The organism is Catenulispora rubra (assembly GCF_015356825.1).
GTDB classification, from domain to species: Bacteria; Actinomycetota; Actinomycetes; order Streptomycetales; family Catenulisporaceae; genus Catenulispora; species Catenulispora rubra.
The window spans coordinates 1-57,671 of sequence record NZ_JAACYW010000032.1; the positions used below are offsets into that span (position 1 = coordinate 1).

At 72.2% G+C, this 57,671-nt stretch carries 46 protein-coding genes (1 of these 46 running past the window's edge); 27 read left to right on the forward strand and 19 right to left on the reverse strand.

What is annotated here, in order from left to right:
- The 6 genes from GWK61_RS11915 to GWK61_RS11940 form a co-directional block, all read right to left on the reverse strand.
- Window positions 1-857 (reverse strand): ABC transporter ATP-binding protein (locus tag GWK61_RS11915; protein WP_194908394.1); only part of this gene is annotated, 857 nt, incomplete at its 3' end.
- Window positions 838-1,809 (reverse strand): ABC transporter ATP-binding protein, encoded by a 972-nt coding sequence (locus GWK61_RS11920; RefSeq protein WP_194908395.1) that lies wholly within the window; start codon window positions 1,807-1,809, stop codon window positions 838-840. The genes GWK61_RS11915 and GWK61_RS11920, both read right to left, overlap by 20 nt.
- Window positions 1,793-2,722, reverse strand: coding sequence for an ABC transporter permease (locus GWK61_RS11925; protein WP_323747523.1), 930 nt, complete (start codon window positions 2,720-2,722; stop codon window positions 1,793-1,795). The genes GWK61_RS11920 and GWK61_RS11925 overlap by 17 nt, the downstream gene beginning before the upstream one ends.
- Window positions 2,719-3,669, reverse strand: a complete 951-nt coding sequence (locus tag GWK61_RS11930) for an ABC transporter permease (RefSeq protein WP_323747524.1) — start codon at window positions 3,667-3,669, stop codon at window positions 2,719-2,721. Before GWK61_RS11930 ends, GWK61_RS11925 begins: the two co-directional genes overlap by 4 nt.
- Complete coding sequence (locus tag GWK61_RS11935; protein ID WP_194908396.1) at window positions 3,666-5,333, reverse strand: ABC transporter substrate-binding protein; 1,668 nt, start codon at window positions 5,331-5,333, stop codon at window positions 3,666-3,668. The genes GWK61_RS11930 and GWK61_RS11935 overlap by 4 nt, the downstream gene beginning before the upstream one ends.
- Window positions 5,334-5,389: 56 nt before the next feature.
- Entirely contained in the window at window positions 5,390-7,138 is a 1,749-nt protein-coding gene (locus GWK61_RS11940) for an amidohydrolase (protein ID WP_194908397.1), read from the reverse strand.
- A 107-nt stretch (window positions 7,139-7,245) separates the two neighbouring features.
- On the opposite strand from GWK61_RS11940, the gene GWK61_RS11945 reads away from it, so the two are divergent.
- Window positions 7,246-8,043 carry a TetR/AcrR family transcriptional regulator gene (locus GWK61_RS11945; RefSeq protein WP_194908398.1) on the forward strand — a complete coding sequence of 266 codons (798 nt, stop codon included), beginning with the start codon at window positions 7,246-7,248 and terminating at the stop codon, window positions 8,041-8,043.
- On the opposite strand, the gene GWK61_RS11950 is transcribed toward GWK61_RS11945, so the two are convergent.
- Window positions 8,028-8,696 carry a response regulator transcription factor gene (locus GWK61_RS11950; protein ID WP_194908399.1) on the reverse strand — a complete coding sequence of 223 codons (669 nt, stop codon included), beginning with the start codon at window positions 8,694-8,696 and terminating at the stop codon, window positions 8,028-8,030. The genes GWK61_RS11945 and GWK61_RS11950 overlap by 16 nt on opposite strands.
- Before the next feature lie 29 nt (window positions 8,697-8,725).
- Entirely contained in the window at window positions 8,726-9,919 is a 1,194-nt protein-coding gene (locus GWK61_RS11955) for a sensor histidine kinase (RefSeq protein WP_194908400.1), read from the reverse strand.
- Window positions 9,920-10,120: 201 nt separating this feature from the next.
- Between GWK61_RS11955 and GWK61_RS11960 the strand changes: the two genes are divergently transcribed.
- A complete protein-coding gene (locus GWK61_RS11960; RefSeq protein WP_194908401.1) occupies window positions 10,121-10,690 on the forward strand; it encodes a hypothetical protein in 570 nt (189 codons plus the stop codon).
- 33 nt (window positions 10,691-10,723) lie between these two features.
- Here GWK61_RS11960 and GWK61_RS11965 read toward each other — a convergent pair whose 3' ends face one another.
- Window positions 10,724-11,461 carry a hypothetical protein gene (locus GWK61_RS11965; RefSeq protein WP_194908402.1) on the reverse strand — a complete coding sequence of 246 codons (738 nt, stop codon included), beginning with the start codon at window positions 11,459-11,461 and terminating at the stop codon, window positions 10,724-10,726.
- Window positions 11,462-11,808: 347 nt separating this feature from the next.
- Here GWK61_RS11965 and recD2 point away from each other — a divergent pair, with 347 nt between their 5' ends.
- Complete coding sequence (gene recD2 / locus GWK61_RS11970; RefSeq protein WP_194908403.1) at window positions 11,809-14,031, forward strand: SF1B family DNA helicase RecD2; 2,223 nt, start codon at window positions 11,809-11,811, stop codon at window positions 14,029-14,031.
- A gap of 5 nt (window positions 14,032-14,036) precedes the next feature.
- On the opposite strand, the gene GWK61_RS11975 is transcribed toward recD2, so the two are convergent.
- A complete protein-coding gene (locus GWK61_RS11975; RefSeq protein ID WP_194908404.1) occupies window positions 14,037-14,336 on the reverse strand; it encodes a hypothetical protein in 300 nt (99 codons plus the stop codon).
- Here GWK61_RS11975 and GWK61_RS11980 point away from each other — a divergent pair.
- Window positions 14,335-14,571, forward strand: a complete 237-nt coding sequence (locus GWK61_RS11980) for a helix-turn-helix domain-containing protein (RefSeq protein ID WP_194908405.1) — start codon at window positions 14,335-14,337, stop codon at window positions 14,569-14,571. The two genes, GWK61_RS11975 and GWK61_RS11980, sit on opposite strands and share 2 nt — an antisense overlap.
- A 255-nt stretch (window positions 14,572-14,826) precedes the next feature.
- Here GWK61_RS11980 and GWK61_RS11985 read toward each other — a convergent pair whose 3' ends face one another.
- From GWK61_RS11985 to GWK61_RS12000, 4 genes are all read right to left on the reverse strand, one after another.
- On the reverse strand, window positions 14,827-16,725 hold the full coding sequence (locus GWK61_RS11985; RefSeq protein WP_194908406.1) for an AfsR/SARP family transcriptional regulator: 1,899 nt from the start codon (window positions 16,723-16,725) through the stop codon (window positions 14,827-14,829).
- 277 nt (window positions 16,726-17,002) lie between these two features.
- Window positions 17,003-17,653 carry a DUF3558 domain-containing protein gene (locus GWK61_RS11990; RefSeq protein ID WP_194908407.1) on the reverse strand — a complete coding sequence of 217 codons (651 nt, stop codon included), beginning with the start codon at window positions 17,651-17,653 and terminating at the stop codon, window positions 17,003-17,005.
- A gap of 182 nt (window positions 17,654-17,835) precedes the next feature.
- Window positions 17,836-18,246: an ester cyclase gene (locus GWK61_RS11995; RefSeq protein WP_323747526.1), complete on the reverse strand. Its 411-nt coding sequence runs from the start codon at window positions 18,244-18,246 to the stop codon at window positions 17,836-17,838.
- A gap of 92 nt (window positions 18,247-18,338) precedes the next feature.
- A complete protein-coding gene (locus GWK61_RS12000) occupies window positions 18,339-18,623 on the reverse strand; it encodes a hypothetical protein (protein WP_194908408.1) in 285 nt (94 codons plus the stop codon).
- Between the two features lie 265 nt (window positions 18,624-18,888).
- Here GWK61_RS12000 and GWK61_RS12005 point away from each other — a divergent pair, with 265 nt between their 5' ends.
- The 14 genes from GWK61_RS12005 (at window position 18,889) to GWK61_RS12065 (ending at window position 33,113) form a co-directional block, all read left to right on the forward strand.
- A complete protein-coding gene (locus tag GWK61_RS12005) occupies window positions 18,889-21,186 on the forward strand; it encodes a winged helix-turn-helix domain-containing protein (RefSeq protein ID WP_194908409.1) in 2,298 nt (765 codons plus the stop codon).
- A 368-nt stretch (window positions 21,187-21,554) separates the two neighbouring features.
- Window positions 21,555-23,168 (forward strand): phage tail sheath family protein, encoded by a 1,614-nt coding sequence (locus tag GWK61_RS12010; protein ID WP_194908410.1) that lies wholly within the window; start codon window positions 21,555-21,557, stop codon window positions 23,166-23,168.
- Between the two features lie 46 nt (window positions 23,169-23,214).
- Window positions 23,215-23,646: a phage tail protein gene (locus tag GWK61_RS12015; protein WP_194908411.1), complete on the forward strand. Its 432-nt coding sequence runs from the start codon at window positions 23,215-23,217 to the stop codon at window positions 23,644-23,646.
- Between the two features lie 8 nt (window positions 23,647-23,654).
- Window positions 23,655-24,011: a hypothetical protein gene (locus tag GWK61_RS12020; protein ID WP_194908412.1), complete on the forward strand. Its 357-nt coding sequence runs from the start codon at window positions 23,655-23,657 to the stop codon at window positions 24,009-24,011.
- Between the two features lie 20 nt (window positions 24,012-24,031).
- Window positions 24,032-24,181 (forward strand): DUF6760 family protein, encoded by a 150-nt coding sequence (locus tag GWK61_RS59440; protein WP_323747528.1) that lies wholly within the window; start codon window positions 24,032-24,034, stop codon window positions 24,179-24,181.
- 58 nt (window positions 24,182-24,239) lie between these two features.
- Window positions 24,240-24,701 (forward strand): phage tail protein, encoded by a 462-nt coding sequence (locus GWK61_RS12025; protein ID WP_194908413.1) that lies wholly within the window; start codon window positions 24,240-24,242, stop codon window positions 24,699-24,701.
- A 787-nt stretch (window positions 24,702-25,488) separates the two neighbouring features.
- Window positions 25,489-26,604: an eCIS core domain-containing protein gene (locus GWK61_RS12030; protein WP_194908414.1), complete on the forward strand. Its 1,116-nt coding sequence runs from the start codon at window positions 25,489-25,491 to the stop codon at window positions 26,602-26,604.
- Window positions 26,604-27,350, forward strand: coding sequence for a CIS tube protein (locus GWK61_RS12035; protein WP_228562168.1), 747 nt, complete (start codon window positions 26,604-26,606; stop codon window positions 27,348-27,350). The genes GWK61_RS12030 and GWK61_RS12035 overlap by 1 nt, the downstream gene beginning before the upstream one ends.
- A complete protein-coding gene (locus GWK61_RS12040; protein WP_194908415.1) occupies window positions 27,343-29,001 on the forward strand; it encodes a VgrG-related protein in 1,659 nt (552 codons plus the stop codon). The genes GWK61_RS12035 and GWK61_RS12040 overlap by 8 nt, the downstream gene beginning before the upstream one ends.
- A 106-nt stretch (window positions 29,002-29,107) precedes the next feature.
- Window positions 29,108-29,509 (forward strand): PAAR domain-containing protein, encoded by a 402-nt coding sequence (locus tag GWK61_RS12045; protein WP_194908416.1) that lies wholly within the window; start codon window positions 29,108-29,110, stop codon window positions 29,507-29,509.
- Between the two features lie 13 nt (window positions 29,510-29,522).
- The gene (locus GWK61_RS12050) at window positions 29,523-29,918 is read left to right on the forward strand and encodes a GPW/gp25 family protein (RefSeq protein WP_194908417.1); all 396 of its coding nucleotides are present in this window, start codon (window positions 29,523-29,525) and stop codon (window positions 29,916-29,918) included.
- Window positions 29,915-31,888 (forward strand): putative baseplate assembly protein, encoded by a 1,974-nt coding sequence (locus tag GWK61_RS12055; protein WP_194908418.1) that lies wholly within the window; start codon window positions 29,915-29,917, stop codon window positions 31,886-31,888. The genes GWK61_RS12050 and GWK61_RS12055 overlap by 4 nt, the downstream gene beginning before the upstream one ends.
- Entirely contained in the window at window positions 31,885-32,505 is a 621-nt protein-coding gene (locus tag GWK61_RS12060; RefSeq protein ID WP_228562169.1) for a hypothetical protein, read from the forward strand. The genes GWK61_RS12055 and GWK61_RS12060 overlap by 4 nt, the downstream gene beginning before the upstream one ends.
- A complete protein-coding gene (locus GWK61_RS12065; RefSeq protein ID WP_194908419.1) occupies window positions 32,502-33,113 on the forward strand; it encodes a zinc-ribbon domain-containing protein in 612 nt (203 codons plus the stop codon). The genes GWK61_RS12060 and GWK61_RS12065 overlap by 4 nt, the downstream gene beginning before the upstream one ends.
- Window positions 33,114-33,525: 412 nt before the next feature.
- Here the strand turns inward: GWK61_RS12065 and GWK61_RS12070 are convergent, their stop codons facing one another.
- Entirely contained in the window at window positions 33,526-36,270 is a 2,745-nt protein-coding gene (locus GWK61_RS12070; RefSeq protein ID WP_194908420.1) for an Hsp70 family protein, read from the reverse strand.
- Between the two features lie 203 nt (window positions 36,271-36,473).
- On the opposite strand from GWK61_RS12070, the gene GWK61_RS12075 reads away from it, so the two are divergent.
- Genes GWK61_RS12075 through GWK61_RS12095 form a run of 5 tightly spaced genes read left to right on the forward strand, consistent with a single transcriptional unit; the run spans window position 36,474 to window position 44,996 of the window.
- Window positions 36,474-37,457 carry an AAA family ATPase gene (locus GWK61_RS12075; protein WP_194908421.1) on the forward strand — a complete coding sequence of 328 codons (984 nt, stop codon included), beginning with the start codon at window positions 36,474-36,476 and terminating at the stop codon, window positions 37,455-37,457.
- Window positions 37,458-37,464: 7 nt separating this feature from the next.
- Window positions 37,465-38,610 (forward strand): DUF58 domain-containing protein, encoded by a 1,146-nt coding sequence (locus GWK61_RS12080; protein WP_194908422.1) that lies wholly within the window; start codon window positions 37,465-37,467, stop codon window positions 38,608-38,610.
- Entirely contained in the window at window positions 38,607-41,057 is a 2,451-nt protein-coding gene (locus GWK61_RS12085) for a transglutaminase TgpA family protein (RefSeq protein ID WP_194908423.1), read from the forward strand. Before GWK61_RS12080 ends, GWK61_RS12085 begins: the two co-directional genes overlap by 4 nt.
- 14 nt (window positions 41,058-41,071) lie before the next feature.
- Complete coding sequence (locus GWK61_RS12090; RefSeq protein WP_194908424.1) at window positions 41,072-43,507, forward strand: PASTA domain-containing protein; 2,436 nt, start codon at window positions 41,072-41,074, stop codon at window positions 43,505-43,507.
- Between the two features lie 31 nt (window positions 43,508-43,538).
- Window positions 43,539-44,996: a COG1470 family protein gene (locus tag GWK61_RS12095; RefSeq protein WP_194908425.1), complete on the forward strand. Its 1,458-nt coding sequence runs from the start codon at window positions 43,539-43,541 to the stop codon at window positions 44,994-44,996.
- A gap of 112 nt (window positions 44,997-45,108) precedes the next feature.
- On the opposite strand, the gene GWK61_RS12100 is transcribed toward GWK61_RS12095, so the two are convergent.
- From GWK61_RS12100 to GWK61_RS12115, 4 genes are all read right to left on the reverse strand, one after another.
- The gene (locus GWK61_RS12100; protein WP_194908426.1) at window positions 45,109-47,424 is read right to left on the reverse strand and encodes an eCIS core domain-containing protein; all 2,316 of its coding nucleotides are present in this window, start codon (window positions 47,422-47,424) and stop codon (window positions 45,109-45,111) included.
- The gene (locus GWK61_RS12105; RefSeq protein WP_194908427.1) at window positions 47,421-48,917 is read right to left on the reverse strand and encodes a dynamin family protein; all 1,497 of its coding nucleotides are present in this window, start codon (window positions 48,915-48,917) and stop codon (window positions 47,421-47,423) included. Before GWK61_RS12105 ends, GWK61_RS12100 begins: the two co-directional genes overlap by 4 nt.
- Window positions 48,918-49,072: 155 nt before the next feature.
- Window positions 49,073-50,992, reverse strand: a complete 1,920-nt coding sequence (locus GWK61_RS12110) for a dynamin family protein (protein WP_194908428.1) — start codon at window positions 50,990-50,992, stop codon at window positions 49,073-49,075.
- 20 nt (window positions 50,993-51,012) lie between these two features.
- Window positions 51,013-53,007 (reverse strand): NlpC/P60 family protein, encoded by a 1,995-nt coding sequence (locus GWK61_RS12115; RefSeq protein WP_194908429.1) that lies wholly within the window; start codon window positions 53,005-53,007, stop codon window positions 51,013-51,015.
- A gap of 217 nt (window positions 53,008-53,224) precedes the next feature.
- Here GWK61_RS12115 and GWK61_RS12120 point away from each other — a divergent pair, with 217 nt between their 5' ends.
- From GWK61_RS12120 to GWK61_RS12135, 4 genes are all read left to right on the forward strand, one after another.
- Window positions 53,225-55,216, forward strand: coding sequence for an AAA family ATPase (locus tag GWK61_RS12120; protein WP_228562170.1), 1,992 nt, complete (start codon window positions 53,225-53,227; stop codon window positions 55,214-55,216).
- Complete coding sequence (locus GWK61_RS12125) at window positions 55,200-56,006, forward strand: Pvc16 family protein (protein WP_194908431.1); 807 nt, start codon at window positions 55,200-55,202, stop codon at window positions 56,004-56,006. The genes GWK61_RS12120 and GWK61_RS12125 overlap by 17 nt, the downstream gene beginning before the upstream one ends.
- 59 nt (window positions 56,007-56,065) lie before the next feature.
- The gene (locus GWK61_RS12130; protein ID WP_194908432.1) at window positions 56,066-56,965 is read left to right on the forward strand and encodes an arylamine N-acetyltransferase family protein; all 900 of its coding nucleotides are present in this window, start codon (window positions 56,066-56,068) and stop codon (window positions 56,963-56,965) included.
- A gap of 114 nt (window positions 56,966-57,079) precedes the next feature.
- Window positions 57,080-57,671, forward strand: the 5' portion of a protein-coding gene (locus GWK61_RS12135) for a class I SAM-dependent DNA methyltransferase (protein ID WP_194908433.1). Its footprint extends 56 nt past the window's final position; the window shows 592 of its 648 coding nt (coding positions 1-592); its start codon is at window positions 57,080-57,082; the stop codon falls past the right edge of the window.

The following is a 57,671-nucleotide window of genomic DNA, read 5'->3' on the forward strand; positions in this document are numbered from 1 at the left end:
GGCCGCCACCCCGCCACCGGCACCGAAGCCCGCAGCACCCGCGTGTACTCGTCCGCCGGCGAGTCCAGAACCGCGCCGCACTCGCCGGACTCCACCACGCGGCCTCGGCGCAGGACCACCACTGAGTCGCACAGGTGCCGGACCACCGCCAGGTCGTGCGAGATCAGCAGGTAGGCGATTCCGGTCGCGGTGCGGATGTCGACCAGCAGGTTCAGGATCTGGGCCTGGATCGACACGTCCAGCGCCGACACCGCCTCGTCCAGGATCAGCACCCGCGGGTCGGCGGCGAGCGCCCGGGCGATCGCCACGCGCTGCCGTTGTCCGCCGGAGAGCTCGCGCGGGCGGGCCGAGGCCTGACGCTCGTCGAAGCCGACCTGGTCCAGGAGCTCGGCCAGTCGGCCGGCGCGCGCCGCTCCCTCCAGGCCGCTGTGCGCCCGCAGCACCTCGTCGACGGCTGCGCGCACCGTCTGGCTCGGGTCCAGCGACGTGTACGGGTCCTGGAACACGATCTGCAGCTCGCGGGCCCGGCGGCGGCGTTCGGCGGCGCCCCGGGCCGGGCGGGAGCGGTCGTGGCCGAGCGCCTCGATCCGGCCGGCGGTCGGCGTCTCGAGCCCGACCAGCATCCGGGCGGTCGTGGTCTTGCCCGATCCGGACTCGCCGACCAGGCCCAGCGAGCCGCCGGCCGGGACCGTGAACGAGACGTCGGACACCGCGGTGAAGACCGAGCGCCGTCCGTGTCTGTCGGCGACCCGGAAGTCCTTCGTCAGGCCGTTGACCGAGATCGCGGGGCGACTGTCGGCCGGGATCGGCGGGGTGTGCGGTTCAGGGGTATGCGGTTCAGACGACAGAGTGCTCATGGATCTCCTCCACCCGGTGGCAGCGGACCAGGCCGCCCTGGAACGCCTCCAACCGCGGCCGGCTCGCCCGGCACGCGTCCTGCGCGAAAGCGCACCGGCTGACGAACGCGCAGCCGGGCCCGGCCTCGAACGCCGACACCGGGCGCCCCGGGATCGCCGTGAGCCGTTCGGCCCGCCGCTCGATCGCCGGCCGCGATCCCAGCAGGCCGATCGTGTACGGGTGCCGCGCGGTGGCGTGCAGATCCCGCGCCGAGCGCACCTCCACCACGGAGCCGGCGTACATCACCGCCACCCGGTCGCACACCGCCAGCGCCAGGTCCAGGTCGTGGGTGATGAACACCATGGCCAGCGCCCGCTCGCGGCGCAGCCGGTCCAGGATGCCCACCACCTCGGCCTGGATCGTCACGTCCAGCGCGGTGGTCGGCTCGTCGGCCAGGATCAGCCGCGGCTCGGCGGCCAGCACCGAGGCGATCATGGCGCGCTGCAGCATGCCGCCGCTGAGCTCGTGCGGGTACTGCCGCAGCCGGCGCTCCGCGTCGTCGATGCCGACCGCGGCCAGCAGCTCCGCCGAGCGCCGCGCCGCCTCGCCCTTGGACACGCCGCGGTTCACCCGCAGCGCCTCGCCGACGAAGTCCCCGATCCGGTGCGTCGGGTTGATCGCGGCGCGCGGGTCCTGGAAGACCACGCCGACGTCCGAGCCGCGGAACGCCCGCAGCTCGGCCGGCCGCATCGCCAGCACGTCCCGTCCCTCGAACTCGACCGCGCCGCTCACCCGCGCCCCCGGCGGCAGCAGCCGGGTGACGGTGCGCACGGTCATCGACTTGCCCGACCCGGACTCGCCGACCAGCCCCAGCGCCTCGCCCTCGGCCAGGTCCAGGTTCAGGCCGGTCAGCACCGGCCGCATCCGGCCCTCGACGTTCAGCGCCACGTCCACCTCACGAAGCCGGAGCATCGGCCGCCCTCCCTTCCGACCCGCGTCCGGACGGCCGTCCCGACTCCCGCCCAACCAACCGCCCGAACAACGGATGCGGCTCCGGCCGCTCCCCGGAGATCCGCGCACCCAGCACCGTCAGCGACAGCACCGAGCCCACGATCAGCAACCCCGGCAGCAGTACCGGTGTCGAATAACCCTTCAACAGCGCGTCCGTGTCGCTGACCATCACGCCCCAGTCCGACGTCGGAGCCTGCACCGCCAGTCCCAGATACGACAGCGACGCAAGGTCCAGCAGCGCGTACCCGAACGCGATCGCGGCCTGGCCCAGCACCACCGGCGCGATGTTGCGCAGGATGTGCCGGACGCTGATCCGGAACACCCCGAAGCCCTGTACCGCCAGCGCGTCCACATAAGGGCTGACCCGCTGCTGCCGCGCCGCCGCCCGCACGATCCGCGCCAGGAACGGCACATAAGCGATCGACAACGCCACCACCGCGGGCGTCAGCCCCGGGCCGAACAGCGCCACGGTCAGCACCGCCAGCAACAGCCCTGGCAGCGCGTACACCAGGTCCAGCACCCGTGCCACCGCGGAGTCGACGATGCCGCCGTACCAGGCGCCGAGCAGCGCCAGCGGGATCCCGATCGCCATCGACACGCCGACGACCAACGCTGGGCCCAGCAGCGAGGTGCGCGTCCCGTACAGCAGGCGCGACAGGATGTCGCGGCCGATGCCGTCGGTGCCCAGCAGATGGTCCGGCGACGAGCCTTGATAGGTGGCCAGCAGGTTGCCGGTGTTCGGATCGGCCGGAGCCAGCACCGAGGCGAACACCGCCGCCGACACCATCAGGAGCAGGAACACCGCCGCCGCCGTGCCCGACGGACCCAGCCACCGGTAGACAGCCCGGATCCGTTTCCCCAAGACCGCGCTCACGCCGCACCTCCCGCCGTCCTCAACCGCGGATCGACCAGGCCCTGGACCAGATCCGTCACCGCGTTGGCCACCACGAACGCCGCCACCAGCAGCAACGCCACCGCCTGCACCACCGGGAAGTCCTTCTGCGCCACCGACTGGATCGTCAGCCGCCCGATCCCCGGCACCCCGAACGCCGACTCGACGATCAGCGTCGAGGCGAACAGCCCGGCCACCTGCAGCCCGATCACCGTGACGATCGGCGGCAGCGCGTTGCGCAGCACGTGCCGCCGGATCACGTGCCGCCGCGGCAGCCCGCGCGCCATCGCCGTCTGCACGTGTTCCTTGGCCAACTGCTCCCGCATCGCGTTGCGCGTCACCCGCGCCAGGAACCCGCACGAGATCAGCGCCATCGCCGCCGCCGGCAGGACCAGACTGTCGATCCGTCCCCAGAACCCGCTCTCGACCCCCGAGGCCGGGAACCAGCCGAGCTTCACCGCGAACGTCGAGATCAGCAGGGCGGAGGCGACGAACGGCGGAACCGTCACCGACACCGACGTGTAGACGTTCACCGCCGAGTCGACGAACCCCGGCTTCAACGCCGCCGCCATACCCAGCGCCGATCCCAGCACCGCGATCATCAGGGCGGCCAGGACCACCAGGGTCACGGTCGTCGCCAGCCCCGCGCCGACCCGGTCGGACACCTGCTGGTCCGTGACCATCGACCGCCCGAAGTCGCCGTGCAGCGCCCCGGTCAGCCAGTCCCAGTACCGCACCGGCAGCGGATCGTCCAGGTGCAGCTGGTGCCGCACCGCCGCCCGCGCCGCGGCTGAGGGCGTCCGGTTCCCGAACACGATGTTCTCCGGGCTCCCCGGCGCGAGGTACAGCGAGGAGAAGATCAGCATGCTGGCCAGCAGCAGCGTCACCACCAGCCCGCCGAACCTGCGGATCAGGAATCGAGCCGTCACGGCGCGCCCACCGCCGCGCCCCACGCGTAGGACATGTACGAGAACGTCAGCGGCGCCCCGGTCACCTTCGTGTTCTGCCACACCAGCGCCCGCGGCGCCACGATCGGGATCCACGGCAGGTCCTGCATCGCCTGGGCCTGCGCCTGCACCGCGAAGTTCGCCCGCTGGATCAGGTCGTCAGTGCCCTGAGCCTTCTGCACCGCGCCCTCGACGACGGCGTTCTCGTACCCGTTGAAGTTCTGCACGCCGCTCTTGGTCGCGTAGCTGGCGTACATCGTCGAGACGTCGGGGAACTCCAGGTAGTTCAGCGTCAGGAAGCCGTCGTAGTCGGCGCGCGCCTTCGGGTCGGTGAACAGGTTGCCGTACTGCTGCGGCGGCAGGGCCACGATCTTCACGGCCAGGCCGATGGCGTTGCCGGTCTGCTGGATCACCTGCGCCAGCTGCGCGAACGTGGAGCCGTCGGCGGAGTAGGCCAGGGTGACGGTCTTGCCCTTGGCGCCGGCCTGATTCACCAGGTCCGCCGCCTTCTTCAGGTCCGGGGTGACCTTCAACTTGTCGTAGGCGGCCTGGTAGACGGCCTTCACCGGGTCCGGCTGGCTGTCGAAGAAGCCGGGGCCGGCCACCGCGTACAGCGGATCGGCGGCGCCGGCGAAGATCGACGTGGCGATGCCGGCGCGGTCGATGGCCAGCGACAGCGCCTGCCGGACCGCCGGGTCCTTCAGGCCGCCGTCGAGCTTGGAGACGATCAGGTCCACGTTCTGCGTCGTCGAGCCCTCGCCGCCGACGTACAGTTTGCCGTTCGCGGCCTTCTGCAGCGTCGGCACCACGTTGACCGGCAGGTCGAACGCGCCCTCGATGGTGCCCTGGGTCAGGCCGTTGGAGAAGCTCTGCGGGTCCTGGGGGAAGGTGAACGTCAGCTTGCCGACCTTGGCGGCGTGCGCGGGGTCCCAGTAGTTCGGGTCCTTCTTCAGCACTAGTGAGTTGGTGCCGTCGAACGACTCGACGGTGAACGGCCCGGAGCACACCAGCTTGCCGGTCGCGCTGCCGAAGTTCTGCCCGGCGGCCACCGTGTTCGCCTTCTCCACGATCGCGCCGGCCAGGATGCCCATGGTGCGGACGAACACGTAGTTCGGCTGCGACAACGTGATCGTCACCTGGCTCGGTCCGGTCGCGGTGATGGCCGCGACCGGGTTGTAGGAGTCGGCGTAGTTCGAGGCGACATTCGGGTCCAGGTTGCGCTTGAGGCTGAACACCACGTCGTCGGTCGTGACCGGCTTGCCGTCGCTGAAGTGGGCCGACGGGTCGAGGTTGAACACGAGGTGGGTGGCGTCGACCTGCTGCCAAGACTTGGCCAGCCCCGGGGCGAGGGAGTAGTCCGGGTTGGTGCGCAGAAGTGGCTCGCAGACGTTGCCCAGGATCGTCTCCTCCGGATAGTCCGCGGTTTTCAGCGGGTCCAGCGAGTACGGCGCCCGGTAGTCGCCGGACCAGGTCACGGCGTCGAGCGGGCTGGTGGCGGTGCCGGTGGTCAGCTCGTTGACGGAGATGTTCGCGCTCGGGGCGGCCTGCTTGGTGCCGCCGCTCTTGCCGGAGCAGCCGGACAGGGCCAGCGACGCGGCGGCGGTGACGGCCAGGGGCGCGGCCAGGCGGGCCGGTATGCGGTTCATGGCGGTGCTGTCCTTTCTCGAGGGGAAGAAGTGGACCTGCTGACTACTCGGCCTGACTACTCGGCGCCGTAGACCTGGACGCCCTCCACGAACGTCCGCAGCACCCTGGTGTCGCCGATCTCGTGCGCCGGGCCGTCGAACGGGTCGCGGTCCAGCACCGCCAGGTCCGCGTACTTGCCGACCTGGATCGAACCGGTCACGTCGTCGATCTGGTTCACGTACGCCGTTCCGGCCGTGTACGCCGCGACGGCCTGGCCGAGATCGAGCCGCTCGGCCGGGTAGAACACCTTGCGCGCCGCGAACTCTTCGGCCGACAGGCCCGGCTCCACCCGGTTCACGGCCGTGTGGATGCCCCACAGCGGGTTCGGCGAGGACACCGACCAGTCCGAGCCGGCCGCGATCGTCGCCCCGGCGCGGCTGAGCGAGCCGAACGGGTACTGCCATCCCGCGCGCTCCTCGCCGAGGAAGGGGATGGTCAGTTCGTCCATCGCCGGTTCGTGCGCCGCCCACAACGGCTGGATGTTCGCTGTCGCGCCGAGTTGGCGGAAGCGCTGGATGTCGTCCGGGTGTACGACCTGGAGGTGCGCCAGGTGGTGGCGTCCGCCGGGGCCGTTCGCGGCGCGCGCGGCTTCCACGGCGTCCAGAGCGCTGCGCACGGCGCGGTCGCCGAGGGCGTGGAAGTGGACTTGGAAGCCGGCGGCGTCGAGCTCGGTGACGTAGGACTTGAGTTTGTCCGGGTCGATGAAGGTCAGGCCGGTGTTGTCGGTGGTGCAGCCGCAGCCGTCCAGGTAGGGGTCGAGCAGCGCGGCGGTGTGGTTCTCGGCGACGCCGTCGAGCATCATCTTCACGGTGCGGGTCCGGAAGCGGCCGTGCGCGGTCTCCTCACGTCGGGCGCGGAACAGTTCCACCTGCTCCATGCCGGCCTCGCGGTCCCACCACAGTGCCCCGGCCACGCGGGCGGTCAGGGCGCCGGAGCGGGAGGCGTCGAGGTAGGGCGCGTAGACGTCGGCGGGGCCCAGGCCGGCGCCGACTCCGGCGTCCTGCCACGCGGTGATCCCGAACGAGTGCAGGTACGCCTGCCCGGCCAGGAGGCCGTCGGCCAGTTCCTGTGCGGTCGGCGGTGGAACGTGCGCGGCCACCAGCGCCATCGCGCCTTCTTGCAGGCATCCGTTGGGCTCGCCGTCGGCGTCGCGTTCGATGCGGCCGTCGAAGGGGTCCGGGGTGTCGCGGGTGATGCCGCAGATCTCCAGCGCCTTGCTGTTGACCCACATGCCGTGGCCGTCGCGGTTGGGCAGGGCCACCGGCCGGTCCGGGACTACGGCGTCCAGCAGGTCCTTGGTCGGCATACCGCCGGGGAAGGCGTCCATGCTCCAGCCGCCGCCTCGGATCCAGGCGGCGTGCGGATTGCGGCGCGCGTAGTCGGCGACGGCGGCTACGAACTGCTCGGCGGTGTGCAGCTCGTGCAGGTCGCACTGGCGCAGGGTGGTGCCGCCGAGGACGGGGTGGACGTGCGCGTCTTGGAAGCCCGGGAGCAGGAGCTTGCCGGCCAGGTCCACGACCTCGGTGGCGGGGCCGATCAGGTCCCTGATGTCGCGCTCCCGCCCGACCGCGGTGATCCGGCCGCCGGCCACCGCCACCGCCGTGGCCCAGGACCGGGCCGGGTCGACGGTGAAGACCGGGCCGCCGGTGAAGACGAGGTCTGCGAACGAGGAAGGGGACACCGGTACTCCAAGGAGGTTCGGAGGGGATTCATGGGAGCTGTGAGCTGTGCCACGGCGTGCGCCGTGGGGAGTAGCAAAACCCATGACAGGATCGCTGTCAATGCCATTGACAACGCGACTGCCGCTAGGATGTGATCGCTGCACACCGCTGACTGCCGACTGGTGACCGCCGACCGCTGACCGCCGATACCGTGCTGAACGGAGACACCGCGATGCCGCGCGCCGCGACCGAGTCCGAGCCTGAGCCTGAGTCCGAGTCCAGGTCCGAGCCCGGGTCCGGGTCCCCGGACTCCACAGGCTCCAGAAAGGGCGGCGGCCGCCGACGTGCGGCGCTGTCCCGCGAGGTGATCATCGAGGCCGCTCTGAACATCGGCTCCCGGGAGGGCGGCTCGGCGCTGACGTTCAGCCGCCTGGGCAAGGAGCTGGGCGCCGACCCGACCAGCGTCTACCGCCACTTCCGAGACAAAGACGAGCTGGTGGTGGCGCTCACCGACCGGATGGTCACCGAGTCCGTGGAGCGCATGGCCGGGCTCACGCCGCAGGAGGTGGGCTGGCGCGAGTGGCTGCGGCGGATCGCGCACTCGGTCCGCTCGGTCTACCTGGACCGGCCGGCGATCGCGGTTCTCGCCGCCAGCCGCACGGCCGCCAGCAAGTCCGAGACCGAGAGCGTGGAGCAGATCATCGGGGTGCTGCACAGCGCCGGCTTGCCGGTGATCGAGGCAGCCGAGGTCTACCGCGCGCTGCTCGACCTGACGCTGGCCTTCACCCAGTACAGCGCGGCCTGGTCACTGCTGGACCCCGAATATCAGAACCGTGATGAGCAGGCCTGGGCTGTCGGTTATGCCACCCTGCCGGCCGAGCGCTTCCCGCTCGTGCACGCCAGCGCTGCCCGGTTGCTGGAGCTGACAAGGGACGACGCGGCAGTGTTCGAATACACGCTGGGGCTCTTCTTGGACGGCGTGCAGATGCGGATTCAGGCTCCGGGGTAGAGGCCGGCGCGGAAAGTGAACGAGACGAGTTGTGCTCGATCGCGTGCGCCGACCTTCGTCATGGCGCGCACGGCGTGTGTCTTCACGGTCAACGGGGAGACGTGTAGTTGGGCCGCGATCTCGTCGTTGCCCAGACCGCTCGCGACGAGCACGATCACGTCCCGTTCCCTGGGGGTCAGGGCGTCGAAGCGCCGCAGCAGCTCCCGGTCGATGACCGGTGGCGGGTTGTGGGTCATGTGGCCGATGAGCGCGGCCGTCGCGACGGCGGAGAGCGCACCGCCGCCGGCGACGACCTCGGTGATGCCGGCGACGAGTTCGGCGGGGCTCACGGTCTTGCTCAGGAAGCCGTTGGCGCCCGCGCGGAGGGCGGCGAGCACGATGTCGTCCTGGTCGAAGGTGGTCAGGACGATCACCCGCAGCTTTTCGGGCGGGTGTTCCTTGCGGATCCGGCGGGTGGCCTCGACGCCGTCGATGCCGGGCATCCGGATGTCCATCAGGACCAGGTCGACGGGGTGGGCTCGGAGGAAGGGGATGGCCTGGAGGCCGTCGGAGAGGTCGCCGGCGACGACCAGACTCGGGTCGAGGCGGAGCATCGCTCGGATGCCGGCCCGGATCTCGTCCTGGTCGTCGACGATCAGAATTCGCGTCGTCATTGGTGTCGTCATTGGTGTCGTCAGTCGTGTCATCGCAGGGCCGCTCCCAGCGGGCTGAACTCCGCACGGACCCGGAATCGTTCGCCGTCGTTGTCGATCGTCAGGCGTCCGCTGGAGGACTCGACGCGTTCGCGCATCCCCACGAGCCCGAGTCCGCCGCCCAGGCTGGAGCCGGGGGAGGACCGGCCGACGCGGTTCTCCACGGTGACGCAGATTCTGCCGTCGCGTTCGTGCACGTCTACCGTCGCCGTGCCTTGTCCGTGTCGGTGGGCGTTCGTCAGCGCTTCTTGGACGACTCGGTAGACCGTGACGCCGACGCTGGGCTCCACGAAAACGGTGGGGACGTCAATCGAGGGCCGGATGTCCAGGCCGATGCTCTCGAACGAACCGATGAGTCCTTCCAAGCTGCTCAGCGCCGGGATCGGTCGGAGCGCTTCAGCGTCTGACACGTCGTCTGCGCGGCGCAGGAGCGTGAGAATCCGCTGTGTCTCGACGACCACGGTGCGGGCGGCGGACCTGGCCGAGACGAGGGCCTGCCGGGAGGCCTCGGAGCCCTCCGAGCCCTCGGGGAGCCCGATCTCCGCGACTCCCAGGTGCATGCTCAGCAGCGCGACCTGGTGGCCGACGACGTCGTGCAGGTCCCGGGCGATCCGCAGCCGTTCCTCGACCACCCGCCGGGTGGCTTCGATCTCGCGGGTGGCGATGGCGCTCGCGGCGCGTTCGGCCAACATCGACCACCGGTCGCGGTGGATGCGTAGCGCGGCGCCGGTCGCTCCTCCCGCGATCGCCGAGAAGAGGGCGGCGGCGCCCACGACGGCGCCGCCACGGAACCCTCCCACCGTCATGAACGCGCCCAGGAAGGACGCCGCCACGACGGCGATGCCGAGCAGCGCCTGTTTGCCCCGGAAGGTGACCGAGAACAGCACCAGGACCGCCATCATCCACACCGACAGGGGATCCCGGCCCACCGCGGTGACGGCGAAGGACGCCGCGCTCGTCACGGCCAGTCCGGCCCACGGCCACCGCCACGACAGGGCGACGCCGCCCCCGGCGAGGAGCACGGCGAGGGCGGTCGGCCAGCCCGAGCCCCGCACCAGCACGGCCACGATCTGACCGGCGAACACCAGCGCGGCCACGGAGTAGGCGGCGAGATGCAGCACCTCGGGGCGGCGGATCCACAGGGGCGTCGCGGTCCCTTGGTGGTCGTCCTGTGGGGTGACCATGGCTTGATTCTCGTTCACGTGTGGCGCGGTCGCGTACTTCGAACGATGTAGATGGTGAATCCGCTCCGCGCTCCGCCGACGGGGGCGGAGAACTACTTCGTTCGAAGTACGTGGCGTTGCTCGAAGGCGCCGAGACTCCTTCGCAGGGCGGCGCCCAACCGGGTCGCTGCACAATCCTCATCGAAACTCTACGGAGCAGCCATGACTCTCACCGCCACGTCCGACCAGGCCACCTCGGCTCCCACCCTGCGCCGGCTGTACATCGTCCGCTTCGTTTTCGCCGCGGTCTGGGCGGCGCTCCTGCCGGTGCTCGGCTCCGATCTCAAGCCTGCGACGAAGATCCTGCTGTTGCTCTATCCCGCCTTCGACGTGGCCGCGGCCGTCGTCGACGCCAAGACCTCACGGGCCACTCGGTCCATCAAGGGCCTCTACGCCAACATGGCCATCAGCGCCGCCGCCGCGGTCGGCCTGGCCGTCGCCGGCAGCTCCGGGACCGCCGACGTCCTGCGCGTCTGGGGAGCCTGGGCCATTGCGTCGGGCCTGGTCCAGCTCGTCGTGGCGCTGCTGCGCCGCTCGATGGGCGGTCAGTGGGCCATGATCCTTAGCGGCGGCCTCTCGGTGCTGGCCGGGGCCTCGTTCCTTGCCAGCTCCACCAAGACCGATCCCTCGTTGAAGGTCCTCGCTGGCTATGCCGCGCTTGGTGGCATCTTCTTCCTCGTCTCCGCGCTCCGACTGCCCCGCGCTGCCAAGACCGCGGCGGCGGAGTACTGAGCGGTCCCCATCGCCTTCGCCGTCGGAAAGCACTTATACCCCGGACGCCTGTTGCCCCCTGCCGCGAATCCAGTAGTGCAGGTCGACTGCTCCCTGCGGGCCCATGACCGTCACGGCGGACCTGGTGGAGGCGAAATAGCAGCCGATGTCGAGTATCGGCACGTCGCTCTCCACGGTGTAGCGCCGGTAGTGGACGCCCGCCGCCTCGGCGAGGGTGATGAGGCTTGGCTCGTCGAATCCCAGGACGGGGAGGTTTGCCAGGCGGTGCGAGTGCTCGTTGAGGAGCAGCAGCCAGCGGACGGCTTGGCCGTCTGATACGGCTGCGATCTCGACGAGGTCGGCGGACTCGCTTGGCAAGGGGCGTTGCGGGCCGAGATACCGACGCGCCCGCCATTCCTCCGGCACGCCGCCGGATCGGACCGTCCATGCCTCGGAATCGCCCCACTGATTGCTCGCGGTCACCAGCCCCCGGCCGTCGCAGCCGATGCCGCCGCGTTCGAACCAGCCGGCCTGCCCGCCTGGTCCGTCCGTTGCGGGGCGGATGAACATCGGCCGGTTCGTGCCCGCGTTGAAGTCGCGGGCCTCGGCCACCGTGAGCGGAGGCATGGACTCGGCGGCCAGATCGGCCCACGTCTGTTTGAGCTGCTGCTTCCGCTTTCTCCGCCAGGGATCGTCGATGACGCTTCGGGAAGCCGCTCCCCAGACCGCGACAATGACCGCACCGCCGACAATCTGCACCTTGAGGGTCACGATACCCGCCAGGAAGATCACCGCTGCGAACGCAAGAATGCACCGAGAGACTAACGTTCCGGGCGTTGGCCGGGAGCGGGCTAACGGAGTAGACGCTGACATCTCGCGTTGGGGAACTTGCCGACGGCGAAAACGCACAAGCCGAGGCTAGACCGACACCGACACCCCATCAACGAGAGCGGACACCTGCAAAATCAGAAAGCCATAACAACGGCGCGCGGTAGTCGACGCGGAGGCGCATCCTACGGACGGGACGCGGCCACCATTCGCGGGGGTGGCCGCGGTTAAACTGGCGAGACCATGCTGTGCCAACCACCGAGGACCGGGTTTCCCGGCTGCGCTCAGTGCCCAGGAAGTATGTGTCGCCTGTGAGTGAGTCCGAGCCCGCCGGCGAGCTCCAGCTTGAGGCCGCGGTGGAGCGCCTGATCTTTGTGCGCGCCGACGAGTACACCGTTGTCCGCTTACTCTCCGAGGAGCAGGGGGAGTTCACGGCTGCCGGGGCGGCGCTGGCGGGCGTGCAGCCCGGTTCCGTCGTGCTGCTGAGCGGGCGGTGGGTGCAGCACTCCCGGTTCGGGACGCAGCTGTCGGTGTCCTCGTGCGAGTGCGTGTTGCCGTCGCACATCCGCGGTATCCGCATGTACCTGGGCTCGGGTCTGATCCGCGGCATCGGACCGAGCCTGGCCACGGCGATCGTCGAGCACTTCGGCGAGGACACGCTGAAGGTCATCGACGCCGATCCGGAGCGGCTCACCGAGGTCAACGGGATCGGCGCGGTCCGCAAGGACCGGATCGTGTCGTCCTGGGTCGGGCAGAAGGTGATCCGGGACCTGATGGTCGTGCTCCAGGGGTTCGGGATCTCGCCGCTGATGGCCGCGAAGATCTATGCGGAGTTCGGGGCGGACTCGCTGGTCGTGGTGCGCAAGGATCCGTACCGGCTCATCGAGAAGGTCCGTGGCATCGGCTTCACGATCGCCGACAAGATCGCCCTGGCCTCGGGCGTCGCCGAGCAGGATCCGACGCGTCTGCGGGCGGCGTTGATCGACCGGCTGGATACCGCGCGGCGGGACGGCCATTGCTATGTGAACCACACACGCCTGCTCGTCGACGCTGCCCGCCTGGTGGGGCAGGACCGCGAACTGGTACGCATCGAACTGGAGCAGTTGGCCGCGCAGCGGGCGGTGATCGTCGAGCCCGATCCGAACCCCGATCCGGACGAGCCCGGCCCGTCTGCGACGGTCGTCTTCGCCAAGGCCCTGCACAACACCGAGCGGTCCCTGGCCGCGGCGATCACCAAGCTGCTGCACGCCGACTCGGACGTTCCCGCCGCGGCCCGACGACGTGCCGAGACCCTCGACGTCGACCACCCCGATCTGCACGAGGGCCAGCAGGCGGCGGTGCGGATGGCGCTGACTCACACCGTGTCGGTGCTCACGGGAGGCCCGGGGTGTGGCAAGAGCCATACCGTCAAGACGATCGCGCAGATCGTGAAGGCCTGCGGCGGGAGGGTGACGCTGGCGGCGCCCACGGGCAAGGCCGCCAAGCGCCTCTCGGAGCTGGCCGGGATGCCGGCGATGACCGTGCACCGGCTGGTGGCCGACCTGCCCGACGCCGACCCCGACGCCTTGTTCGACGACAGCCCGCTGATGGCCGACCTGATCGTCGTCGACGAGGCGTCGATGCTGGACGTGTTCCTCGGCCTCAAACTAGCCCGTCAGGTCCCGACCGGTACGCACCTGCTGCTCGTCGGGGACGTCGACCAGCTGCCGTCCATCGGTCCGGGCAGTGTCCTGAACGATCTGCTGCGGGTCCCGGAGATCGCGCGAACCGAGCTGACGCACGTGTTCCGCCAGGGCGAGGGCTCCTCCATCACCGCGAACGCCTACCTGATCCGCGCCGGACGGATGCCGAATCCGCGCACGAGCGAGTTCTGGTTCGACCAGGTCGAGGACCCGGGGAAGGTCGCGGAGCGCATCCTGGAGATCGCCACGGTCCGGATCCCGACCTCTCATGGCGTCCCGCCGTCCGACGTCCAGGTCTTGGCGCCGACCCGCCGTGGCGTGACCGGAACCGTGGAGCTGGGGCGCCGCCTGCAGGAACGCCTCAACCCCGCTGACCCGGAGAAGAACGAGTACTGGGCCGGCGCCTCGGTGTTCCGGATCGGGGACAAGGTGATGCCGATCCGCAACGACCCGAACAAGGGCAGCTCCGGAATCTTCAACGGAACCACCGCTGTCGTCTCCGGTCTCGACCCGCAGTCGCGGACCGTGCAACTGCGCACTGACGACGGCGACTTCGCGGTCTACGACTTCGACGAGCTCGACGACCTGCTGCACGCCTACGCCATCAGCGTCCACCGCTCCCAAGGCAGCGAGTACCCCTACGTCGTCGCGCCGCTGACCACGGAGACGGGGCCGCTGATGCTGTACCGGAACCTGCTGTACACGTTGGTCACCCGGGCCAGGAAGCTCGTCGTCCTCGTCGGGCAGCGGCGTGCGCTGGAAATCGCCGTCCACAGCGCTGGCCGGGATCGCAACACCGCCCTGGCCCAGCGGCTCCAGGCCGTGCTGGACAGTGGTACTCGATCAGCTTGAGGGCCTCACGTGCCCGGCACCGTCCGGGTCCAAACCGCGTCCTGGACCTGCTTGACCAGCTCCTCGACCGCCGGCGGCCAGACGTTCCGGTACTTGCCCCGGTCGGCGCCGATGATCTCGACCATTTTGTCGATCATGTCCTGCGGGTCGTACTGGTCGGCCAGGATCTCCGCGAAGCCGGCCTTGACGTCCTTGGTCCGGTTGACGTTGACCGAGTCGTCCAGCCAGCGGAAGGTCGTGTCCGCGATGCGGTCGTTGAACCCGGTCCGATAGGCACCGGGGTTGTTGGCAGGCCAGGCCGGCATGTCACGCCGCACGCTGATCCGCCGCTTCCACACCGACACCGGCCAACCGCCCATGCGCTGGCTGCTCGACGCAAGGCTCGCCCTCGCCCGCGAACTGCTGGAAGCCACGGATCTGACCGTCGAAGCCGTCGCACGGCGCTGCGGGCTGGGTACGCCGGCCAATTTCCGAACGCTGTTCAAGGCGCACATCGGAGTACCTCCGCGGACCTACCGGGAGACCTTCACCGCGAGCTGATACGCAATGCCCAGCTTCGGCTTGACGCCGTCGCGTGACGAGCGGTTTCAGCGGCGCTTCAGTCGCGTATCAGCGCGCCGGGCGACCATGAAGAAGACGTCGCGGCGAGACCCGCTGCGGCTCGAACCGGCCCGTCCATGGCACAGATCGACAACGGGTCGCGCTGACCCCTCAAGCCTGACACCTGCTCCGCCCCGATGGAGGAGGCTCAGCCCGTACGGCGGGCTGAGCCTCCTCGTGGCATACAGGGCGCTGCTAGACGACCCGTAGCCCGACCGCCCGTGGTGTGGCGGTGCCGAGATCGTGTTGTGCCCGCTCGGCGGCGAAGACCCGCAGCAGCTCGTGGAGTTCGTAACCGCCGGGTCGGTCAGAGCGCAGGAGATATGTGTCGACCAGGGCCTCCAGAACGCGTTCGGCCTCGGGGGCGGGAAGCCCGGCTAAGGCTGCCGCTGCCGGCAGGCCGATCGTCGGACCGGTCCGCAGTCCCAGCAGGCAGAACATTCGCTGTGACGGGCTCAGGGATCCGTCGGGTTCGGCTAGGGCGGCGTATCCGGACTCGAATGCGGCGCGGACGCTGTGGTCTCCATGGCTGAGCTGGTCGAGACCGCCGTCTGCGGTGTGCAGACGGCTCGCCAGGTCCCGGATCTGCCAGCCCGGCCTGGCGGCCAGGCGCCCGCCGGCCACGCACAGCGCCAGGGGCAGGCCGGCGCAGGATGTCAGGACACTGTCGATCGCTTCGGGCTCGGCCCTTACCCGTTCGGGGCCGATGATTCGGGCCAGCAGTTCCCGGGCCGGATCATCGGGCAGCACGTCGAGGTCGAGGTGGACCCATCCCGGCGCGGACGGCCGACGGCTGGTGGTCGCCAGCAGTCCGCAGTGCGCGCCGCCGGGAACCAGTGGCCTGATCTGTGCGGCGTCGCGGGCGTCGTCGAGGAGGACCAGCACGCGGCGGTCGGCCAGCAGGGTGCGGAACAGGGCACTGCGTTCCTCCTCGTGCTCCGGCACCTCGTCCGGACGTACCCCGAGCTGGCGCAGGAACATCGCCAGGACAGCCGCGGGCCGGGCCGGTGTCGGCGTCCTACCGCGCAGGTCTGCGAACAGCTGACCGTCCGGGAACCGGCTGCGGACCCGATGTGCGACGTGAACAGCCAACGCCGTCTTGCCGATTCCGCTCATGCCGCCGATCGTCGCGACCGCGGTCGACGGTGGAGCGAGCGGCGACATGCTCGCTGCCGGGCGCCCCACTGCCGCCTCGAATGTCCCCTCGAAAACGGCGACGAGCCGCTTGATCTGCGCGTCGCGGCCGATGAGTATCGCGCCGTCGGCCGGCAGCATCCCGGGATTGGGTGCTGGAGCCGGTCCCGGAATCCGCGGTGGTGCGGGCTCCGCACCCCAGTCGAGTCCGCAGTCTCGGGCGAGAATCCGGGCGTGGAGCCCGACGAGCTCCGGTCCCGGGCGGACGCCGAGTTCGTCGCGTAGCAGGACGCGAACCCGCTGGTACTCGGCGAGCGCGTCGGCGTGCCGGCCGCTGCGGTGCAGGGCGAGAATCAGCTGTGCTGGAAACGTCTCGTTGAGAGGGTGTTCGCGGGTCAGCACGCGGAGTTCGGCGATCAGCGCGGCGTGTCGGCCGAGGTGCAGCTCGGCGTCCACCCGCCAGCCCAGGGCCTGCAGGCGCATCTCCGACAGCCGCTCGCGTTCGGTGGCACACAGGACGTCGCTGTCGACGTCGGCGACCGGTTCGCCGCGCCACAGGCTCAGCATGCGACTCAGCTCGGTCGCCGCGACGGCCCAGTCCCCCCGCATCACAGCCTGCTGGCCGCGACCGTGGAGCTCCACGAAGTCGTCCAGGTCGAGCTCGCCGTCCTGGATCCGGATCGCGTACCCGGACTCGGTGGCGCGGATCCGGTCCCGCGCCGCGTCGGCCAGGTTCCGCCGCAGCCGGAGGATGTGGTTGCTCAGCGAGGCCGCAGCCGACCGGGGCGGACTGTCCCCCCACAGGCCCGACTTGAGGCGCGTGGCCGGCACCGGCTTGTTGGCCTGCATCAGCAACGCCGCCAGGATGGCGCGCGGCATCGCCGCGGTGATGGGGACCGCCACGCCGTCCCGGGTGACGGTGACCGGACCCAGGACGTCGAAGCGCAGGGTCTGGTCCACGGAGGACCCCTTTCTGTCAACGCGGTGCGCCCCGCCTGCCGACACCGCCTCGCGCTCATCCTTGGGCCCCCGCCGCGCCCACGTCGACGTCTACGCGCCAGATGCCGAGACTGCGGGACGTCACGCCTCCCACCTGCGGGGACGCCGGATCCTCGGAAGGTTCCGCGGGACGGCGGACTCTATGTGCACGGCACAGCACGGCTCGGCACGGCCCGACGCTCGCGCATGCGGGGCGGAACGGCTTGAGTGGCTGCGAAGGCAACGGCGCTGGCGAGCATCACGAGGGTGACGTGGGACCGTGGCTGTGGCCACCGGCCAATCTCGGCGCTATCGCGTTCGCCGCCGCGAGGGCTTCGTCGCAAACGTGCTCCGTCGGCAGAGCAAGTCCCACAGGCGGTGGTATCTGCAGGCGGATGTACAGACGAGACCCGGACGTGGCCTCGACCGTCATGTAGCACTCACCCCAGTCAGTGCGCAGATCCTGCTTACCGGGGCGGCCGTCGTTGGTTGATATGTCGGAGACCTGACCGTCGGCGGGGAAGTCCGTGGTCACATCGCCATAGGGGTTCGCGTCCAGGTCGATGGACAAGTTTCGGTTGTGACCGAACCAGGCGCAGCCGCTCGCCGTGTAGTCGACCGAAAGAGGAGAAAGGGAGCTCCCTCGCGCGGCAAGCTTGAGCCGGCTGAGGGTGTCGGCCGGGAGCAACGTGCACGCGTCAACGGTCTGCCACCAGTCATCGGGGTTGTCCGGGTTCGGAGCAGGGGTGTACGGAACCGGTGGCAGGTACACGGGTTCGCATGTGCACGCGGCGGGGTCGCAGTGCTCCTTCCCGCTTGCGCAGCTTCCGTCACAGCCGGACAGGCCGGCGATCAGTAGAACGCCGAAGAGGGCAGCAGCCATGACCGGGGTGAAAGTTCGGCGATCCATCGCGGACCTCCCCGTGCGGCCGAAGGACTACACCTCATTTTAAATCAGGGCACAGCGATACGGAACGGTGCAGGCGCAACGGCGACCTTCTGACCAAGCGGCGTTGCCTCTGCAGCACGCTGAGGTGGCTGCCACAGCCGCAACCGGAAGCGAGGACCGGTCCTCGAAGGGATAATCTAGAATTACCTGTCGGCGTCGGCGGACGGACTCATCGGGTCGATGACGGCCCAGTGCTCGACCAACTGCCCGTCCTGGAAGCGGATGACGTCCATCACCCGGAACTCGATGAGCTCGCCCGACGGCGGCGCGCCGAACCAGGGCCCGGTGTGCCGGCCGCGGAACATCTTGTGGGTGGCCACCAGGTCGCCGTCGCCGACGCAGTGCAGGATCTCGATACGCAGGTCGGAAAAGGCCTCGTGCAAAGCGGCCATGAAGTCGTGGACGCCGGGCAGGCCATCGCGCTGGCCCGGACTGATGGTGCGGTTCCGGAAGCCGGGATGCACGAGCTCGTCGATCAGCTGTAGCCGGCCCTTTTCCTGCACCTGCTCGACGAAGAACCGCATGCGCTCCACGTTGGACTCTTGACTGCCCACGCAGCACCGCCTTTCCGCCTGGATCCGCCACCCGGTGGAACCGGGCTGATGACCGGGCTGCTCCAGCGGCAAACGCTACCGCGCGTGACCGACTACGGTCTGCCTTCCGTCCAATCGGCTTCGGCTTCCGCTTCGGATTCGGATTCAGTGCCGGGTCCGGCTTCAGCCGCGGCCATGTCCACCGCCCGGACCCACCGGATGGATCCGTTGGCGATGGTGCGCACCAGCGCCAGAGGTGTGCAGCACAGTCCGTTCAGATCCGGCAGGTTCCCCGGAACGGTAGCGGGATCAGGGGCGCGTCCCGCGGCGAGCACGACGACGCCCAGATCCCCAGCCTCGCCGACTCGCACCAGGTCGTCGACTTCGAACTCGGCCATGCCTCTCCCTCGCCCGCGTGATGTCGCGGCGCCCGGCCCGCACCCCCCGGCCGGGCCGGACACCGTGCCAGCAGTAGTCCCACGCGAGCAGGTGACCGCGCATCACCCTGTGCGGCGCATCACCCGGGTGACGTTTTTTGCGCTTAGGCGGGCGCGTTCGGCCGATTCGCCGGACGCTCCGGCGGCGAGCTGCGATCCTGGAGTCCGCAACAGTCGAACACACCGCAATAGTCGAACACGCTGCGGTCCGTGTCAGGAGAGGTATATGCAGACATCGCCCCGTCATGGGACGAGGTCTATCGGAAGCTCTGCCGCATCGCCCGCAGCCGGTGACGAAGCCCGTGACGAAGCCGGTGACGAACCCGGCGGCGAGCGGTGGCGTGCGCCGGTCGCCGTGCGGCCGGTGGCCCGGCCGGACCTGCTGGCGTGGGTCAACGCCGGTCCCGCCAAGGTGGTCTGCGTCGTCGCGGGCGCGGGCTGGGGCAAGTCGACGCTGATCGACCAGTGGCGGACCGACCCCGGCCGGGCGGTGCCGCTGGCGGTGCTGAACGCCGACCGGTGGACGGCGGACCCCGTGGAGTTCCTGTCCCGGATCGTGGCGTCCTTGGCGGTCGCCGCGCCCGGCCCGGAGTGGGAGGTCGCGGCCCGGCTGCTGGGCCGTCAGAACCCGGACATGGACGGTGCGGTGCTCCCGGCGCTGTGCCGGGCTTTCGCCGGGACCGGCCCGGTCGCCCTGGCCATCGACGACCTGCACCTGGTCGCCAACCCGGCCTGCCACGTGGTGCTGGCGGCGCTGATCGACCGGATGCCGGCGGGGAACCGGTTCCTGCTGGCCTCGCGCAAGAACGTGCCCCTGGCGCTCGGGCGGCTGCGGGCCGCCGGGCGCCTGGTGGAGCTCGGTCCCCGGCAGCTGAGCCTGGACGTGGACCAGGCCGCCGATCTGATCGCCGCGGCCACCGGGACGGCGCCGGCCGAGGACGTCGTGACCGGGATCCTGCAGGTGACCGAGGGCTGGGCGGCCGCGGTCTTCCTGGCCGCGCGTCTGCTGCGGGACTCCTCCGCGCCGGATCTGGTCCTGGCCCGGCTGGCTTCCGCCCACGGGCACGTGGCCGAGCTGTTCGCCGAGGAGGTCCTGTCCGGCCTGACCGCCGATCAGGCCAGGACGCTGAGACGCTCGGCGGTGTTGGACCGGTTCAGCTCCGCGATGGTCCAGGCGGTCGCCGGCGGCGAGTTGCCGCTGTCCGAACCGGGCGCGGTCGGAGAGCTCTTCCTGGTCCCGCTGGACACCGACGGCCGATGGTTCCGCCACCACCACCTGCTCCAGGCGGTTCTCCGGCGGCGCCTGGAGCAGGCCGAGCCCGCGGAGGTGTCCGCCCTGCACCGGCGGGCCGCCGAGTGGCTCAGGCACGACGGCCAGCCCTCCGAAGCCATCGGTCACGCCCTGGCGGCCGGCGACGCCCCGGTCGCCGCCGAGCTGATCGGAGCCGTGTACCCGGCGTTGCTGAACACCGGGCGCCGGGAGACCGTCCTGGCCTGGCTGAAAGGGCTGGGGGAGGAGGCCATCGCGGCAAACGCCCCGGCCGCGATCGCCGCGGCCTGGACGGCGGCACTGGGCGGCGACCGGGCGGCTGTCGGCCAGTACCTGGCCGCCGCCGAGCGCGCCGGGCATCCCGGCCCGCTGCCGGACGGCACCCAGTGCCTGGAATCCGCCATCGCCCTCGTGCGCGCGATGTTCGGGTTCGACGGCTTCGCGGCCATGGCCGAATCCGCTCGGGCGGCGGCCGCCTGGGAGACCGACGCGACCAGTCCCTGGCACGCGATGGCGTGTCTGACTCTCGGCCACGTCCACTACTTGTCCGGAGAGCCGCAGAGCGCGATGGCGCACCTGGAGGCGGGTTTCTCGGCCCAGGCCGCCATGCCGCTGATCCGCATCGGGGCCAGTGCGCTGCTCGCCCTGTGCCACCACGACCTCGGCCACCCCGACCAGGCCGAGCAGCTGGTGGAGGTCGCCGACCGCCTCGTCGCCGACTACGCCCTGCAGGGCAGCCCGCAAGCCGCGCTGGTCCCGGCGGCCCGTGCCGTCATCGCCGCCGGCCGCGCCGACTTCACCGCCGCCGGCGAACTGCTGGCCACAGCCCACACGCAGCGCCAGTCGGTCCCGGGGATCAGCCCGTGGCCCGACGTGCTCATCCTCGTCCTGCACGCGCGCGTCCGCATCGCCGCCGGCGACCACAAGGCGGCCAACCAGTTGCTGGACGACGCCGAGGCCCTCGTCCGCCGGCTGCCGGACACGCAGGGCCCGCACCTGGAGCGCATCGACGACCTGCGCCGGCGATCCCGCGCCGCGGCGAGGAGACCGGATCCGCTGGAGCCGCTGTCCGCGGCGGAGGTCGCGCTGGTGCAGTTCCTTCCGACCCGGTTGACGCTCGTCGAGATCGCTCGCGAACGCGGCGTGTCGATCAACACCGTGAAGACGCAGGCGCGGGCTGTCTACCGCAAACTCGGCGCCGACGGACGGGACAGGGCCGTGGAGATCGCGCGTCGGCAGGGGCTCATACCGTAGGTATGGCGGCGCCGCGAGATCGACAATGGCCGTGGGCATTCCGGGAACCCCCTTAATGGTAAATGTGGAATTCCCCGCGGCGCGTGTTCCGTCGATATCCCCGCTTCGCCTCAAGGGCCGGGTCGACACCGATTCTTGATATACTGACGTTGACAATGATCGCAACGACGACATCCGGTCCGGATCAACACTCGGCGACCATCGCTCCGGGATGACCCCCTGATCGCTATACGGGTGGCGGCGGGGGCCGATACATTTGTCCTGTCGAGCGCGACCGCGGAGTGCTGAACTCCGCAGTCTGTCATTCGGTCTGGCGCGACACGGTCAGGCTGATTCTTCGGGCGAAGAACGACCAAGGGGGAAAGATCATGGTGGGCAATTACGGCGCGCCCGGCGTGTATATCGAGGAGCGCCCCAGCGGGTCCATGCCGCTGCAAGGGGTGGGGACGGCGGTGGCCGCGTTCGTCGGTTTCACCGAGACTTATCGGGCCGATGCCGGAGACCCCACCGATCCGGACGGGGTCAAGCCGCAGCTGATCACCAGCTGGCCGCAGTACGAGCGGATCTACGGCGGGTTCGCGCCGGGGATCATGCTGCCGCACGCGGTGAAGGGCTACTTCGAGAACGGCGGCGGCATCTGCTACGTCGTGCGGATTCCGCGCGGCGGCGGCGACGCGCTGAGCCGGTCGCTGCCCGCGGTCGGGCGCGCCGGGGTGGAGACGATGCTGGTGCGGGCGCTGGACCCGGCGGCGCGGGTGGAGGTCGTGATCGAGCCGACCGCCCCGGCCCAGCCGGCTGCTGCGGCGGAAGGCGCCGCGCCCGAGGCGGCCGGACAGGACTTCACCCTCAAGGTGATCTCCGGCGACGCGCAGGAGGAGTACCCGGGGGTGACCCTGGGCGGGCGCGGCAGCCGTACGGTCGAGAAGGCCGTCAACGAACACTCCAAGCTGATCCGGGTCGAGGTGCGCAACGTGCCGGGCCTGTCGGCCGCCGAGCGGATGCCCGCGGTCGGGCGCTACGCGCTGGTCCCGACCGCGCCGCCGGCCGGCGCGGTCTCGCCGCAGCAGCTGGCCGGCTCGGAGAGCGAGCGGACCGGCTACCAGGGCCTGGCGATCGCCGACGAGGTCACGATGGTGGCGATCCCGGACCTGGTCACGGTGTCCACGCGGCCGGACGGGTCCTTCGACGCCGACACCTATCTGGCCGGGCAGGGCCGGCTGGTGGACTGGTGCGAGGGCAACCGCCGGATGGCGATCCTCGACGCGCCGCCCGGGCTCAACGCGCAGCGCGCCCTGGAGTGGCGGACCGCCCTGGCCCGGGACAGCGCGTTCGGCGCGGCCTACTACCCGCACCTGGTGATCCAGAACCCGCTGGCCCGGCCGGGCGCGACGAACGGCGAGAAGTTCCTGACCGTTCCGCCCTCCGGGCACATGGCCGGGGTGTGGGCGCGCACCGACGCCACCCGCGGCGTGTGGAAGGCGCCGGCCAACGAGGTGGTGCGCGGCGTGGCCCGGCTGGCCGCCGACATCACCTCCGGCGAGCAGGACCTGCTGAACCCGGCGCAGGTCAACTGCATCCGGTCGTTCGGCACCAACGGCATCCGGGTCTGGGGCGCCCGCACGCTCGCGGCCACCGACCAGAGCTGGCGCTACATCAACGTGCGCCGCCTGTTCACGTACATCGAGGAGAGCGTGCGGCGCGGCACGCAGTGGGTGGTCTTCGAGCCGAACGACGCCGACCTGCACGCGCGGGTCAAGCGCACGGTCGCCGCGTTCCTGCGCGGCCTGTGGATGCAGGGCGCGCTCGTCGGGGCCACCCCGGAGCAGGCGTTCTACATCCTGTGCGACGAGTCGAACAACCCGGCGTCCTCCGTGGACGAGGGCAAGCTCATCGTCGACGTCGGCATCGCCCCGGTGAAGCCGGCCGAGTTCGTGATCTTCCGGATCAGCCAGTGGCAGGGCGGCGCGGAAACCGCGGAGTGACGCGGGCCCGCCTGATCAGCTCCAGGACAGCTAGGGGGAAACAACCATGCCTGATTTGTCGACGACATCGGTCTTCGTGCTGGAGATCGACAGTGTGGAGATGGGCAGCTTCCGCAAGGTGGCCGGGATCGAGTCCGAGACCGAGACCATCGAGTACAAGGAGGTCACCAAGGACGGCCGGATGATCATCCGGAAGCAGCCGGGCGCGATGAAGTGGTCGGACATCACGCTGGAGCGCCGGATCGACAGCTCGCACGACCTGTGGGAGTGGCGCAAGCAGGTCATCGACGGGGACATCGACAAGGCCCGGCGCAACGGCTCGATCGTGGCCAAGGACTCCAAGATGAACGAGGTCGCGCGCTGGAACTTCACGGCCGGCTGGCCTTCGAAGTGGACCGGCGCGGACTTCGACGCCGGAGCGAACGACGTGGCCACCGAGAAGGTGGTCATCACGCACGAGGGCATCGAGCGGAGCTGAGCTGCGCGGTGAGTCTGAACACTGAGTACGCCTTCACGCTCCCGAAGGGGTTCGTGGACGACGAGGGCACCCTGCACCGGACCGGCGTCATGCGCCTGGCCTGCGCCCGCGACGAGGTCGAGCCGCTGCGCGATCCGCGGGTCCGGGAGAACGAGGCCTACGCCACGGTGATCGTGCTGGCCAAGGTGGTCACCGAGCTGGGCACGGTCGGCCGGATCACGACCAAGACCGTGGAGAACCTGTTCGTCGACGACTACCGGTACCTGCAGGACTTCTACCGCGTCATCAACTTCGGGGACCCGGCGATCCTGGAGACGATGGAGCCCGGCAGCCCTTTTCCCCGGGAGGCGCTGGTGGTGGACTGACCCGCTACGCCGTCGACGAGATCTGGCGGGAGATCGCTTATCTGGCCTACCACCTGCACTGGCGGCTGGACGACCTCCTGGACCTCGAGCACGGCGACCGGGTCCGCCTGCTGGAGGAGGTCGGCGGGTTGAACGAGCGGTTCTGGCAGGGAGTCCGCGACGGGGACTGAGACCCCGGCCGGGACACCCGGCCGAGACACACACCGAAGCGAATGGGGGGATGAGGCGATGAACGGCCAGTCACGCACACCGGATCCGCCGTTCGTCGGCCGCTTCCTGTTCACCGTGGACGGCCTGACCATCGGCGCCTTCACAGAGGTGTCGGGCCTGTCGGTGCAGATCGAGACCGAGGAACTGGCCGAGGGCGGCCAGAACCAGTACACCCACAAGCTGCCGGGCCGCATGAAGTGGCCCAACCTGGTCCTCAAGCGCGGGCTCACCGACACGGACAACCTGTTCGAGTGGTTCGCGAAGTGCTCCGGCGACGGCCTGGCGGAGCAGGGCAACAAGCTCGAGCGGCACCACGGCTCGGTCGCCCTGCTGGACGCGGCCGGCCAGCCGGTGCGCCGCTGGAGCTTCGTGGACGCCTACCCGGTGAAGTGGACGGGGCCGAAGCTGGCCGCGTCCTCGCGCGCGGTCGCGGTCGAGGAGCTGGAGGTGTGCCACTGTGGCTTCACACCGGGGACGTGAGCAGGGCGGCGGCGGTGGCGTCGGCGGCGGTCGGTGGGGACGGCTGTTCCGGCCGCTGGTCCGGGTTCGGCCGCTGGTTCGGCGACGGGCCGCGGGCGGCGCGGTGGGTGGCTTGGTGGCCGGCACTGTGTCGGCGCTGCCGGTTCGGGCGCCGTGGTGGCGGGTCGTCGCAGGTGAGGTCGTGCGCCGGCTGGCAGTCGGGGCGCGCCGAGGCAGGACGGCGGCGGACGCCGCGGGCCTGGTCGGGGCTGCGGGAGAGTTGCCGGGGCCGGGGCAGGTTCGCCGGTCGATTGCTTCGGGGCGGCCGCTGATCAACACTGTCCGGTCGGATGCTCGGCGCCGAGCTCAGGAGTCTGCTGCCGTCGCGGCGACAGGATCGGGTGTCCGGGCTGGCGCACCGGCGAGATCGGGTGTCGGGACCAGTGCGGCCGGATCGGGCGCGGGCCTTCTGCCGAGCGCGGTGCTGCGGTCGGTGGGAGCGCCGACAGGATTTGGTCGCGGATCGGTGCTCGGTTCGGTCCGATCGAGTGTGCGGTCAGCTGGACCGGATGGCGGGTCTGTCGCTGATGCGGCGCGATCGAGCGCGCGGTCAGCGGGACTGGATGTCGGCTCGATCGGTGCGCCGGTCGGACCGGATGCCGGGCGCTCTGTCGGCGGCGTCGCGGCACCGGGACCGGCCGCTGCCGGCAGCCGGAATCTGCTTGGCCGGGCGCGGTCGGCCGTCGGGCCGGACTCGCTGGGCGGCGCCTTCGCGGCGCGGAGTGTGCGGCGGGAGTCGGTCGCCGGTGTGCGTTCGGACTCTGTGTCGCGTGCCGTGGCTTCGGAGTCCGGGGCACGTGGCGCGGAGCGTGTGGCGGCGCCGGAGGGCTCGCCGGAGCAGCGGTGGCGTGCTGCGGTGAAGGCTCGTCCGCTGGAGGCGCCGCGGCCGTTCCCGGCGCACCTGCGGCCGTTGGTGGCGCGGTTTGCCGGCGACGCCGGTCGCGCCTCGTACACCACCGGGCCGGCGACTCGGGAGGCGTTGGCGCAGGCCGGCGCGCGCGGGGCGACTACCGGCTCTGTCGTGCACCTGCCGGGTGCTCCGGCTGCGGCGATGTCCGCCGATCTGACCGGTGTGCTCGCGCACGAGCTGAGCCATGCTCGGCAGCCGGTCGGGCGGCCGCGGTTCCTGCTGCGGGTGCAGTCCGGTGCGATGGACGCTGATGAGCGCGCCGCGCATGTCGTCGGGCAGCAGGCTGCTGCAGGGACGGCGTCTTCGGTGTTCGCAGAGTCCTCAGGGTCTTCAGGGTTCTCGGGGTCCGGTGGTTCGCACGGCGGGGCGGCGCGGGCCGTCCAGCGCAGTATCAGTGCTCCGACACTCCCGGGTCACCTCGGGGGCCTCGGCGGCGTCGGCGCCGTTCCGCCTCCCGGATCGGTGGCGCCCGGCCTGGTCGACCAGCTGCCGGTCGGTGCCACGTCCGGCAACGCGGTGTCGGAGGCCCGGAGCGCCGTTCCCGGACTCGCCGGCGGTCTGCCGGGCCTGAGCAGCATGAGCGATATGGGCAACCTGGGCGGCACCGATGCCACGGCCCGCGGTCTCCTGGCCGCGCTCGCCGCAGCCGACCCGGACGGTGCCGCCGCGTTTGCGGAGTCCGCCGTCGGCCGGGGTGCCGGAGAATTCGGCGGCCACGACGGCCACAGCGGCACTGGCGGTCACGGCGGCCACGAGCTCGACTCCGACACCGCCGCCGCGACGGCAGCGCCGTCGTCCCCCGGAGCGCCGGGCGCGCCCGCCCACGGCGCCGCCCCGGCCTCAGCGCCGCGCCACCTGCCCGACACCGACATCGAGCGCATCGTCGAAGCCGTGGAGCAGCGCCTGCTGCGCCAGCTGGAACGGCGCGGCGGACGCTACGCGGGGGTCTTCTGATGTCCGGACCGGTCAAGGCCTATCTCGAGATCGAGAGCGGCGACCACATCGACTGCATGTTCAACCCCGCCGAGCTGTCCATCAGCAAGTCCAACAGCTGGAAACCGGCCGGCGAGGCCAAGGGCAAGAACGCCCCCGAGCTGCGCTTCCAGGCCGGCCAGTCGGCCACGCTGACGCTGAGCCTGACCTTCGACACCACCGCCGACGGCACCGCCGTCACCGACCACACCGACAAGCTGCTCGGCGTCATGAAAGTCGACCCCGGCCTGTCCGGCTCGGACCGCGGACGCAACAAGGCCCGGCCGCCGTGGGTGAAGTTCCACTGGGGTGCCACGCACTCGTTCAAGGCCGTCGTGGAGCAGCTGCGGATCCGCTACACGTACTTCGCCAGCAGCGGCATGCCGTTGCGGGCCAAGGCGGACCTGTCCCTCAAGCAGTGGAACGACGAGGCCGAGCTGCCGTTGCAGAACCCGACCTCCTCCACGCCGACCCTGCACAGCGTGCACCAGCTGCTGCCGGGCGAGACCCTGGACCGGGTGGCCGCCGCGCACTACGGCGACCCGACCCGCTGGCGGATCATCGCCGAGGCCAACGGCATCGTGGACCCGCTGAACCTGCCCAAGGGCGCGACGCTGGCGATCCCCGAGCAGGGCGCGCGCTATCGGGACGGCGCCGCCGCCGCGTTCCGGTCCGGCGGGTCCGCGGGCGGCCCAGGCGGCGACCGCGTCCGAGGCCCCCATGCCTGAGCAGCGCCGCCTGGACGGCGTCCTGATCACCGCGGACGGCGCGCCGCTGCGCGCCGAGCTCTACGCCCGGCTCACCTTCGTGCACGTCGAGGAGTCCGTCCAGCTCCCCGACTCCTTCGAGCTCCGCTTCGACGACCCGCACTTCACCCTGTTCGACGAGGATCGCTTCCGCTACGGCACCCGCGTCTCCATCGCGTTCCGCGCCGAGTCCGACCCGGTCGTGGTCACCACCGGCGAGATCACCGCGATCGCCGTCGAGCCCGGGCCCGGCGGCCGGCACGAGCTGATCCTCACCGGGCTGGACCTGACCCACCGGCTGACCCGCGGCGGGAAGTCCCGCGCGTTCGCGAACATGAGCGACAGCGACGTGGCCCGGCGGATCGCCGGCGACCACGGCCTGGACGCCGACATCGACGCCACCGGCGACGTCCACGAGCACACCATGCAGCACGGCGAGACCGACTACGCCTTCCTGCGCCGGCTCGCCGGCCGCGTCGGCCACGACGTCTGGATCACCGACAGGACCTTCCACTTCAAGAAGAAGCCGAAGGGCCGTCAGGACCCGCCGAAACTGGTCTGGGGCGAGAACCTGCTCGACTTCCGGGTCCGCTTCGCCTCCGTCGACGTCTGCGACGAGGTGGTGGTGACGGCCTGGGACCCGGTCGACAAGAAGCCGGTGACCGGCCGGGCCACGGCCGGCGACCCCGGGACCGACGCGCCGGCCGCGCAGCAGATGGCCGACGCCGCGCGGCACGCCTTCGGCGCGGTGACCCGGCACGCCGGCCAGTTCCCCTCCGGCACCCAGGCCGAGGCCGACGACCGGGCCCAGTCCCTGCTGCTCAAGGCTTCCGGCGGCCAAGTGGTGCTGCGCGGCGAGGCGGTCGGCAACCCGCGGCTGGGGGCCGGCGGCCAGGTCGGCCTGGACAAGGTCGGCAGGCGGCTGGCCGGGACCTACCGGCTGACCAGCGTCGAGCACGTCTACGGCGCCGACCGGCCCTACGTCACCCGGTTCGTGTGCGGCGGCAAGGACGCCGACGGCCTGGCCGACCTGGTCTCCGGCGGCGGCGCGGCCGGCGCCGACCCGCAGCGCGGCTGGGGCTCGCTGGTGGTCGGCGTGGTCACCAACAACGACGACCAGAGCGGCGGCCAGGGCCGGGTGAAGGTGAAGTACCCGACCCTGCACGACTCCGAGAGCGGCTGGGCCCGGGTGGTCGCGCCCGGCGCCGGCGACCGGCGCGGCGTCCAGTGGCTGCCCGAGGTCGGCGACGAGGTGCTGGTCGGCTTCGAGCACGACGACAAGGCCCGGCCGCTGGTGCTCGGCGGGCTCTGGGGCCGCAAGGACAAGCCGCCGGAGGCGAAGGCGACCCAGGACGGCAAGGTGAACCAGCGCGTCCTGGCCAGCGGCAAGGACCACCGGCTGGTGTTCACCGACGGTCCGACCAGCACGATCGAGCTGCGGATGGGCGATGCCAAGGCCCTGCTGCACCTGGAGAAGTCGAGCTCGCAGCTGGCCGGGGACCAGAAGCTGGTGATCACCGCCGACCAGATCGAGATCACCGCCGGGCAGAAGCTGTCGCTGTCCGGCAAGCAGGTGGAGATCGCCGCCGACAGCACGCTGAAACTGACCGGCAAGCCGATCCAGCTGAACTGACCCGCCGACACACCGACTGCCCACACACCAACTGCGACACCGACTGCCGACATACCGACTGCCGCACCGACTGCCGACACACCGACCACGGGAGGGGGACACCGCAATGCCAGGAGCGCCCGCAGCGCGCCAGAACGACCCGGTGACCGGCACCGACATCCACATCCTGCTGGTGCCGAGCCCGGGCGGTCCGGTGCCGACGCCGACTCCGCTGCCGTTCGCCGGCAAGCTGGTCTCCGCGCTGTCCGCCGACGTCTTCGTCAACGGCCTGCCGGCCGCCACCGTGAACAGCGTCGCGCAGAACGCCCCGGCGCACCTCGCGCCGCCGCCGACCACGTTCCAGAAGCCGCCGGCCAACACCGGCAAGGTGATCGTCGGCTCGACCACGGTCCTGGTCAACGGCAAGGGCCTGGCCCGGGCCGGCGACCAGGTGGCCACCTGCAACGACCCGGCCGACGCGCCGACCTCGGCGATCGCCGGCGGTTCCGGCGACGTCTTCGCGGGCTGAGGGGAGTGCGGACATGGACCTGATCGGCACCGGCTGGGCGTTCCCGGCCCAGATCACCGCGGGCGGCGGCGTCCGGCTGGTCGGCGGCGGCGAGGAGGTGGACGCCGCGCTGCGGATGGTCCTGGCCACCGCGCCGGGGGAGCGGCTGATGCGGCCGGACTTCGGCTGCGCGATGTGGGAGCAGGTGTTCGCGCCGGTGAACGCGAACACGCTGGGCCTGATCGAGCAGAGCGTGCGCGAGGCCGTCGCGCGCTGGGAGCCGCGGGTGGAGCTGACGGCGGTCGGCGCCGAGCCGGGCGAGGACGGCTCGGTGGTCGTCATCGAGCTGACCTACCGGGTCCGCGCCACCAACGACCACCGCAACCTCGTGTATCCGTTCTATGTCATCCCGCAGGAAGAGCACTCATGAGCTTGCCCGCGCCGAACCTGGACGACCGGCGCTTCCAGGACATCGTCGACGAAGTCAAACGGCGGATCGCGCGCTACTGCCCGGAGTGGACGGACCACAACGTGTCCGACCCGGGGGTGGCGCTGATCGAGCTGTTCGCCTGGATGACCGAGGTGCTGCTGTACCGCCTCAACCAGGTGCCGGACCGGCTCTACGTCAAGTTCCTCGACCTGGTCGGGATCGAGCTCGCCTCGGCCTCCCCGGCCCGCGCCGAGCTGCTGTTCACCCTCGCCGCGCCGCCCGAGCGGCCGATCCTGGTGCCGGCCGGCACCCGGGTGGGCACCGAGCGCGGCGGCGGCGACGACCAGGTCGTGTTCATGACCGACGCGGATCTGACGCTGGTCGGGCCCACCCTGGTCGCCTGCCTGACCCGCAGCGGCGGCCGGTTCCAGGACCACACCGAGGACCTGGCGCTGGCCGGCGCGCAGGTGCCGGTGTTCCCGACGGTGACCGCGGACGACGCGCTCTACCTGGGGTTCGCCGAGAGCCTGGAGCACAACATGATCCGCCTGGACGTCGCGGTCGGCGGCGGCGCCGGCCGCGGCATCGACCCGCGCGACCCCCCTCGGGTGTGGCAGTGCTGGGACGGCCGCGACTGGCGGACGGCCCGGGTGCTCACCGACACCAGCGACGGGTTCAACACCTCCGGGCAGATCAGCCTGCTGCTGGCCGGCCGGCACGAGCCGCTGGCCATCGGCACGGTGCGGGCGCACTGGGTCCGCTGCAAGCTCGTCGACTCCTCGCACGACGGCCGGCCCGGCCGGACCTACGACACCTCGCCGATGCTCGACGAGATCGCCGTGGTGGGCCTGGGCGGGGCCATCGCCGCGCACCACGCCGAGCCGGCGCCGGCCGAGCTGCTGGGCGTCAGCACCGGCGAGCCTGGACAGGAGTTCGTGGTGCGGCGGGCCCCGGTGCTGCCGCGGCGGTTCGGCGAGACGGTGCGGGTGGTGCCGGCGCGGTGCGAGGCCGGGGTCGAGCCCGAGGGCGTGGCGTGGACCGAGGTCGCGGACTTCTCCGACGCCACCGCCGAGGACTCCGTGTTCACCTGGTCCGGCGCCACCGGCGAGATCCGGTTCGGGCCGCGGGTGACCGCGCGCGACGGCCGGTCCCGGCAGTACGGCGCGGTCCCGGAGGAGGACGCGCAGATCTGGGTCACCGGCTACCGCTACGGCGGCGGGCGGCGCGGGAACGTCGGGGCCGGGAAGCTGACCGTGCCGCTGACCGCGATCCCGTCGGTCGACGCGGTGCGCAACCTGGAGCCGGCCACCGGCGGCGTGGACGCCGAGTCGGTGGACAACGCGAAGATCCGCGGGCCGTTGCAGCTTCGCGGCGGGCATCGCGCGGTCACCCGGCGGGACTTCGAACGGCTCACGATGGAGGCCGCGCCGGGGGTGGCGCGGGCGCGCTGCATCCCGCCGGCGAAGGCCGGGGAGCCGGTGCGGGTGCTGGTGGTGCCGCGGGTGGACGTCGCGCCGGAGTCGCTGGCGCTGCAGGATCTCGCGGTGCCGCGGGCACTGGAGGACCAGATCAAGCCGTATCTGGAGGAGCGGCGGCTGCTCACCACGCAGGTGCGCATCGACGTGCCCTCCTACCAGGGGATCACGGTGGCGGCGGAGGTGGTCGCGGCGTCGATGGTGCGGCCGGAGAAGATCCGCGCGGACGCCGAGGCGGCGCTGTACGCGTACATCAACCCGGTCACCGGCGGCCCGGACGGGCTGGGATGGCCGTTCGACGCGGACCTGTCCATCGGGGACATCTTCTCGGTGCTGCGCGGTGTGGCCGGCGTGGTCCGGGCCGAGACCGTGCACCTGTTCCTGGCCGACCTGCGGGGCGGGCGGCAGCCGGAGGAGGCCGGGCAGCAGCGGGTGCGGCTGGCGCCGGACGAGCTGTTCTTGTCAGTGGCGCACCGGGTGGTGGTGCGGCAATGAGTGCGGATGGATTCTTCGGAGAGTCGGCCTCGGGCGCGTCCTCGTCCTCGTCCTCGGGCGTGGCCCCGGCCTCGTCCGCGCACTCCGGCTGGCTGCTCGCGCAGCTGCCGGCGGTGATGCGGCGGGACCGGGTCATCGCCGGCTTCGTGCGCGGGTTCGAGGAGATCGGCGACGGTCTGCGGGACCAGATCGACGACATCGAATACGAGCTGGACATCGACCTGGCGTCCTCCGAGATGCTCAGCTATCTGGCGTCCTGGCTCGGGGTGTCCATCGACGCCGCGGTCCTGGCGTCCGACGACGTCCAGCTGCGGGACGCCCAGCGCCGGCTGATCCGCGCGGTCGGCCGGGCGCTGGTGTGGCGCGGGACGGCGCACGGCGTGGAGATCCTGCTGGAGGCGCTGACCGACAGCCGGGTCACGGTCTCGGACTCCGGCGGCGTGTTCGGCGCGGGCGACCGCGTTCCTCCGGCCACCGACTCGGTGCTCGTCGAGATCGACCACCTCGGCTCGCTGACCAGGCAGCAGATCCTGGCGTTCCTGGACGACGAACTGCCGGTCGGCACCCAGGTCGAACTGCGCGTCCGGGCCGGAGAGGGACAGGGGGAGGGACGATGAGCACGCCGCCGCCGGCTCCGGGGCCGTGGGGTCCGCAGGGCACGCCGGGTACTCCGGGCATGCCGGGCATGCCGGAACCGTCGCAGCAGCCGCACCCCGGGGCGCCGCGTCCCGCGTCCTCCGGCGGCCGCGGGAACTGCCCCGACTGCGGGCGCCCCGTCCCGCCGTACGACGTGAAGCTGTGCCCGTCCTGCGGCTACCCGCTGCTCCTGCAACGGGAGCAGCCGACCGAGGCCGAACCGCAGAAGCACGTGTACAAGCCGGAGTCCGCCACCGAGGACCTGGACCGCAGCGGCGTCCGCCAGCCGACGCCGACGGCGTCGTACACCGCGCGCCAGCCGTCCTGGACCTCGCCGCCGGCCCAGACCGCCACCATCGGCCCGCACTGCCCGCAGTGCCGCACGGTGAACCCGGCGCACCGCAAGCGCTGCGAGATCTGCGGCTACGAACTGTGGCCCGGCGCGGCCTCCCCGCCGCGCTGGCAGCCGGACCCGCCGCCGGTGCCGATGGCGCCGCCGCGCCGGCGGAACCGGTGGCGGTGGCTGCTGGTGATCGGGGCGCCGGTGACGGTGATGGCCGCGGTGTGGGTGCTGGCTCTGGTGCTGTGAGGGCCGAAGCACAGTGCGCGGCCCGCGAACGCTCCGACTGTATGACCACTGACGGCTGACGGCCGACCGCCGATCTGCCAGCTGCCGCACTGCTGGCCGCCGATCTGCCAGCTGCCGCACTGCTGGCCGCCGATCTGCCAGCTGCCGCGCTGCCGGCCGCCGATCTGCCAGCTGCCGCACTGCCGGCCGCCGAACTGTCAGCTCCCGCACTGCCAGCCATCGATCTGCCGGCTGCCGCACTGCCGACCGCCGCACTGCCAGTTGCCGCACTGCCGACCACTCGCCGCCGAACTGCCGATCCGATCCGCACCGCCGCTGGTGTTTCGGCCGGCTCGCGCACCTTTCCGATGGTTCGGATGTCAGTGGCCGGCATCGGCGGCGGCCGCGGTGAATGTGCGGTGGCGTACATCCTCTAAGACCCCTGCGTCACCGTCCACCCGGCGGCGCCGATCGCCGTGCCGGATCGCGCCGCGCCGACCGAGAGCAGGCCGGCCGGGGTGCGCAGCAGGTCGTAGAGGTACACCGGCGGTGCGTTCTGCGGGGCCGTCAGCGGTACCTGTTGCCAGGCCTGTCGCGGGTCGTGCTGGGTCCAGCAGGCCACTGTCTCGCTGCCGGCCGGGCCGGTGGTGCCGCAGGCCAGGAGGGTGCCGTCGGGTTGCTGGGTGATCGCCTGCAGGGAGGCCGAGCTGTCGTCCGGGGCGAGCGCCGCCGGCTGCCAGGCCACGCCGTCGGCGGAGGTCCATATCGCGGGGGCCTGGTGCGCGCCGGACAGGGCCGAGCCGACGGCCAGCAAGTGGCCGTCGGCGGTGCGGGTCAGCCGCCTGATGTCCTGCGGTCCCGGGCCGGACAGGCCGGTGGCCGGGACCCGGGTCCAGGTGGTGCCGTCCGGGGAGGTGAACACCGCGGCGTCGCCGTCGGTCGGGTCGGACTTGCGGTCCTGGCCCACGGCCAGCAGGTGGTGGTCGGCGGTCACGGTGACCGCGGTGAGCTCGGTGACGCCGCTGCCGGACGTGAAGTCGCCGGCCGGGTCGAGCAGCTTCCAGGACGTGCCGTCGTGGGTGGTCCACACCGCCGCCCGACGCTGCGCGCCGCTGCCGGTCCAGCCGACCGCGACCGCGCCGGACGGGGTGGCCGCGACGTCGGCCAGGGTCGCGAACTGGTCCGCGGGCGGCGCGGCGACCGCCGACCACGCGCCGCCGCCCTGCTTCACCCACGCGCGGGGGGCCTGGTCCAGGGTCACGCCGACGGCCACCAGGGCGCCGGACGGCAGCGCGGTCGCCGCCCGCATGGTGTCCGGGCTCTGCGTCGCGGCCGTGCCCACGGGGCCGCCCGCGAGGTGGAAAGCGGTAGCGGCGGTGGGCGCGCCCGGACCGCCGGGTGCTGAGACGGCCCCGGTGGAGGAGCCGACCGGGCCGGCGCCGCTGCCGCCGCCACCCGTGCCGCCGCCGGAATCCTTGTGCTTCACCGTGATCGCGACGCCGACCACGATCCCGACCGCCGCGACCACCACGGTCAGCGCCAGCAGCGGCTTGAGCCGGCTCGGCCCGGCGGTGCGGGCCACGGCCGCCTCGCGGTCGCCGGTCCGCACCACGGTCGCCGGACGCGGCCGCGGGCCGAGGTCGATCACCGGCACGGCGCCGACCAGCACGGGTACGTCGACGGCGGCGGTCAGCGCGGAGGCGGCGAGGTCCACGGGCTCGGCGATGACCGGTGCGACGACCGGTGCCGCGACCGGCCCGGCGACCGGCCCGGCGAACGGCCCCGCGACCGGAACCGTCCCGGTCGAGCCGGGGCCCGGAAGGAACAGCGTCCCGGGGACCAGCGGCAGCGCATCCGTCGATCCCGGCGCCGGCAGGAACGCGGTCGGCTTCGGCGCCGCGGACCCGGCGAGAAGCGCCGCGACCGAAGCAGCGGCCGCGGCGGTGGCTGAGTCACCAGCCGAAGCAGCACCTGAAGCAGCACCTGAAGCAGCACCTGAAGCAGCACCCGAAGCAGCACCTGAAGCAGCACCCGAAGCACCAGCAGCCGAAGGCCCGGTCCCCGCGAGCGGAATCGTCGTGGCCGGCCGCGGGATGTGGAACGTCCCGGCATTCGCCCCCCGAGGCGCCCCGGCGATCACCGCCCCGAGGCTCACCGTGTGCTTCGGGTGCGCGTCCACCGCGATCGGCACCCCCAACTCCTCGGACAGCATCCGCCCCACCAGCGGGATCCGGCTGGACCCGCCGACCAGCAGCACCGTGCGGAGCGCCTCCGGGCCCACCCCGGCGCGCCGCACCACCTGCCCGAACACGCTCACCGTCTCGCGCACCGCGGGCCGGATCAGATCCTCGAACTCCGCGCGCGTGACCAGCACCTGCCCGGCGAAGCCGGGCAGCACCACCGGCACCACGGCCTCGGTGTCCCCGGACAGCGCCTCCTTGGCCCGGACCACCGCGTCGAACAGCTGCCCCACCGCGGTCGCCGCGGCCGGATCGGAGCGGTCGAACGCGGCCAGGTCCACCCCGGCCGCCGCCGCCACGTGCCGCAGCAGTATGTGGTCGAAGTCCACGCCGCCGATCGAGTCGTCGCCCCCGGCCGGCCCGAACAGCTCCAACCCGGTGCCGGTCTTGGCCACCACCGCGGCGTCGAAGGTGCCGCCGCCGAAGTCGTAGACGCCGATCAGCGCGCCCGGCTCGACCCGCTCCTGCGCCGCGTACCAGGTGGCCGCGGCCACCGGCTCGGGGAGCAGGCCGACGTCGGCCAGCCCGGCGGCCATCGCGGCCTCGGTCAGCAGGCCCTGCCGGAACGTGCCCCACTCGGCGGGATGGGTGAGCACCACGTGCCCGGGCGGCCCGCCCTGGACCTCGGCGACGCGCTCGACCGTCCAGCGCAGCACCTGCGCGGTCAGCTCCGGCGCGGTGTAGCCGGCCCCGCCCACCAGCAGCGGCACCTCGTCGCCCATCCGCCGCTTGAACTCCCGGGCCTGCCGCCCCGGCTCGGCGATGCCGCGCAGCACGGCGGGCTCGCCGACCAGTACCGTGCCGTCGTCGCGGACGAAGAGTACTGACGGGATCGCGTTGGCCCGGTTCCCGAGCGGAACGGACTCCACCCGGCCGTCCCGCCAGATCGCCGCCGCCGTGTAGGTGGTGCCGACGTCCACCCCCAGTGGGTAATTCACGCAGCGCAGTATATTGCGGCGGCGCCGTGCCGCGGTGATCTAGATCTTGAAAATAAGAATAACCCTTAGGGGTCATTCCTTATGCGGGTATTTATTGTCTGCGAACTGTCCCCGAACCAGTGCACTGTCAATACCACGCACGCTAACATTGCGGATCAAGAGATTCGTCTCGGGCGACGGTTGCATCTCTTAGGGGGATTCACGTGACAACCTATAGCACCACGCAGAACGACCAGATCGCGTGGGTGCAGCGGCGGGCCTCGGACCTGATCCGCAATGTGGAGCACTTCATCCACGGCAAGACCGCCGTGGTGACGGACCTGCTGGTGGGGCTGCTGGCCGAGGGGCACATCCTGATCGAGGACGTGCCCGGCGTGGCCAAGACCTCGCTGGCCAAAGCGGTCGCGCAGTCGGTGGGCGGCTCGATGCGGCGCCTGCAGTTCACGCCGGACCTGCTGCCCTCCGACGTGGTCGGGGTGCAGATGTTCGACATGAACCGGCGCGAGTTCTCCTTCCGCGAGGGCCCGGTGTTCGCCAACATCGTGCTCGGCGACGAGATCAACCGGGCCTCGCCCAAGACGCAGTCGGCGCTGCTGGAGGCGATGGCCGAGCGGCAGGTCACGGTGGACGGCGTCAGCTACCCGCTGCCGCGCCCCAACCTGGTCATCGCCACTCAGAACCCGGTGGACCAGCAGGGCACGTACGCGCTGCCGGAGGCGCAGCTGGACCGGTTCATGATGCTGCTGCGGGTCGGCTATCCCAGCCACGAGTACGAGGTGCAGATCGTCGGCGACGCGCTGGCCCGGCGGCTCCCCGAGCAGCTGGAGCCGGTGCTCTCGATCGACGAGCTGCAGCAGATGATCGACGTGGTGCGCGGGGTCTTCGTCGCGCCCGCGCTGCAGGCGTACATCGTCACCATCACCGGCGCCACCCGCACCATCCCGCAGCTGCGCCTGGGTGCCAGCCCGCGGGCCAGCAACGCGCTGGCGCAGGCGGCGCAGGCGGCCGCGGCGATGAGCGGGCGCTCGTTCGTCACCGCCGACGACATCAAGCGGATGGCGCAGCCGGTGCTCGCGCACCGGCTGGTGCTCACGCCGGAAGCGGCGGTCCAGGAGCACCGGGCCGACACCATCGTGGACCGGATCCTCACCGCCGTGCCGGTGCCCGCCACCCCCGTCGGCGTGTGAGCCGGCGATGCTGACCCGATCGGGAGTCGGCACGGCGGTCGCGGCGGTGGTGCTGCTCGCCCTGGGCGCGGTCGGGGACTACCCCGAGCTGGTGGCGCTGGCGCTGGCGGCACTGGCCTGCCTGGCGGTCGCCGCGCTGTGGATGCTGCTGCGCCCGGATCTGGCCGCCACGCGGGAGATCCGGCCGGAGCGGGTGACCGCCGGCGAGCCGGCGTTCGGTGTCATCACCCTGACCAACGAGGCGCGGCGGCGCAGTCCGCCGCTCCTGGCCGAGGAGGCGGTGGCCGCCACCCGCGTGCCGGTGTCGATCCCCAGCCTGGCGCCCGGCGCCACCAGCACGTGCACCTACTCGCTGCCCACCGCGGCCCGCGGCGTGTTCCAGGTGGGGCCGCTGACCATCGGGCACAGTGATCCGCTGCGGCTGATGCAGGTCGGCCGGGCCTACAACACCTACTCGACGCTCTTCGTCCATCCGCGGGTGCGGCAGGTGGCCCCGGTGCCGACCGGCCACACCCGGGACATGGACGGGCCGACGTCCAGCTTCTCCCAGCACGGCGGCATCGCCTTCCACAGCCTGCGCGAGTACGTCCCGGGCGACGACTGGCGGCTGGTCCACTGGAAGTCCACCGCGCGCACCGGCGACCTGATGGTGCGGCACAACGTGGTCCCCAACCAGCCGCGGCTGATCGTGGTGCTGGACACCAGCTCCCGGACGTACGCCGAGGACTCCTTCGAGGACGCGGTCAGTGCCGCGGCCTCGCTCGCGCTGGCCGCCATCCGCGACGGGTTCCCGCTGGAGGTGCGCACCACCGCCGGCCAGGCGATGGTCGTCGAGCGCGGCGGCGAGGGCGCCACCGCGGCGCTGGACCTGCTGGCCGCCGCCGCCGTCTCGGCGGACGACCCGGGGCTGGCGGCGCTGCCCGGCCTGGTGTCCTTCGGCGAGAGCGAGGCGCTGGGGGTGATCACCGGTCAGCCGGAGGCGGCCGCGCTGGCCGTGCTGCCGGCGATCCGCCGGCACGTGCTGATGATCAGCCTGGTGCAGTTCCTCGGCCCGTTCGGGGTGCCGGCGCCCGCGCCGCACGGAGTGGTCTCGCTGGCCGCGCACTCCCTGGACGAGTTCGCGCAGTCCTGGAACACGCTGGTGGGGATATGAGCGTCATCACAAGCCTGGACAGCACGGGCGAGCACCAGTCGCTGTGGTGGCCCGAGCCGGAGCAGGCGCCGCCGCCCGGGCCGCCGACGGCCGCGCGGCCGCGTAGCGAGGCGCCGGCCGAAGCCGAAGCCGGATCCCGATCCGCATCCGGGCTCGCGGTCTACGCGCAGTCGCTGCTGGTGTGCGCCGCGGTGGTCACCGCGAACCTCGCCTACCTGCGCTACTACGGCCAGCGCTCCTTCCTGGTCGGGACGTCCGCCGCCGCGGCCGGCGGCGTGGCGCTGACCGCGCTGACCGTCCCGCGCCGCTGGCCGGCGCTGGTCAAACTACTGCTGTCAGCGGTCGGATTCACCCTGGTCGGGGTGTTCGCGGTGTACCGGCAGACGCTGCGGCACGGCGTGCCCACCGGCCACACCTTCTCCGCCCTCGGCTCCGGCCTGCGCTCCGGCTGGGCCGAGATGCTCAGCGCCAACCTGCCCGCGGACGCCGTCGGCGACCTGGTGGTCGGGCCCGCGCTGATCGCCTGGCTGGCCGCCGCGGTGTCCACCGCGCTCCTGATGCGGACCCGGACTCCGCTGCCGCCGCTGGTCGGGCCGGTGGCCGCGTTCGGTGCCGGGCTGCTGTTCACCGCCGGCCGGCCGGTGGACGACCCCGGGCTGGCCGCGGCCCTGGTGGCCGAGCTGGTGCTGCTGGCGGTGCTGCGTGCGGGCACCACCGGTGCGCGCCGGGTGCCGCGCGGCGGCGATGACGCGAGCGGTTCAGCCGGTTCAGCCGGTACAACCGGTTCAGCCGACTCGGGTGACTCGGGCGTTTCACCGGGCCCCGGCAGCCTGCGGGCGGCCGCCGGCCGCCTGGCCTTCGGGCTGCCGGTGGTGCTGGTCGCGGCGGCGGTCGCGGTGGCCGGCGCGCACCTGGCGCCGGTGGCGTCCGGAAAGCACCGTTACGACCTGCGCGACCATGTGCCGGTCCGGCTGGACATCGGCGACTCGCTGTCTCCGCTGGTGCTGCTCAAGCCGCAGCTGGCCGGTCCGGACCGCGACCTGTTCACGGTGCGGGTCTCCGGCGACCCGACCGGGCTCGACCGGATCCGCACCGCCGCCCTGGACGACTACGACGGCGCGCTGTGGACCTCCGGCGACCGTTTCCTGCTGGCCGGGCACGAGCTGCCGCCGGACACCGCGATCACCAATCCCCGCCGGATCGGGCTCAGCGTCACCGTCGGCGGGCTGACCGGGCCGTTCCTGCCCGAGGCCGGCGTGCCGGTCCAGGTCACCGCGCCCCGGTTCGGCTACAGCACCGGCTCGGCGACCCTGGCCACCGACGTCCCGAGCATCGCCGGGCTGCACTACGACCTGACCGCGGACGTCGCGCCGACCGCCGGCCTGGACGGGGCGATCCCCTCCGAGGCCGGCGGCGTCACCGCCGACACCACGCTCCCGCCCGGCCTGCCGCCGGCGATCCGGGCCGAGGGCGCACTGCTGGCCGGATCGGTGGCCCAGCCGTACGCGAAGCTGCTGGCCATCCAGGACTACCTCAGGAAGCTGCCCTACAACCTGGACAGCCGGCCCGGCCACTCCTACGACGCGCTGAGCCGGTTGTTCAGCGCCGACCCGGCCGACCAGGCCGGCTACGCCGAGCAGTTCGCGGCCGCGTTCGCGGTGCTGGCCCGCAGCCAGGGGTTCCCGGCCCGGGTCGCGGTCGGCTACCTCCTCAACCCGGCGCACAAGCACGGCGACACCTACACCGTGACCGCGCACGACGCCCACGCCTGGCCGGAGGTCGACCTGGCCGGCTACGGCTGGGTGGCGTTCGAGCCGACGGATCCGCAGCACCACACCACGGTGCCGCCGCAGCCCCAGAAGCAGAAGACGACGACCACCGGCACCGACAGCACGCCGACCCCCAAGCAGGCGCAGCCGGCCGTGGACCCGCACCTGAAGACGATCGTGGCCGGCGGCGTGAGCGCCCTGGACTGGGCGCTGTTCGTGCTCGTCGGATTCGGCGCGCTGCTCCTGCTGACCCCGATCACGGTCGCGATGGAGAAGCTGCGCCGCCGCCGTGTACGCCACACCGGCAGCCGCGCCGCGCGCGTCATCGGGGCCTGGCAGGACGCGGTGGACCGGCTGGCCGAGCACGGCCTGCCGATGACCGCGGCGGCCACCGCGCAGGAGATCGCCGAGCGGGCCGCCGAGCTGTTCGGCGAGCGGGCGGCGCCGGTGGCGGCGCTCGCGCCGCTGATGGTGTCCGCCGCGTACAACCCGATGGAGCCCGACGACGCGACGGTCGCCGAGGCGTGGGCGCTGAGCGCGCGGCTGCGGCGGGAGCTTCGCAGCTCCCGCGGGTTGCTGCGGGCCTTCGGCGCCTGGTTCGATCCGCGCCCGCTGTTCGCCCGGTCGGCGGACATCCGCCGCCGGCGCCGGGCGCTGGCAGTTCTGACGAAGGGATGAGGGGTCCGGCCATGATGACTGCCTGGTTTTCGCGCAAGCGGGCGGTGCGCACCGGCACCTACGGCATCGGTGTGGCCGGTGCCGTGGGCCTGGCCGTGTTCCTCGGCTCCGGCCACGGCTACCCGGTGCAGAGCGTGCACCAGCTTTCGGGGTCGGCGTGGCTGGCCTCGTCCCAGGCCGGACAGCTGACGCTGCTGGACGGGGCCTCGGCGGAGGTGGCGGCGCAGGTGCAGGCCGCGCCCGCGGGGCATGTCCTGGACGTGGTGCAGCAGGGTTCGACCGCGTACGCGATCGACGAGACCGCCGGCACGCTGCGCCGCGTGGACGGCGCGACGTTCGCCCCGGGCGCTCCGGCGACGCCGATCGCCGACGCGGCGTCCGCGCTGACCGCCTTCGCCGACTCCCGGCACGTCTACGCCCTGGACACCCAGCGCGGCCTGCTGGTCACGGTCGACCCGCACACCCTGGCGGCCACCGGCACCCAGCAGGGCCTGTCGGCGCAGCTGGCGGCGGGGACCGCGACGCTGGACGACGCCGGCCGGCTGTGGCTCGTCGACGACGCCACCGGAGACCTGACCCGGGCCGCCGACGGCACCATCGAGGTCCGCCGGGGCGTGGCCGCGCCCGGGAAGGACCTGATGGCCCTGGTGAACGGCAAGCCGGTGGTGGTGGACACCGCCGGGCGCAGGGCGGTCTCCGTGGACCCGGCCGACGGCTCGCCGACCGGCACGCTGGATCTGGACCTGCGGCCCAGCGACACCGTGGCGGTCAGCGGCGCGCCGCACGCGAACCGGCTCTACGTGGTGGCCTCCCGCGGCGTGCTCGAGATCTGCGACCTGTCGGCGCACAGCTGCTCCGACACCGTCCCGCTGGACAGCGGCGGCAACGACCTCGGCGCCGCCGTCGAGTCCGGCGACCGGGTGTTCGTGCCCGACTACACCACGGGCCAGGTCTGGGTGATCGACCTGGGCCAGCACACCGTCGTGGCCACTGCCCAGGTGCTCACCCCGGCGGCGAAGTTCCAACTGCTGACCCGCGACGGGATCGTGTTCTTCAACGACCCGAACAGTGAGCGGGCCGGCGTGATCAGCCTGGACGGCGCCGTCACCCAGGTCGCCAAGTACGACCCGGCCGACCCGACCAAGGGCCTGCCCGGCCACCAGCCGTCGAGCCCGTCGGCGCCGCCGGTGTCACAGCAGACCAAGCCGACCTCGGCGCCGCCGTCCAAGACCCCGCCCAGCAAAACCCCGCCCAGCAAGACACCGCCGAGCCAGCCGACGCCGAGCACTCCGCCGCCCGGAGGCGGGTCGTCGCCCCCGCCGAGCACGCCGCAGCCGACCGGGCCCTCGACGCCGCCGATCCTGGCGTCGAGCACGCCGTCCCTGCCCTCGACGCCGTCGTCGGCTGCCAAGTCCACGACTGCTTCCGCGCCTTCCTCCACCCCCACGACCACCCCGTCGCCCACGAAACCGGCGGCCACGCTGACGATCACGCTGTCCAACCCGAACCTGAAGTTCGGCGAGACCGAGAACCTGGCGGTCGCGGCCGGCGACGGCACCGCGATCACCAGCGCGCACTGGACCTACGGCGACAACCAGTCCGGCGACGGGGCCGCCGTGAGTCACGCCTGGGCCCGGCCGGCCAACGCGACCCAGCAGACGTTCCAGGTCACCGTGGCCGCCGTGCTGGCCGACGGCCGGAAGGCGCAGACCGGGATGAGCCTCACGGTCAACCACCCGGACACCGCCACGGTGCCGAACGTGGTCAGCGAGGACGAGACCACAGCCCAGCAGCAGATCGCCGGTGCCGGGCTGACGTCCTCGATCACCCCGGTGATCAACAACTTCGTTCCGGTCGGCCAGGTTATGGCACAGACACCCGTCGGCGGCGGGACCGTCGCCTGGGGCAGTTCAGTGGCCCTGACCGTGTCCTCGGGACCGGCGGCGCTGTGGGACATGGTCTCGCATGCCTGCGACTCCGCGCACTGGTCCTCCGGTGCCGGACCGCTGCCGTGCCCCGGCGGCGGCGGCGACGCCACCGGGTTCGCCATGATCCATGCCGGCTCGGACTGCTACTACTTCACCTCGGGCCAGGGCTTCTGCAACTTCCTCGAAACCCACCCGCAGTGGGTGCCCAACGGCTTCATCTACGGTGTCTACACGCTGCCCCGGCCGGTCATCGCCGGCGACCACTTCCGGGCCACGCTCGGCTTCATGGCGCCGAAGTCGGGATCTCCGGGCAAGGCCAGCGTGACCTTCCGGCTGGTCGGTCCCAACGGCCAGCAGCTCGGAGCCTGGGACCTCAAAGCCGCGGACGCCAAGACGATCGACGCTGATGTCGATCTGTCGACGGTCGCGGCGGGCGTCACGCAACTCACCCTGCGGGTCGACGCGCACGGTGATGTCGGCCAGTGCTGGGCGTCGTGGGCGGCCATGACCTTCGGGCCCTGATGACACCGCGAGACGGAGACGGATTCCCATCATGACCGCCACGACAGCCGTCCGCGTGACCGTGGTCCCCGACGCGATCGCGCTCGGGCCCGGCGAGTCCGCCGACGTCGAGATCACCGTCCAGAACGCCAGCGAGGTGGTCGAACACTTCACCGCGGAGCTCGTCGGGCTGCCGGCGGACCTGTTCGCCAGCGATCCGGCCACCCCGCTGATGCTGCGGCCCCGGGAGAGCGGCACGGTGCGCGGCCGGATCGCCATCCCCGCGCAGGCCGGCCCGGTCGCCGGCCGGTACGTGCTGGGGATCCTGGTGACCTCGCCGTACCAGCGGACCGTGTCCCGGTGCGAGGAGGTGGTGCTGGACCTGCACGCGGTGCCGGTGCTGAGCGCGGTGGTCCGTCCCGAGGTGGCGACCGGCGGGGCGACCGGCGACTTCGCGCTGACCGTGGCCAACGAGGGCAACGTGCCGCTCGCGGTGACCCTGGCCGGCGACGACCCGGAGAACCGCGTCGACTTCGTCTTCGAGCCCCGGCAGCTGCGCCTGCCGCCGGGCACGGCGGCGAACTCGCGGCTGCTGGTCCGCGCCGACCGGCCGCTGACCGGCGCGGAGGTGCGCAGGACCCTGACGGTGCACGCGCACGCCGACGGGCTGACCGTCGACAAGACGCTGACGTTCGTGCAGACCGTGCAGATCGCGGGCGGCTGGGTCAAGGCCGCGAAGTTCGCCGGCGCGCTTGCGGCGATGGCCGGCGTCACCGTGGGCGGCGCGGCGCTGATCCGGCACACGAAGCAGCAGGCCGCGCATCCGGTCCTGCCGACGGCGTCGCTGTCCGCCGCCGTGTCCTCGGCCCTGGGCGCGCAGCACTCGGGCGGTGGGGCGCAGCCGTCATCACCCGGGGGAGCGCCGTCGGGCACCGGGGCTCCGCCGACGGGGGCCTCGCCGTCGTCGGGCGGCGGTGTCGGCGCCCCGGCACCCGGCGGGACCGTCCTGCTCGACTTCAGCCGCACCGCCGACGGCCAGGCCGACGGCGACCAGATCATCGCCGGCGACGCCTACGCCGCCAAGACCGGCGTCAAGCTGTCGGTCGACACCTCGGACGCGCCGCCGGCCTGTGCCGACGCGACCGCGCTCGCCCTGCGCACCCGCCCGGCCGAGGGCGGATTCCTCACCAGCGCCCGTCCGGCCGGCGTCGACCTGTGCAACCAGCTGCCGGTCCGCATGGACTTCGCCGCGCCGGCCGCGTCGGTCACCGTGCGGGCCTTCGGCGACGGCGCCCAGTTCGCGCTGAAGGTGACGCTCAGCGACGGCAGCACCGACACCCGCGCGATGCCGATGCCCGCCGGCGCGGCGACGCCGATCGCCTACCAGGCGCCGGCCGGCGTGGGGATCGTGTCAGTGGTCTTCGGCCACGCCGACACCGCGCAGACCGCGAAGGACCCGACGATCATCAAGTCCCTGAGCTACGTGGCGGCTGCGGCGCCGTCGTCCTGAGCTGGCCTGAGCGTGGCGGCGCCGTCGTTCTGAGCGTGTCCTGAGCGTGCTCTGATGTCCTGAGCACGGCGGCGCCGCCCCTGACCGGGACGGCGCCGCCGTCACGCCCGGCTCACCCCATCCGCGCGCCCCCGGCCGGCGTCGGGAAGTCCCCGGCCGGCAGCCGGGGCGCGCCCGGCGAGTCCTTGGAGATCCCCTCATCGACCATGGTCGGGGAGAAGTTGCCGATGACCGTGGCCTTGACGGAGTCGTAGTAGTCGGGGAAGTACGTCCCCAGGCACCGCTTGTACAGGAAGTCGTCCTGCCACTGCTCGATGGGCACCGCGGTGTCGCCCTCCAGCACCGCGACCGGCACGTGGGCGAAGATGTCGTCGAACTTCACGTCCGAGTGGCCCGTGTTGAGGAACTCCTCGATGCGCTGGCGGGACATCGCCGCCGCGGTGCCGGCGGCTGCCGCGCCCGCCTCGTCGGACTCGCTGAGCAGGGTGTCGTCGCCGCCGGTCTTGAAGTGCTCGCCCTTGCCGTTGACGACGACCAGGCCGATCTTGTTCAGCGCGTCGTGGACGAACCCGGCCGCGGCCTGCGCCTGCGCGTTGTTCAGGAACTCCAGGTAGAGCTGGTAGTTGGCGTCCCGCTCCTCGGGCGTCCCGCCGGTCACGCCGGTGCCCTCGACCCGGTTGTCGTAGCCGGCGCGCTCCTGCGCGGTCTGCGGGTCGGTGACGCCCTGGCCGTCGAGGCGCTGGTGCTCGTTGGTCGGCGCGTTCTCCGACGGCGGCCGGTACAGATCCCGGGCGGAGAGGCCGGGCTGCATGTAGGAGGGCATCGCGTACTTCACGGCCTCGCTGGGCTCGCCGTTGTTCGGGTCCTTCTTGCCGGCCAGGTACTCCAGCCACCACTGCATCACCAGGGTCTTGTTGATCAGGTGCCCGGCGGCGAAGGAGTCCTCCAGGAAGTGGTCGCCGTAGCCGTTCTTGAGCAGCGCCTGCCGGGCGTGCTCGGCCACGTCCACCGAGATGTTCAGCGGGACCGTGCCGGCCCGGCTGTCGAAGTGCGCCTTGGCCTCCTCGACCGCCTCGTTGTGGAACTCCTCCCAGCGGTGCCACGAGTACGGCGCGAAGTGGCAGGCGTTGCGGGACAGCAGGCCCTTGTACCGGTCGGTGCCCAGCTGCGCCGTGGCGTCGTCGAGGGCGGTGACCTCGCCCGCCGCGTCCAGGCTCTCGAAGCCGATGAACTCCATCCAGTGGGTGGCCATCCCCTCCATGCCCGGGCTGTAGGCGCTCAGGCCGAGTTTGTCCCCGATCCAGTTCGCCACGCCGGCCAGGCCCGCAGCGCCGCTGCCGTGCGTGTACGCCGCGCTCGCGACGCCGTCGCGCATCTTCTGCAGGACCGGTATCAGCTCCTCGGCCGACATCGAGTCGGCCACCGACGGGTCCGGCAGGTAGTCCGACAGTGCGTTGACCTCGCCGTTGCTGGCCCACAGGCCGCTGCCCCGGAACTGGATCCAGCGGATGTCCGCGAAGTCCTTCTCAGCGGTCGGGTTGCCCCTGGGGTTGTCCCTGAAGAACAGCATCCGCTTCTGCAACATCGCGAGCAGGTGCCGGCGGTTGTTCAGGTTGACGTCCGGGCCGCCGGCCGCCGCGGCCAGGTCGGCCGGCTTGGTGTCGCCGAGCATCGTGTGCTCCCAGGACGCGTGCCGGGCCAGGCAGGCGCCGGTGCCGTTGGGCACGGCGACCGGCGCCGCGCCGGGACCGCCGGGACCGCCGACGTCGGCACCGGCACCAGCGCCGGCGCCGCCTCCGGCACTGCCGCCGCCCGCGGGGCTGCGCCGCGCCAGCAGCGCGTCGGCGACCGTGTCGGCGTCCCGCTCGGCCCGGTCGGCCGGATCGCTGACCGTCATCTCGCTGGCGAGCGAGGGTCCGCTGTCCTGCTGGAGGGTGTGCGTGACCTCGTGGGCGAGCAGCCAGTAGCCGGTGGAGGAGCCGGGGTCGTACTGGTTCCGGCCGAAGTACACGTCCTGGCCGACGGTGAACGCCTGCGCGCTGATGTCAGAGGCCATCGACGCGGACACGGTGTCGGTGTGCAGCCGCACCGACGACAGCGAGACGCCCAGGCCGGACTCCAGGTCCCGGCGGGGCTGCTCGGGGATCGGCTCTCCGCCGGAGGGCAGCCGGCTGGCGAAGCCGTCCGGGGCCTCGGCGCGGCCCTGGGCCGAGCGCAGCAGGCGGCCGATGGCGGCGTTGCCCGCGTCGGCCGGGACGGGTAGCGGCGCCTGGACGTCCACGGCCGGCGCGGGTGCCGGGGCGGACGTCGGGCCGGTCGTCGGGCCGGTCTTCGGCCCGGATGTCGGGCCGGATGTAGGGCCGGTGTGGTCGGCGTGTCGGCCGATGTGGTCGTGAGCCGGCTCTGTGAGCCGCCTGCGCAGGTTCATGTGGATCCCCCTCCGTGTCCGGGCCCGGGATTGTCAGGGCTCGAAGTCGTACCGCGGGCGCCCGCCGTCGGTGTGGCCGCCGCCAGCGCCCGGACCTGCGGCACCAGCCCCTCGCAGGTCCGTTGCAGCACCCGGGCCGCGCGCGCCAGGCCCGGATCCGACAGCCGGTCCTGAGCCGTCCGCGTCCAGTCCCGGTGCAGGCCGATCAGCTGCGCGAGCGCGTCCTGCGGCGAACTGTCCGGGGCCAGCGCGAGCCGCGCGGCCGGGGTCGTGCCCTGGCCGCCGAGCAGCCGCTCCATCGCCGCCAGCAGTTCCGGGCGCGCGGCGACCGCGCCCAGCCGCAGTTCCCCGAGCAGCCGGAGCTCGGCGAGCTCGTGCGCGCCGCCGCGGATCCGTTCCACTTCCTGCAGCAGCCGGCGCGCGCCCGGGACCGGGTCGAGGCGGGCCACGCTCTCCACGGCGCGCAGCGCTCCGTCCGCCTTCAACACGTCCCGGCGCTCGGCGAACTGGCTGAGCAGCAGGGTGCGCAGCTCTGTCAGACCGCTGCGATCGTGCAGCGCGGCCCGCAGCGCTTCTGCCTCGCGCACCCCGTCCCGGATCAGCGACAGGGTCAGCCGGACCCCGAAGAGCCCGAGGGCGTCGAGCAGCCGCCGGCGGGCGGACGGCGGCACCGGCACCGCGTTGTAGGGCGCGCAGAACCGGGTCGCGGACAGGACCAGCGCCGCCGTCGCCGCCGGGCCCGCGTCGGCCAGCGCGACCAGGTCGGCGAGGTCGGCTGCGGTGAGCGCGGCGGCGGCCTCGGCGAGCAGGCCGGCGACCGGCAGGACGGTGTACACCAGGCCGCGCAGCAGCGGGTCGGACCGGTACCCGGCCGCCGCCTGCGCCGCGTGCTCCAGGGCGCCGGGCACGCCGCCGCCGAGCTCGTCGGCCCGGGAGAGCACGCCGACGGCGTGGACCGGGCCGGTCCGGACGGACGCCGGATCGCGGAAGGCGTCGAGGAAGTCGACGTCGCTGGCGTGCAGGTGCCGCAGCAGGTACAGGACCGCGTCCACCTGGCCGGTGTCGTCCAGGAACTCCTCGGTGCGCCGGCCCGCCGACTCGGTGAGCGAGCCCAGGCCGGGGGTGTCGATCAGGGTCATGGTGCGCAGCTGCGGGCTCGGCAGGCCGACCTCGACGCGGTCCACGTCCTGCGGCCGCCGGCCGCCGAGGTCCAGGGCCCAGCCCCGCTCGGTGCGGTCCAGCGGCAGCCCGGCCGGCGGGCCGGAGCGCCCGAAGGCGGTCGCGGACGCCGCGGCGGCGTGCTCGTACCAGGTGACGACCCGGGTGCACTCGCCGGCGTCGGTGGCCGCGATCCGCGCTCCGACCAGCGCGTTGAGCAGGGTCGACTTGCCGGCCTTGACCCGGCCGACGATGGCCACGCGCAGCGGTCCGTCCAGCCGGGCGGCCACCGATGTCAGGGTGCTGCCGCCGGGGCGGCCGCGGTAGGTGCGCACGGCTTCGTCCAGCAGGGTTCGTACTTGGGATACGAGGCCGGTGGGTGGATTCGCGGTGGTCGCGCCGGTCGGCCCGCTCGGCCCGATCGGCCAACTTGGCCTCGCCGGCCCGTCCGGCGGGGGCGGGGGCGGCCAAGTCGGTCCCGTCGTTCCGGTCACCGGACACTCCCCGATCCGGCCAGCAGCTCGGCCCGCGCCAGCAGCTGCGAGACCTCGGCCACCTCGGTACGCGCCTGGTCCGTCCGGGTCTGGGCGGCCTGCCGGTCGGCGTACGCCGCGCGCTCCGCGGCCTGCTGTTCCTGCCGCACCGACGCCGTCAGCTCCGCGCTCTGGTCCAGGAAGTAGTCCCGCACCCGGCCCCGGCTGTGCCGGATGAGGTCGGCGGCCGCGCGGGCGGCGTCGGCGCGCGACTGGCCCAGATACGCCGCCACCGCGCGGCTCGCCTCGCCGCGTGCGGCGTCCAGCCGGCCGGTCCGGTAGCCGCCGACCGCCTTGGCCGCGAACGCCGTGCCCAGGACCGCGGTGATCGGCAGCGCGATCAGGAACCCCGGATGCAGCGTGGTGACCAGCAGCGTGGTCACCACCGAGCTGGACAGCGACCAGCCCCGCGCGGCCTGCATCCCGACCTCCAGCTTGCCGGCGCCCCGGCCGTCGAGCCGGCTCAGCGTCAGGCCGTCGGCCGGCCCGCCGGCGCCCCGCGCCACCGCGCCCACGTCCCCGGCGCCGGCGTCGAACACCGCCGAGACCTCGCCGGCCGCCTCGTCGATCAGGGCGAGCAGCCGGGTGTGGACGTCGGTCAGCTCCTGGTTGGTGCGGCGTTGCAGCCACGGCGTGATCTCCGGCCAGTCCCGGGTCGGATCGGACTCCTTGATCCGCTTGCCGGCCTCGGCCTCCAGGCGCCGGCAGGCCTCGGCGAGGTCGAGGTCGACCCGGGCCTGGATGTCGGCGAACCGGTCGTTGACGGTGTTCAGCCAGCGCGAGGCCTGCGCCCCGGACACCGCCAGCGCGCGCCGCCGCCGGTCCTCGACGCGGCGCAGCGTCTCAGCCCGCTGATCCGGCTCGGTGAGCGCGGGGTGCTCGGTGGACAGGGCGTCCGACAGCTGCCGCAGCGCTCCGTGCACCGCCGCCGCGGCCTGCTGCCGGGCCCGCTCGGCGCGCCGGGCCAGCAGCTGCGCGCCGATCCGGTCGACCAGCACCGGGAACCCGCTCTCGGCCAGCAGCGCCGGGTCGCCGGTGTCGAGCGCGAGCTCGCGCAGCGGCGCCGACACCGCGACGAGCTCCGCCTGGATCCCGGCGTCCCGCAGGTGCGCGCGGTCCAGGTCGAGGATCCGCCGCCACTGCGGGTACAGGTCGGTCTTCGTCATGACGCAGAGCACGTTCGGGCACACCGACGCCGCGTGCCGGAGGAATTCGACCTCTGCCGCGGTCAGTTCCTGGGAGGCGTCGGTCACCACGATCACGCCGTCGGCCAGCGACAGCGCGCGCATCGCGGCCGCCGCGCCGGCCGCGGCGAACCCGCCGCCGATGCCCGGGGTGTCCAGCAGCACCAGGCCGTCGCGGAGCAGTTCCCGGGGGAGCGCGATCTCGACGGTCCGCAGCGGGTTCCCGCTGTCGTCGGTGCCGCGCAGGGCATGGTCGGCGGCGGCGCGGACGTCGATCGGGACCGGCGCGGGCTCGGCGGGTGTGCGTTCGACTGCGGCGCCTTCGGACGGCAGGTGTTCGGATGGCAGGTGTTCGGACGGCAGGTGTTCGGACGGCACCGTCTCCCAGGGGCCCTCGGCACGGACCCAGGCCTCGGCGGTCGCCCCGTAGCGCACCACGGTCGGCACCGCCGTGTGCGCCACCGGATCGCTCCCGCACACCGGCACCCCGAGCAGCGCGTTGAGCACCGTGCTCTTGCCCCGCTTGAACTCCCCGGCCACCAGCACGTTCCAGGCCCCGGACGCCAGCCGCCGCTTGCTCAGCACCAGCTTCTCGGCCAGGTCCGGACGCTCCGCGGCGCGGGCGCGCGCGGCGGACTCGTCGAGCAGGCGCACCAGCTCGACGGTGCGGGTGGCGTCGGTCACTTGGTCCATGGGCTCAGGGTCCATGGGCTTCAGTGGATGCCCGCGTCGTGCACGTCGCCGTGGTCGACGTGGTGATCGTAGTGGCTGTGCTGGTCGGGCTCCGGATACCAGAGCATGGCGCTCGCCAGTGCGGGGTCGGTGTGGTCGACGGCGTCTGCGGCGGTGTGGTCAGTGCTGTCGTGGCCGGTGCTGTCGTGATCGGTGCCGTCCGCGCCGCCGTGGTGATCGGTGTCGAGGTGATCGGTACCGAGGTGATGGTCGGTCGAGTCGTGGCCCGCGCTGTGGTCCGCCGTGGTGTCCGTGACGTGTCCGGCCGCGTCCACGGCATGATCCGCCGCCGGTGCGGCGGTCATCTGCTGGCTGGCGTTGAGCACCGACGCGTGCGTGTCCATCGCATGCGGATCGGCCGCGAGTCGGGCCTCGAAGTTGCTCACCAGGTCGCCAGTGGTCTGCTGATGGGCGGCGGCTTGATGGGCGGCGGCCGGGGCCGCGGGGGCCGGCGTGCTCGAAGCAGCGGTCGCAGGCGCCGCGGCCGTCGGCGTGCCGGGGGAGAGCCCCGGGATCACCGCGGCGTAGTTGAACCGCGTGGTGTTCGCGTTCCAGGAGCCGACTCCGTAGGCGGGGCCGAGGGCTTCCATGGTCTTGCCGTCGCCGAGGCTGATCGCGACGTGGCCGTGCTCGGGCTGCCCGTCGTCCGGATTCGAGCTGAAGTTGAACAGCAGCGCGCCCGGGGTGTGCACGGCCTGGTCCACCGGGATCACGTGGCCGCCGTGCTTGAGGAACTCGTACTGCTCCGAGGCGGTGCGCGGCATGCTGATGCCGACCCGGTGCGTGGCCCACTGCACCAGGTCCGAGCAGTCGAAGGCGCTCGGGTGCGGGTTGTCGAAGTCCGCGTTGGCGCCGTAGATGTACTGGTCTCCGGTCTGTGCCACGGCCGAGTGCAGGAACTCCTGGAGGCGTGCGGCGTCAGCGCTCTGCGTCGCCGGCGACGGAATGGTCGGAACCGGCGGGGCCGCGGTGTGGTCGGACGTGGGCGTGGTCGTGGAGTCCGGCGCGGTCGGTGTCACCGGTGCTGTCGGTGTTGTCGGCTGCGTCGGGGTGGTCGGGATGGTCGGCGTGGCGGGCGCCGTCGGTGTGGCCGCCGCGGCCGGCGTGCTGCCCGCCAGCGGAATGCCGTAGTCCGCGCCGAGCCGGACGTCGCCGTCGGCGGTCGCGGTGTGGCCGGGGGCGTCAAGGGTCTGCGTTCCGGTTCCGGTTCCGGTGGTGGTTCCAGTCGGGGTCCCGGTCGTGGTGGCCGGAGCGGCGAGCGGGATCCCGTAGTCCGCGCCCGGCCGGGTGTCATGCCCCGCCGCGGCGCCGACGCTGGAGTCCGGCGTGGCGGCGGCGTTGGCGACAGTCACAGCGTTGGAGCCGTCCGCAGCGCTCGTGCTGTTCGCGGCATTGGTGTTGGCGGCAGCGGCAGCGGTGGTCGCCGTGGTCGTCGGCGGAGGCGTGATCGCCTGGTCCTCGGTGGTGGGGGCGCCGGTCGTCGTCACCTGCCCGCCGGCGGACACGCTCCCGGTCGGGTCGGCGACGGCGTGGATCCCGCCGCCGGCACCGGCCGCCGAACCCGCGCTCTCGTGGTCGCCGTACGCGGCGGTGCCGGTCCAGACGCCGTGGCCCGGGCCGTCGCCGTACGCGATCGCCGCCTGCTCGGCGTCGGCCCGGTAGCGCAGGTACCGCGCGGCCGCGCCGCCGTGCGTCGTGGTCCACGGCGACATGTCCTTGCCGCCGTTGGAGACCAGGAACGCGGCTTTGGCATTCTGCACCGGGTCGTACAAGTTCGGGAATTGCGCCAGCAGATCGGGATGCGCCAGGGCGTTGATCTGCCACAGTCCGCGGCTGTCCTCGTTGACCGGGTTGTGCGAGCCGGTATTCCCGCCGGATTCGGCGAGCGCGACCGCGGTCATGGTCGCGGACTGGTCCGGCGAGAAACCGGCCTGCCGCGCCACGGCGTAGATCATCTCAGCGGATATCCTGGGCACACATGTAAGGGTAATGCGCCGGGGTTGTCTGGTTGTATCTTTTCCTTGCGCATCAGGGTGATCACTGATGCGCGGGGGAGGGGGAGAAATGCCCGACGACGACGTGTCGCGGCGGGATCGGACGACGCCTTGGGAGGCTTTCGCCGACACGCTGCTGCAACGGGAAGCGTTGATTTGTCGTGTGGCTATGGGGAGATCCCCTAGGGATTTCGCCGGAATGTATGTCGACGATCGTGAGGCGGAGCAGATCCTGGCCACACTGCCGGGCCTGACGGGTCCCTCGCCGGAGCAGGTCGGTGTGGTGCGGGCCCGGCTGCGGCCGGTGATGGACAAGGCGGAAGCGTGGTTCGAGACCTCGTTGGCCGACGGCCTGGCCGCGTCCCGGGGGTCCGAGTCAGCCGCCGCGTTCACCGCATCCGATCTATCCGGTGCATCCGATGCGGCTGCCGCAGTCGACGATTCCGGATCCGACTTCGCCCGCCTGGTGGCCGTCGCGCGCCTCAACGGTGTTGATGCTCGCGTGCTCGCGGTGCTGGCGGCCGTGGAGATGTCCCCGCATCGCATGCGTCTGGTCACGTACCTCCAGGACAACGTCCAGCTGCCCCGGCTCACTGTGGCGAGCATGGACCGGATGGTGCCCGGCGCGGCCCGGCGCCTGGCGCCCGGGGCTCCGCTGCGGCGGTCCGGGCTGGTGCAGACGGCGCCGGACGGGCCGTGGGCCACCCGGATGTGCTGGCCGGCCGAACGCGTCGTGTGGGCGCTGGCCGGCGACGACTCGCCCGACCCCGGGCTCCCGTCGGGGGCCGTCCGGCTGGACGCCGCGGATCCGCAGGCCACTGATTCGGCCACTGGTTCGGCCACTGATTCGGCGGCTGATTCGGCCACTGGTTCGGCGGCGGAGCCCGAGCTGCTGCTGGTGTCCGGTTCGGACGCGGACAGCCGGCTGGCCGCCGTCCGCCGCGCCTGGCCCGGCCGCCGGCTGCTGGTGACCCGGCCGCCGGCCACCGAGCAGGAGTGGTCCGCGGTGGCGCGCGAGGCGGCGGTCGGGGGCCGGGCCGTGCTCCTGCGCCTGACCGGGACCCTCGACCCGGCCGCCGCCGACCGGGTCGCGACCCTGACCGAGCTGAGCTGGGCCTTCAGCTCCCCGCGCGAGCTGGCGCTGGACACCCTGCCGGCGCGGCCGTGGTCCGAGGTCCGGCTGGAGTCCGAGGCCGCCGACGCCGCGGACTGGCAGCGGGTGCTCGGCGTGCCGCCGGACCCGGCGTACCCGCTGTCCCGCGAGCAGCTGCGGCTGGTCGCCGCGGCCTGCGGCGGCGACCCGGCCCGGATCGGGGACGCCGTGCGGCGCCTGGCCGGCGGACACCTGGACGGGCTCGCGGTGCGGGTCCGGCCCCGGCGGACGATGGCCGACCTGGTGCTGCCGGCCGACGAGACCGCCCGGCTTCGGGAGCTGACGGCGCGCTGCCGCGGCCGCGGGGTGGTCTACCGGGACTGGGGTTTCCTGCCGCTGCCGTCCAGGGGAGTGGTCGCGCTGTTCTCCGGGCCCTCGGGGACCGGCAAGACGCTGGCCGCCGAGGTGGTCGCCGGCGAGCTCGGGCTGGACCTGTACAAGGTCGACCTGTCGTCGGTGGTGAGCAAGTACATCGGCGAGACCGAGCAGAACCTGGAGCAGATCTTCCAGGCCGCCTCGGCCGGCGACCTGGTGCTGTTCTTCGACGAGGCCGACGCGCTGTTCGGCAAGCGCTCGGAGGTCGGCGACGCGCACGACCGCTACGCCAACATCGAGGTCGCGTACCTGCTGCAGCGCCTGGAGACCTACGACGGCCTAGTGGTGCTGGCCACCAACCTGCAGCGCAACATCGACGACGCGTTCCTGCGCCGCATCTCGGTGTCCATCGACTTCGCCGCCCCGGACGAGGAGCACCGCCGCCGCATCTGGGAGCAGGCGTTCCCGGACACGGCGCCGGTGGACGTCCTGGACTTCGGCTACCTGGCCCGGCAGTTCAAGATCACCGGTGGCGTCATCCGCAACGCGGCCCTCGCCGCGGCCTTCCTGGCCGCCGAGACCGCGGGCGGCAGGATCACCATGGAGACGGTGGTCCTCGCGCTCAAGCGCGAGTTCCAGAAACTCGGGCGCCTGCGCACCGAGGTCGATTTCGGGCCCTACTTCTCGCTCGTGGACGGGGATCACGATGTTCCATCTTCTTGATGAGTCACTGGAGGAGTTCCTGCGCACGGCGGTGCCCCTCCCGGCACGCGAGATCGACATCTCCTTCGCCGCCCCGGACAAGGACTGGGCCGCCAAGGTGTCGCGCCCGACGATCAACCTCTACCTGTGGGACGTCCGCCGGAACCTGAAGGACGGCGAACTCGGCATGGTCGAGGTCCGCGACTCCACCGGCCGCCTCAGCCGCCGCGCGCCACTACCGCGCGTCGACTGCCGCTACCTGGTCACCGCCTGGACCGCCGACGTCCGCGACGAGCACTCCCTCCTCGGCGCCGCACTGGTAGCGCTGCTGAAGTACTCCGAACTGGAGCGGCGTTACCTGAAGGGCGCGTATCAGGACATTGAGCCGGTGCCCGCGATCGAGATCGGCGCCGGCGACGGCCGCGACAACTCCGACTTCTGGTCGGCCCTCGGCGGCCAGTTCAAACCCGGCCTGGACCTGACAGTCACCGCCACGGTGGACGCGGCGCTGCTGACCCCGGTCGGCCCGCCGGTCGAGCGGCTGACGATCACGACGAGCACGACGGCTGCCACGGACGCCGCGGGCGCCCCGGCTGCTGCGGCCGCCTCGGCCGACGGCGGCGGCGCGGACGCCCGCACCTACGTCGCCGGCCGCAGCGACCACCCGGCGGGCACACCGGTGTCCACCGACCACGGCGCGACGACGGTCGCCGCCGACGGCACGTACCTGGTGCCGGCCGAACCGGGAGACGAGGTGCGGGTCGAGGGCGACGTCGTGGGGCAGGTCGGGGAGAGCGGTCCGGTGCGGTAGGCGGGGCACGTCACGCTTCATTTGAGGACGAACGCGGTGCCGCACTAGTGTCCCCGATCATGACCTCGAAGACGACCGATCATCCCGCCTGGGCCGCGCCCTACCTGGCCAAGCTCGGCGTCGACGACCCGGAGACCCTCGGTGCTCCGTCGCTCGACACTCTGCGGCGACTTCACCGCGCACACGTCGAGCTCATCGCCTTCGAGAACTTCGACATCCAGCTCGGACGCCCGCAGGGCATCGACCCGGCCGAGTCCATAGCCCGTATCCTGGCCGGCCGGGGCGGCTACTGCTTCAACCTGAACAACGCCTTCGCCGAGCTGCTGACCGTCCTGGGGTACGACGTCACCATGCATCGCGGCCAGATCAACGGCTCCGCCGAGACCGCCAAGGCGAGCGCCGACGAATACGACACGCACATGGCCCTCACCGTCGTGATCGACGGCGAACGCTGGTCGGTCGACGTCGGCCTGGCCAACTCGCACCACGAGCCCATCCCGCTCCGGGAGGGCGTGCACACCCAGGGCCCCTTCACCTTCGAACTGCGGCCGCTGCCCGAGATCGGCCCGAACGCCTGGCGGTTCCACACCGACCCGGCGCAGACCACCTTCCACAGCATGGACTTCACCCTCGCGCCGGCCACGTGGGAGGACTTCAAGAGCTTCCACATCCATTTGTCGACCTCGCCGGAGGCCCCCTACGTCAAGTGGTTCGAGCTCTTCCGCCGCGACGCCGCCTGCGCCGAGTACGTGCTGGGCGACACGTACACGCGCGACGAGGGAGCCGGACAGCGCACGACACGCCTGCTCGAGTCCGCCGCCGAGCTGTTCAAGATCGCAACGGACGTGTTCCACCTGGACCTCTCGGACGTCGACGACGCCGACCGCGAAGCCATGTGGGACCGCATCCAGATCGCCGAGGCGGAGTGGCGCGCGAAGCGTCAAGCGGCCGAGGACTAGCCTGTGCCGGCCGGCCCCGTCCGACAAGCCGAACAGCGTCTGAACCCGGCGGACGTCACCGCCGGTGATGCGGATGTCCTCCACGATCCGATCCTCGCCGATACGGTGCCGCATATGACCGAGTCCACTGATCTGCGCGCGACGAGAGATTCCTATGACACCGTCGCCGCCAGCTACGCCGAGCTGATCAAACTGGACCTCGAACGCACGCCGTACGACCGCGCGATGCTCGGCGAGTTCGTGGAACTCGTCCGGGAATCCGGGCCGGTCGGCGACATCGGGTGCGGTCCTGGGCACCTGACGGCGTATCTGGATGCGTCGGGAGTGGCTGCGTTCGGGATCGACCTCTCGCCGGGGATGGTCGAGATCGCCCGGAAGAAGAATCCGGCGCTCCGCTTCGAAGTCGGGTCGATGACGGCGCTGGAGCTGGCCGACGGCGGACTCGGCGGCGTCGTCTCCTGGTACTCGATCGTCCATATGGCGCTGGAGCAGCTGCCGACGGTGTTCGCAGAGTTCTTCCGGGTTCTCGCTCCGGGCGGGCACCTGCTCCTGGCCTTCAAGGCGGGCGACAGGAAGTCCCCGCTGAACCACGCGTACGGACACGATGTGTCCCTTACCGTCTACTGGCAGTCGCCCGAGCGCGTAGCCGAGCTGTTGGAGCAGGCCGGATTCGCGGTCCAGGCACGGCTGGTCCGCGCGCCGAGCG

What these genes read in the sequence shown, in the direction of transcription:
- GWK61_RS12035 (WP_228562168.1), top strand. Translation starts at nt 26,604, where the DNA reads ATGTCCGGACCGGTCAAGGCCTATCTCGAGATCGAGAGCGGCGACCAC.
- GWK61_RS12060 (WP_228562169.1), top strand. Translation starts at nt 31,885, where the DNA reads ATGAGTGCGGATGGATTCTTCGGAGAGTCGGCCTCGGGCGCGTCCTCG.
- GWK61_RS12110 (WP_194908428.1), bottom strand. Translation starts at nt 50,992, where the DNA reads ATGGACCAAGTGACCGACGCCACCCGCACCGTCGAGCTGGTGCGCCTG.
- GWK61_RS11975 (WP_194908404.1), bottom strand. Translation starts at nt 14,336, where the DNA reads ATGCCGGCCTGGCCTGCCAACAACCCCGGTGCCTATCGGACCGGGTTC.
- GWK61_RS12125 (WP_194908431.1), top strand. Translation starts at nt 55,200, where the DNA reads ATGTTCCATCTTCTTGATGAGTCACTGGAGGAGTTCCTGCGCACGGCG.
- GWK61_RS11920 (WP_194908395.1), bottom strand. Translation starts at nt 1,809, where the DNA reads ATGCTCCGGCTTCGTGAGGTGGACGTGGCGCTGAACGTCGAGGGCCGG.
- GWK61_RS11950 (WP_194908399.1), bottom strand. Translation starts at nt 8,696, where the DNA reads ATGACGACGCGAATTCTGATCGTCGACGACCAGGACGAGATCCGGGCC.
- GWK61_RS12045 (WP_194908416.1), top strand. Translation starts at nt 29,108, where the DNA reads ATGCCAGGAGCGCCCGCAGCGCGCCAGAACGACCCGGTGACCGGCACC.
- GWK61_RS12100 (WP_194908426.1), bottom strand. Translation starts at nt 47,424, where the DNA reads ATGAACCTGCGCAGGCGGCTCACAGAGCCGGCTCACGACCACATCGGC.
- GWK61_RS12050 (WP_194908417.1), top strand. Translation starts at nt 29,523, where the DNA reads ATGGACCTGATCGGCACCGGCTGGGCGTTCCCGGCCCAGATCACCGCG.
- GWK61_RS11980 (WP_194908405.1), top strand. Translation starts at nt 14,335, where the DNA reads ATGTCACGCCGCACGCTGATCCGCCGCTTCCACACCGACACCGGCCAA.
- GWK61_RS11940 (WP_194908397.1), bottom strand. Translation starts at nt 7,138, where the DNA reads ATGGGTTTTGCTACTCCCCACGGCGCACGCCGTGGCACAGCTCACAGC.
- GWK61_RS12040 (WP_194908415.1), top strand. Translation starts at nt 27,343, where the DNA reads ATGCCTGAGCAGCGCCGCCTGGACGGCGTCCTGATCACCGCGGACGGC.
- GWK61_RS11955 (WP_194908400.1), bottom strand. Translation starts at nt 9,919, where the DNA reads ATGGTCACCCCACAGGACGACCACCAAGGGACCGCGACGCCCCTGTGG.
- GWK61_RS12025 (WP_194908413.1), top strand. Translation starts at nt 24,240, where the DNA reads ATGAACGGCCAGTCACGCACACCGGATCCGCCGTTCGTCGGCCGCTTC.
- GWK61_RS12085 (WP_194908423.1), top strand. Translation starts at nt 38,607, where the DNA reads ATGAGCGTCATCACAAGCCTGGACAGCACGGGCGAGCACCAGTCGCTG.
- GWK61_RS12065 (WP_194908419.1), top strand. Translation starts at nt 32,502, where the DNA reads ATGAGCACGCCGCCGCCGGCTCCGGGGCCGTGGGGTCCGCAGGGCACG.
- GWK61_RS12130 (WP_194908432.1), top strand. Translation starts at nt 56,066, where the DNA reads ATGACCTCGAAGACGACCGATCATCCCGCCTGGGCCGCGCCCTACCTG.
- GWK61_RS11960 (WP_194908401.1), top strand. Translation starts at nt 10,121, where the DNA reads ATGACTCTCACCGCCACGTCCGACCAGGCCACCTCGGCTCCCACCCTG.
- GWK61_RS12000 (WP_194908408.1), bottom strand. Translation starts at nt 18,623, where the DNA reads ATGGCCGAGTTCGAAGTCGACGACCTGGTGCGAGTCGGCGAGGCTGGG.
- GWK61_RS12090 (WP_194908424.1), top strand. Translation starts at nt 41,072, where the DNA reads ATGACTGCCTGGTTTTCGCGCAAGCGGGCGGTGCGCACCGGCACCTAC.
- GWK61_RS12095 (WP_194908425.1), top strand. Translation starts at nt 43,539, where the DNA reads ATGACCGCCACGACAGCCGTCCGCGTGACCGTGGTCCCCGACGCGATC.
- GWK61_RS12015 (WP_194908411.1), top strand. Translation starts at nt 23,215, where the DNA reads ATGCCTGATTTGTCGACGACATCGGTCTTCGTGCTGGAGATCGACAGT.
- GWK61_RS12010 (WP_194908410.1), top strand. Translation starts at nt 21,555, where the DNA reads ATGGTGGGCAATTACGGCGCGCCCGGCGTGTATATCGAGGAGCGCCCC.
- GWK61_RS12005 (WP_194908409.1), top strand. Translation starts at nt 18,889, where the DNA reads ATGCAGACATCGCCCCGTCATGGGACGAGGTCTATCGGAAGCTCTGCC.
- GWK61_RS11935 (WP_194908396.1), bottom strand. Translation starts at nt 5,333, where the DNA reads ATGAACCGCATACCGGCCCGCCTGGCCGCGCCCCTGGCCGTCACCGCC.
- GWK61_RS12120 (WP_228562170.1), top strand. Translation starts at nt 53,225, where the DNA reads ATGTATGTCGACGATCGTGAGGCGGAGCAGATCCTGGCCACACTGCCG.
- GWK61_RS12055 (WP_194908418.1), top strand. Translation starts at nt 29,915, where the DNA reads ATGAGCTTGCCCGCGCCGAACCTGGACGACCGGCGCTTCCAGGACATC.
- GWK61_RS12080 (WP_194908422.1), top strand. Translation starts at nt 37,465, where the DNA reads ATGCTGACCCGATCGGGAGTCGGCACGGCGGTCGCGGCGGTGGTGCTG.
- GWK61_RS11990 (WP_194908407.1), bottom strand. Translation starts at nt 17,653, where the DNA reads ATGGATCGCCGAACTTTCACCCCGGTCATGGCTGCTGCCCTCTTCGGC.